Origin of the sequence: Streptomyces sp. NPDC059897 (assembly GCF_042730865.1) — a bacterium.
In the GTDB taxonomy this organism is placed as follows: Bacteria; Actinomycetota; Actinomycetes; order Streptomycetales; family Streptomycetaceae; genus Streptomyces.
This window is the reverse complement of the sequence record NZ_JBHWKQ010000039.1, coordinates 1-57671: the sequence shown is the minus strand read 5'-3', so window position 1 is coordinate 57671 and position 57671 is coordinate 1. Positions and strand designations below refer to the sequence as shown.

The 57671-nt window shown below is 71.1% G+C and carries 43 protein-coding genes, 9 tRNA genes, 1 pseudogene and 1 riboswitch (1 of these 54 running past the window's edge); of the genes and pseudogenes, 26 read left to right on the top strand and 27 right to left on the bottom strand.

The annotated features are described in order from the left end of the window. The 4 genes from ACFV9W_RS31340 to ACFV9W_RS31325 all read left to right on the top strand — a co-directional run. Positions 1–1311, top strand: the 3' portion of a protein-coding gene (locus ACFV9W_RS31340) for an MFS transporter (protein WP_385767665.1). It extends 111 nt beyond the left edge of the window; the window shows 1311 of its 1422 coding nt (coding positions 112–1422); its start codon lies beyond the left edge, outside the window; the stop codon is at positions 1309–1311. A 267-nt stretch (positions 1312–1578) separates the two neighbouring features. Then, the gene (gene lhgO, locus ACFV9W_RS31335; RefSeq protein ID WP_385767662.1) at positions 1579–2778 is read left to right on the top strand and encodes an L-2-hydroxyglutarate oxidase; all 1200 of its coding nucleotides are present in this window, start codon (positions 1579–1581) and stop codon (positions 2776–2778) included. 42 nt (positions 2779–2820) lie between these two features. Next, positions 2821–3588 (top strand): tRNA (guanosine(46)-N7)-methyltransferase TrmB, encoded by a 768-nt coding sequence (gene trmB, locus ACFV9W_RS31330; protein ID WP_385767659.1) that lies wholly within the window; start codon positions 2821–2823, stop codon positions 3586–3588. A gap of 73 nt (positions 3589–3661) precedes the next feature. Further along, positions 3662–4996, top strand: coding sequence for a PrsW family intramembrane metalloprotease (locus ACFV9W_RS31325; RefSeq protein WP_385767656.1), 1335 nt, complete (start codon positions 3662–3664; stop codon positions 4994–4996). Between the two features lie 36 nt (positions 4997–5032). Here ACFV9W_RS31325 and ACFV9W_RS31320 read toward each other — a convergent pair whose 3' ends face one another. From ACFV9W_RS31320 to ACFV9W_RS31300, 5 genes are all read right to left on the bottom strand, one after another. Then, positions 5033–5989 (bottom strand): aldo/keto reductase, encoded by a 957-nt coding sequence (locus ACFV9W_RS31320; protein ID WP_385767653.1) that lies wholly within the window; start codon positions 5987–5989, stop codon positions 5033–5035. A gap of 143 nt (positions 5990–6132) precedes the next feature. Further along, the gene (locus tag ACFV9W_RS31315; protein ID WP_385767650.1) at positions 6133–7185 is read right to left on the bottom strand and encodes a M23 family metallopeptidase; all 1053 of its coding nucleotides are present in this window, start codon (positions 7183–7185) and stop codon (positions 6133–6135) included. Between the two features lie 11 nt (positions 7186–7196). Next, a riboswitch (cyclic di-AMP (ydaO/yuaA leader) is annotated at positions 7197–7332 on the bottom strand. Positions 7333–7597: 265 nt separating this feature from the next. Continuing rightward, positions 7598–8716 carry a PP2C family protein-serine/threonine phosphatase gene (locus ACFV9W_RS31310; RefSeq protein WP_385767647.1) on the bottom strand — a complete coding sequence of 373 codons (1119 nt, stop codon included), beginning with the start codon at positions 8714–8716 and terminating at the stop codon, positions 7598–7600. Positions 8717–8901: 185 nt separating this feature from the next. After that, a tRNA-Met gene (locus tag ACFV9W_RS31305) sits at positions 8902–8975 on the bottom strand. Between the two features lie 62 nt (positions 8976–9037). After that, the gene (locus tag ACFV9W_RS31300) at positions 9038–10261 is read right to left on the bottom strand and encodes an alginate lyase family protein (RefSeq protein WP_385767644.1); all 1224 of its coding nucleotides are present in this window, start codon (positions 10259–10261) and stop codon (positions 9038–9040) included. A gap of 505 nt (positions 10262–10766) precedes the next feature. Here ACFV9W_RS31300 and ACFV9W_RS31295 point away from each other — a divergent pair. Together ACFV9W_RS31295 and ACFV9W_RS31290 are read left to right on the top strand one after the other, a co-directional pair. Continuing rightward, the gene (locus tag ACFV9W_RS31295; protein ID WP_385767641.1) at positions 10767–11486 is read left to right on the top strand and encodes a PP2C family protein-serine/threonine phosphatase; all 720 of its coding nucleotides are present in this window, start codon (positions 10767–10769) and stop codon (positions 11484–11486) included. Positions 11487–11701: 215 nt separating this feature from the next. Next, the gene (locus ACFV9W_RS31290) at positions 11702–13795 is read left to right on the top strand and encodes an ATP-binding protein (RefSeq protein WP_385767638.1); all 2094 of its coding nucleotides are present in this window, start codon (positions 11702–11704) and stop codon (positions 13793–13795) included. Positions 13796–13993: 198 nt separating this feature from the next. On the opposite strand, the gene ACFV9W_RS31285 is transcribed toward ACFV9W_RS31290, so the two are convergent. Further along, positions 13994–14713: a TetR family transcriptional regulator gene (locus ACFV9W_RS31285; protein WP_385767635.1), complete on the bottom strand. Its 720-nt coding sequence runs from the start codon at positions 14711–14713 to the stop codon at positions 13994–13996. Positions 14714–14849: 136 nt separating this feature from the next. On the opposite strand from ACFV9W_RS31285, the gene ACFV9W_RS31280 reads away from it, so the two are divergent. Together ACFV9W_RS31280 and ACFV9W_RS31275 are read left to right on the top strand one after the other, a co-directional pair. Further along, positions 14850–15878: an NAD(P)-dependent alcohol dehydrogenase gene (locus ACFV9W_RS31280; protein WP_385767632.1), complete on the top strand. Its 1029-nt coding sequence runs from the start codon at positions 14850–14852 to the stop codon at positions 15876–15878. 77 nt (positions 15879–15955) lie between these two features. Further along, positions 15956–16630: an epimerase gene (locus ACFV9W_RS31275; RefSeq protein ID WP_385767629.1), complete on the top strand. Its 675-nt coding sequence runs from the start codon at positions 15956–15958 to the stop codon at positions 16628–16630. 27 nt (positions 16631–16657) lie between these two features. Here the strand turns inward: ACFV9W_RS31275 and ACFV9W_RS31270 are convergent, their stop codons facing one another. The 6 genes from ACFV9W_RS31270 to ACFV9W_RS31245 form a co-directional block, all read right to left on the bottom strand. Next, entirely contained in the window at positions 16658–18475 is a 1818-nt protein-coding gene (locus ACFV9W_RS31270) for an alkyl/aryl-sulfatase (RefSeq protein WP_385767627.1), read from the bottom strand. Positions 18476–18877: 402 nt separating this feature from the next. After that, positions 18878–18950 (bottom strand) — tRNA-Lys (locus ACFV9W_RS31265). 100 nt (positions 18951–19050) lie between these two features. Beyond that, positions 19051–20547: an amino acid permease gene (locus tag ACFV9W_RS31260; protein WP_385767625.1), complete on the bottom strand. Its 1497-nt coding sequence runs from the start codon at positions 20545–20547 to the stop codon at positions 19051–19053. 170 nt (positions 20548–20717) lie between these two features. Further along, positions 20718–22925 (bottom strand): DEAD/DEAH box helicase, encoded by a 2208-nt coding sequence (locus tag ACFV9W_RS31255; protein WP_385767622.1) that lies wholly within the window; start codon positions 22923–22925, stop codon positions 20718–20720. A 256-nt stretch (positions 22926–23181) separates the two neighbouring features. Then, on the bottom strand, positions 23182–23730 hold the full coding sequence (locus tag ACFV9W_RS31250; RefSeq protein WP_385767620.1) for a hypothetical protein: 549 nt from the start codon (positions 23728–23730) through the stop codon (positions 23182–23184). Between the two features lie 172 nt (positions 23731–23902). Further along, positions 23903–24253, bottom strand: a complete 351-nt coding sequence (locus ACFV9W_RS31245) for a metallopeptidase family protein (protein ID WP_385767617.1) — start codon at positions 24251–24253, stop codon at positions 23903–23905. A gap of 58 nt (positions 24254–24311) precedes the next feature. Between ACFV9W_RS31245 and ACFV9W_RS31240 the strand changes: the two genes are divergently transcribed. The 4 genes from ACFV9W_RS31240 (at position 24312) to ACFV9W_RS31225 (ending at position 26273) form a co-directional block, all read left to right on the top strand. Beyond that, positions 24312–25895, top strand: a complete 1584-nt coding sequence (locus tag ACFV9W_RS31240; protein WP_385767615.1) for a metallophosphoesterase — start codon at positions 24312–24314, stop codon at positions 25893–25895. Between the two features lie 80 nt (positions 25896–25975). Then, positions 25976–26048 (top strand) — tRNA-Glu (locus ACFV9W_RS31235). 49 nt (positions 26049–26097) lie between these two features. Further along, positions 26098–26172 (top strand) — tRNA-Asp (locus tag ACFV9W_RS31230). A 27-nt stretch (positions 26173–26199) separates the two neighbouring features. Then, positions 26200–26273: transfer RNA gene (locus tag ACFV9W_RS31225), tRNA-Phe, on the top strand. A 49-nt stretch (positions 26274–26322) separates the two neighbouring features. On the opposite strand, the gene ACFV9W_RS31220 is transcribed toward ACFV9W_RS31225, so the two are convergent. Next, positions 26323–27552, bottom strand: a complete 1230-nt coding sequence (locus tag ACFV9W_RS31220) for an ABC transporter permease (RefSeq protein WP_385767612.1) — start codon at positions 27550–27552, stop codon at positions 26323–26325. Positions 27553–27672: 120 nt separating this feature from the next. On the opposite strand from ACFV9W_RS31220, the gene hrpA reads away from it, so the two are divergent. Together hrpA and ACFV9W_RS31210 are read left to right on the top strand one after the other, a co-directional pair. Continuing rightward, entirely contained in the window at positions 27673–31683 is a 4011-nt protein-coding gene (gene hrpA, locus ACFV9W_RS31215; protein ID WP_385767610.1) for an ATP-dependent RNA helicase HrpA, read from the top strand. A gap of 94 nt (positions 31684–31777) precedes the next feature. Continuing rightward, positions 31778–31852, top strand: a tRNA-Asp gene (locus tag ACFV9W_RS31210). A 691-nt stretch (positions 31853–32543) separates the two neighbouring features. Here ACFV9W_RS31210 and bldC read toward each other — a convergent pair. Both bldC and ACFV9W_RS31200 read right to left on the bottom strand, forming a co-directional pair. Then, positions 32544–32750: a developmental transcriptional regulator BldC gene (gene bldC / locus ACFV9W_RS31205; protein ID WP_003949541.1), complete on the bottom strand. Its 207-nt coding sequence runs from the start codon at positions 32748–32750 to the stop codon at positions 32544–32546. A 487-nt stretch (positions 32751–33237) separates the two neighbouring features. Further along, on the bottom strand, positions 33238–34092 hold the full coding sequence (locus tag ACFV9W_RS31200; protein WP_385767607.1) for a hypothetical protein: 855 nt from the start codon (positions 34090–34092) through the stop codon (positions 33238–33240). Between the two features lie 234 nt (positions 34093–34326). Here ACFV9W_RS31200 and ACFV9W_RS31195 point away from each other — a divergent pair, with 234 nt between their 5' ends. Together ACFV9W_RS31195 and ACFV9W_RS31190 are read left to right on the top strand one after the other, a co-directional pair. Further along, positions 34327–35487 (top strand): Leu/Phe/Val dehydrogenase, encoded by a 1161-nt coding sequence (locus ACFV9W_RS31195; protein WP_385767604.1) that lies wholly within the window; start codon positions 34327–34329, stop codon positions 35485–35487. Between the two features lie 263 nt (positions 35488–35750). Beyond that, the gene (locus ACFV9W_RS31190; RefSeq protein ID WP_385767602.1) at positions 35751–36014 is read left to right on the top strand and encodes a DUF3073 domain-containing protein; all 264 of its coding nucleotides are present in this window, start codon (positions 35751–35753) and stop codon (positions 36012–36014) included. A 122-nt stretch (positions 36015–36136) separates the two neighbouring features. Here the strand turns inward: ACFV9W_RS31190 and purM are convergent, their stop codons facing one another. Next, positions 36137–37204 (bottom strand): phosphoribosylformylglycinamidine cyclo-ligase, encoded by a 1068-nt coding sequence (gene purM / locus ACFV9W_RS31185; RefSeq protein WP_385767599.1) that lies wholly within the window; start codon positions 37202–37204, stop codon positions 36137–36139. 32 nt (positions 37205–37236) lie between these two features. Next, on the bottom strand, positions 37237–38763 hold the full coding sequence (gene purF, locus ACFV9W_RS31180) for an amidophosphoribosyltransferase (RefSeq protein ID WP_385767596.1): 1527 nt from the start codon (positions 38761–38763) through the stop codon (positions 37237–37239). A gap of 153 nt (positions 38764–38916) precedes the next feature. Between purF and ACFV9W_RS31175 the strand changes: the two genes are divergently transcribed. Next, on the top strand, positions 38917–39009 hold the full coding sequence (locus ACFV9W_RS31175) for a putative leader peptide (RefSeq protein WP_385767594.1): 93 nt from the start codon (positions 38917–38919) through the stop codon (positions 39007–39009). 170 nt (positions 39010–39179) lie between these two features. Further along, on the top strand, positions 39180–40607 hold the full coding sequence (locus ACFV9W_RS31170; protein WP_385767591.1) for a sulfatase: 1428 nt from the start codon (positions 39180–39182) through the stop codon (positions 40605–40607). 22 nt (positions 40608–40629) lie between these two features. On the opposite strand, the gene ACFV9W_RS31165 is transcribed toward ACFV9W_RS31170, so the two are convergent. The 5 genes from ACFV9W_RS31165 to purS all read right to left on the bottom strand — a co-directional run bounded on the left by ACFV9W_RS31165 (position 40630) and on the right by purS (position 45774). Beyond that, positions 40630–41457 (bottom strand): META domain-containing protein, encoded by an 828-nt coding sequence (locus ACFV9W_RS31165; RefSeq protein WP_385767589.1) that lies wholly within the window; start codon positions 41455–41457, stop codon positions 40630–40632. 58 nt (positions 41458–41515) lie between these two features. Next, a complete protein-coding gene (locus ACFV9W_RS31160) occupies positions 41516–42310 on the bottom strand; it encodes a sterol carrier family protein (RefSeq protein WP_385767586.1) in 795 nt (264 codons plus the stop codon). 241 nt (positions 42311–42551) lie between these two features. After that, positions 42552–44801 carry a phosphoribosylformylglycinamidine synthase subunit PurL gene (gene purL / locus ACFV9W_RS31155; RefSeq protein WP_385767583.1) on the bottom strand — a complete coding sequence of 750 codons (2250 nt, stop codon included), beginning with the start codon at positions 44799–44801 and terminating at the stop codon, positions 42552–42554. Then, positions 44798–45505, bottom strand: a complete 708-nt coding sequence (gene purQ / locus ACFV9W_RS31150; protein ID WP_385767580.1) for a phosphoribosylformylglycinamidine synthase subunit PurQ — start codon at positions 45503–45505, stop codon at positions 44798–44800. The genes purL and purQ overlap by 4 nt, the downstream gene beginning before the upstream one ends. Then, on the bottom strand, positions 45502–45774 hold the full coding sequence (purS, locus tag ACFV9W_RS31145; protein ID WP_266712288.1) for a phosphoribosylformylglycinamidine synthase subunit PurS: 273 nt from the start codon (positions 45772–45774) through the stop codon (positions 45502–45504). The genes purQ and purS overlap by 4 nt, the downstream gene beginning before the upstream one ends. 287 nt (positions 45775–46061) lie before the next feature. Here purS and ACFV9W_RS31140 point away from each other — a divergent pair, with 287 nt between their 5' ends. The 8 genes from ACFV9W_RS31140 to ACFV9W_RS31105 all read left to right on the top strand — a co-directional run bounded on the left by ACFV9W_RS31140 (position 46062) and on the right by ACFV9W_RS31105 (position 50599). Continuing rightward, a complete protein-coding gene (locus ACFV9W_RS31140) occupies positions 46062–46382 on the top strand; it encodes an Lsr2 family protein (RefSeq protein ID WP_385767577.1) in 321 nt (106 codons plus the stop codon). 122 nt (positions 46383–46504) lie between these two features. After that, positions 46505–46576, top strand: a tRNA-Gly gene (locus ACFV9W_RS31135). A 52-nt stretch (positions 46577–46628) separates the two neighbouring features. Further along, positions 46629–46701 (top strand) — tRNA-Gly (locus tag ACFV9W_RS31130). 127 nt (positions 46702–46828) lie between these two features. After that, positions 46829–47806, top strand: a complete 978-nt coding sequence (locus ACFV9W_RS31125) for an ABC transporter ATP-binding protein (protein WP_385767575.1) — start codon at positions 46829–46831, stop codon at positions 47804–47806. Further along, complete coding sequence (locus ACFV9W_RS31120; protein ID WP_385767572.1) at positions 47803–48615, top strand: ABC transporter permease; 813 nt, start codon at positions 47803–47805, stop codon at positions 48613–48615. The genes ACFV9W_RS31125 and ACFV9W_RS31120 overlap by 4 nt, the downstream gene beginning before the upstream one ends. A gap of 11 nt (positions 48616–48626) precedes the next feature. Further along, a complete protein-coding gene (locus ACFV9W_RS31115; protein ID WP_385767569.1) occupies positions 48627–49877 on the top strand; it encodes a sensor histidine kinase in 1251 nt (416 codons plus the stop codon). Next, positions 49874–50482, top strand: coding sequence for a response regulator (locus tag ACFV9W_RS31110; RefSeq protein ID WP_385767567.1), 609 nt, complete (start codon positions 49874–49876; stop codon positions 50480–50482). Before ACFV9W_RS31115 ends, ACFV9W_RS31110 begins: the two co-directional genes overlap by 4 nt. 44 nt (positions 50483–50526) lie before the next feature. Further along, positions 50527–50599: transfer RNA gene (locus ACFV9W_RS31105), tRNA-Gly, on the top strand. A gap of 61 nt (positions 50600–50660) precedes the next feature. Here ACFV9W_RS31105 and ACFV9W_RS31100 read toward each other — a convergent pair. The 5 genes and pseudogenes from ACFV9W_RS31100 to ACFV9W_RS31080 all read right to left on the bottom strand — a co-directional run. Then, entirely contained in the window at positions 50661–51566 is a 906-nt protein-coding gene (locus ACFV9W_RS31100; RefSeq protein ID WP_385767564.1) for a phosphoribosylaminoimidazolesuccinocarboxamide synthase, read from the bottom strand. Positions 51567–51677: 111 nt separating this feature from the next. Further along, entirely contained in the window at positions 51678–53213 is a 1536-nt protein-coding gene (locus tag ACFV9W_RS31095; protein WP_385767561.1) for a N,N-dimethylformamidase beta subunit family domain-containing protein, read from the bottom strand. A 165-nt stretch (positions 53214–53378) separates the two neighbouring features. Then, complete coding sequence (locus ACFV9W_RS31090; RefSeq protein ID WP_385767690.1) at positions 53379–55181, bottom strand: hypothetical protein; 1803 nt, start codon at positions 55179–55181, stop codon at positions 53379–53381. 328 nt (positions 55182–55509) lie between these two features. After that, positions 55510–56769 (bottom strand): phosphoribosylamine--glycine ligase, encoded by a 1260-nt coding sequence (purD, locus tag ACFV9W_RS31085; protein ID WP_385767558.1) that lies wholly within the window; start codon positions 56767–56769, stop codon positions 55510–55512. A 114-nt stretch (positions 56770–56883) separates the two neighbouring features. Next, positions 56884–57618: pseudogene (locus ACFV9W_RS31080) on the bottom strand (DNA polymerase III subunit gamma and tau); the annotation flags it as partial. Between the last annotated feature and the right edge of the window lie 53 nt (positions 57619–57671).

The following is a 57671-nucleotide window of genomic DNA, read 5'->3' as shown; positions in this document are numbered from 1 at the left end:
GGTCTGACGCTGCGCTACGACAAGACGTCGGTGGCGCGCTGGGTGTCGAAGGGCATGGTGCCGCAGGGCGCCGCCCCGCACCTCATCGCCGCCGCGATCGGCCAGAAGCTCGGCAGGCCCGTGCCGCTGCACGAGATCGGCCTGGCCGACGCGGACCCCGCGCCCGAGGTGGGCCTGGCCTTCCCGCGCGACGTACGGCAGGCGGTGAAGTCCGCGACGGAGCTGTACCGGCTCGACCTCGCCGGGCGGCGGGCGGGCAGCGGCGGGATCTGGCAGTCGCTGGCCGGATCGTTCGCCGTGAGCGCGTACGCGACGCCCGCGTCCCGGTGGCTGATAACCCCGGCCGACTCCTCGGTGGCCCGGGAGGCACACCACGTGGAGGACGGCCCGCCGCAGAAGGTCGGCCACAGCGATGTGCAGAAGCTGCGCGAGGCCGCCGAGGACGCGCGCCGCTGGGACTCCAAGTACGGGGGCGGGGACTGGCGTTCGTCGATGGTGCCGGAGTGCCTCCGGGTGGAGGCGGCACCGCTGCTGCTCGGCTCGTACTCGGACGAGGTGGGGCGCTCGCTTTTCGGGGCGGCGGCCGAACTGACGCGTCTGGCCGGGTGGATGGCGTTCGACACCGGGCAACAGGAGGCGGCGCAGCGCTACTACATCCAGGCGCTCAGGCTCGCGCGCGCGGCGGCGGACGTGCCGCTGGGCGGTTACGTCCTGGCGTCCATGTCGCTGCAGGCCACCTACCGCGGGTTCGGTGACGAGGGCGTCGACCTCGCGCAGGCCGCGATCGAGCGCAACCGGGGGCTCGCGACGGCCAGGACCATGAGCTTCTTCCGGCTCATCGAGGCACGCGCGCACGCGCGCACCGGTGACGGGCACGCGGCAGGGGGCGCGCTGCGGGCCGCCGAGGGGTGGCTGGAGCGGGCCCGTGACGGCGACACCGACCCTTCGTGGCTCGGCTTCTACTCCTACGACCGGTTCGCGGCGGACGCGGCCGAGTGCTACCGCGACCTGAAGGCGCCCCGCCAGGTGCGGCGCTTCACGGAGCAGGCGCTGTCGAAGCCCACCGAGGAGTTCGTGCGCTCGCACGGGCTGCGGCTCGTGGTGTCGGCGGTGGCCGAGCTGGAGTCGGGGAACCTGGACGCCGCATGCGAGCAGGGCACCCGGGCACTCGAAGTCGCCGGGCGGATCTCGTCCGCGCGGACCACGGAGTACGTGAAGGACCTGCTGCACCGCCTGGAGCCGTACGGGGACGAACCGCGGGTGGTGGAGCTGCGGGAGCGGGCGCGGCCGCTGCTGATGGCGCCGGCGTAGGCCGCGCGGTCCGTGGGCCCGAGGCTGCCCGCATGAATTGTCAGTGGGGTCGGGCAAGATGCTGGACGAGTAGTTCCGAACTCCTGTCGTCCGCCCGTAGGGCGGGCCGGGAATGGCTTGGTGCGTGCGATCGCAAGGCGGAGGAGGGAGACGACGCGGAGCGTCGGGGACCGACGACAACGCCGCGAGCGTGCGTGCCAGGCCATTCCCGGCAGGCAGGAGTTCGGAACTACTCGTCCAGGTGTGTCGGGAGCGGAGGTGAGGCCCGTGGGGGCGGCTGGGTATGACGGGGACGTGCTGGTGGTCGGCGGGGGGATCGTCGGACTCTCCACCGCGTATGCCGTGTCGCGGGCGGCGCCGGGGACCCGGGTCGTCGTCCTCGAGAAGGAGCAAGGACCGGCCCGGCACCAGACGGGGCGGAACAGCGGGGTCATCCACAGCGGGATCTACTACCGGCCCGGCTCGCTCAAGGCGAGGTTCGCGGTGCGCGGCGCCGCCGAAATGGTCAAGTTCTGCGCGGAGTACGGGATCGCGCACGAGGTCACGGGAAAGCTGATCGTCGCCACCGAGCGGGACGAGCTGCCGCGCCTGCACGCCCTCGTCCAGCGCGGCAGGGAGAACGGGATACCGGTGCGCGAGCTCGGCGCCTCGCAGATCCAGGAGTACGAGCCGCAGGTGCGCGGCCTCGCCGCGATCCACGTGGGGACGACGGGGATCGTCGACTACCGCGCGGTCGCCGAACTGTTCGCCGAGGCGTCCGGTGCCGAGATCCGCTACGGGGCGGACGTCGTGCAGGTCGACCGCCGCGCGGACCGGGGCGTCGCCGTGCGGACGAGTTCCGGTGACGTGGTGCGCGGGCGGGTGCTCGTCAACTGCGCGGGGCTGCGCTGCGACGAGGTGGCGCGGCTGACCGGGGACGACCCTCAGATGCGCATCGTGCCGTTCCGCGGCGAGTACTTCGAGCTCGGCCGCCCCGACCTGGTGCGCGGGCTCGTCTACCCGGTGCCGGACCCGGCGTTCCCGTTCCTCGGCGTGCATCTGACGCGGGGGATCGACGGCGGCGTCCATGTGGGTCCCAACGCGGTGCCGGCGCTCGCGCGCGAGGGCTACGACTGGGGGACCGTCCGCCCCCGCGAGGTGGGCGGGACGCTGGCCTGGCCCGGGGCGTGGCGGATGGCGCGCAGCCACTGGCGGTACGGGGCGGGTGAAGTGCACCGGTCCCTGTCGAAGTCGGCGTTCACGAAGGCGGTGCGCAGGCTCGTGCCGGCGGTCACCGCGCAGGACATGGTGCCGGTGGCGGCGGGGGTGCGGGCGCAGGCGGTGCTGCGGGACGGGACGCTTGTGGACGACTTCCTGATCCGGGAGGGGGCGCGGGCGGTCCACGTGTTGAACGCGCCGTCGCCCGCGGCGACGGCGTCGCTGCCGATCGGGCGGGAGATCGCGCGGCGGGTCCTGGCGTTGTTGTGAGGCCGCACCGGCGTTCGGGTTGCCCGTAAAATCGGTCCCACTGTGTCTGAGTCGTCTGAAACCCCCGCGCCCACCGCCCGCCCCAACGAGCCGCGGTTCCCCGACGGGCCCCGGCCCGACCCCGCGCAGTCGCACTACGAGCACCGCATCCGCAGCTTTCAGCCGCGCCGCGGCCGGGTCACCGACGCGCAGGCCGACGCCCTGCAGCGGCTGTGGCCCAAGTGGGGCCTGGACATCGACGGACAGCGGGGGCTCGACCTCGCGGAGCTGTTCCCCGGCGTCGAGCGCGTCGTCCTGGAGATCGGCTTCGGCATGGGCGAGGCCACGGCGCAGATGGCACAGGACGATCCGACGACCGGCATCCTCGCGGTCGACGTGCACACGCCGGGACAGGGCAATCTGCTGAACCTGGCGGAGCGCGCGGGCACCGACAACGTTCGGGTGGCGAACGGCGACGCGATCGTGCTGCTGCGCGACATGCTCCCGGACGACAGCCTCGACGGGCTGCGCGTCTACTTCCCCGACCCCTGGCCCAAGAAGCGCCACAACAAGCGGCGGCTGATCCAGGCCGAATTCCTGTCCCTTGTGGCAGGACCGCTCAAGCCGGGCGCGCTCGTGCACTGCGCGACCGACTGGGAGGACTACGCGGAGCAGATGCTCGAGGTCCTCACCGCGCACCCCGACTACGAGAACACGATCGAGGACGGCGGCTACGCGCCCCGCCCCGCGTTCCGCCCGCTGACCCGCTTCGAGGGCAAGGGCCTGGACAAGAGCCACGTGGTGCACGACCTGCTGTTCCGGCGCCGGTAGTTCCACGGGCGGGTGCGGGCCGGATCTCCGCGGCCCCGTCGCGGCGCGGCGCATCCCTCGTTAGGGTCAATTGGTGGCCTCGTATCCCGTCTATCCGCACCGGCAGGACGACGTCCTCGGCGCACACCCGAGCGGCGCGGTCCCGCACGGTGCGGTTCCGCATCCCCGCTGGTGGGAGCGGAAGGGAGTGCGGGTCACCGCACTGGCGACGCTGCTCGCGGTCTCCGGGGTGGTGATCCTCGCCCTCGTCCGCGAGCAGACCGGCACGGAGGGCTTCTTGGTCGGGCTCGGCCTCGCCGTGCTGCCCGTCCCCCTCCTCATATCCGCGTTCCGCTGGCTGGACCGCGTACGGCCGGGCCCCTGGCGGAACCTGATCTTCTCCTTCGCGTGGGGCGCGTGCGCGGCGGCGCTGATAGCGATCGTCGCCAACAGCTTCGCGACCCGCTGGATAGAGACCGCGACCGCCGACCCCTCCAGCGCCGACACCCTCGGCGCCACCGTCATCGCCCCGATCGTCGAGGAGACCGCGAAGGCGGCGGCCGTGCTGCTCGTCTTCCTGTTCCGCAGACGCGACTTCACCGGAATCGTCGACGGCGTCGTGATCGCCGGGGTCACCGCGACCGGCTTCGCGTTCACCGAGAACATCCTCTATCTCGGCAACGCCTTCGGCACCGACCAGCTCTCCGGCACGGGCCCCGGCCTGACCTCCGTCACCGCCGCCACCTTCTTCGTGCGCGTCGTGATGTCCCCGTTCGCGCACCCGCTGTTCACGGTCCTCACCGGCATCGGCTTCGGCATCGCCGCCGCTATGGCGCCGGGCCGCGGCCGACTGCGCCGGATGCTGCTCCCGCTCGCCGGACTGTTCGCCGCGATGGGCATGCACGCGTTCTGGAACGGCTCGTCCTCGTTCGGCGAGTACGGCTTCTTCACGGTGTACGCCGCGTTCATGGTGCCGGTGTTCGGCGTCCTCACCTGGCTCGCGGTGTACGTGCGCCAGCGCGAGCTGCGCACCGTGCGCCAGGAACTGCCCGCCTACGTCGCCGCGGGCTGGCTCGCCCCGCCGGAGCCGTTCGCGCTCGGCTCGCTCAAGGCGCGGCGCCTGGCCCGCGACTTCGCCACGCACTACGGCGGCCGGACGGCGGCCACGGCGGTCGTCGAGTACGAGGACTACGCGACGTCCCTCGCACTGCTGCGCCACCGCGGCCGCCGCGGCAAGGCCGGCGCGGACTTCGTCGTACGGGAGCGGGAGCTGCTCGAGGCGCTGTGGGTGCGGCGCCACTACGCGCGCCCGGCGCTCGCGTACGGCTCCCAGATCGCGGCGCCGATGTGGCTGCCCCCGGTGTACGCGGGCCCGCTGGCACAGGGCCCCGCGTACCCCACGTACAACTACAACCCCTACCGGTACTGACGCCGGCCCTGCCGAGGGCTCACTGCTGCCGAGGGCTCACGCGGAAGCCACCGTCAGCCGGTCGAGGTCCGCCTGCGTCAGCCGCAGGTCCGCCACCGCGAGCAGCGCCGGGAGCTGTTCGACGGTCCGCGCGGACGCGATCGGCGCCGTCACCGTGGGCTGCGCGGCGAGCCAGGCGAGGGCGACCGTGGCGATCTCCGCGTCGTGGGCCTGCGCGATCTCGTCGAGGGCGGTCAGGACCCGCTGCCCCCGCTCGGTCTCCAGGTGCTTGCCCGCACCGGCGGCCCGCGCGCTGTCGACGGCGACGCCCGGCCGGTACTTGCCGGTCAGGAAGCCGGAGGCGAGCGCGTAGTACGGCACGGAGCCGAGGCCCGCGCGGGCGGCGACGTCCTGGAGTTCGCCCTCGTACGTGTCGCGCGAGACGAGGTTGTAGTGCGGCTGGAGCGCGACGTAGCGGGCGAGGCCCTCGCGGTCGGAGAAGTCGAGGGATTCCTTCAGGCGCTCGGCGGAGATGTTCGACGCGGCGATGTGCCGCACCTTGCCCGCCTTCACCAGCTCGTCGAGGGCGCCGATGATCTCCTCGACCGGCACCTCGGGCTTGTCGTAGTGCGTGTAGTACAGGTCGATGTGGTCGGTGCCCAGGCGCTTCAGGGAGGCGTCGGCCGCGGCCTTGATGTTGGCGGCGGACAGGCCCTGGTACTCGGGGTGCTGGCTGCCCTTGGTGGCGATGACGACGTCGTCGCGGCGCCCGCGCGAGGCCAGCCACGTGCCGATGACGGTCTCCGACTCACCGCCCTTGTTGCCGTCCACCCAGGCCGAGTACACATCGGCGGTGTCGATGAAGTTGCCGCCCGCGGCGACGTACGCGTCGAGCACCTCGAAGGACGTGGCCTCGTCGGCGGTCCAGCCGAACACGTTGCCGCCCAGGGAGAGCGGGAAGACCTCGAGGTCGGAGGTGCCGAGCTTGCGCAGCGTGGAAGAGGAGGAAGTCATGCTCTGCCTCAACACCCGTACGGAATACGGTATTCCGGGCGCACCCCGGAAGTTGCCCCAAGAATGGGCAAACCGGCAGCCCTGACGTCGGGGGGTCAGCGCCAGGACCGCCGGGGTTCACGGGTTCACGGACTCATGGGTCCTCAGAGAGAGAGGCCCTTGTCGCGCAGCCACGACCCGGGGTCGACGCCGGTGGACTGCCCGTCGGGGTGGACCTCCAGGTGGAGGTGCGGCCCGGTGACATTGCCCGTGGCGCCCACGCGGCCGATGACGTCGCCGGTGGTGACCTTCTGGCCCGCGCTGACATTGAGCGAGGACTGGTGGCAGAACCACAGCTCGGTGCCGTCGTCGAGCGTGAGCACCGTGCGGTAGCCGTACGCGCCCGCCCAGCCGGCCTCCGTGACCGTGCCGGAGTGGATGGCGCGGATCGGGGTACCGGTGGAGGCGGCGAAGTCGAGGCCCGTGTGGTAGCCGGAGGACCACATGGAGCCGGGCTGGCCGAAGGTGCCGGAGAGCGTGTACGAGGCGACCGGGAGCTTGAAGGCGGCGGCCAGCTTGCGCAGGCGCTCCTCCTCCGCCTTGCGGCGGGCCTCCGCCTCGGCCTTCTTCTTCGCGGCGATCTCCTTGGCCTTCGCCGCGTCCTGCTTGGCGGCGGCCTCTTCGGCGGCCTGCTGCGCGGCGGCCTCCTCGGCGGCCTGCTTCGCGGAGGCGTCGGCGGCGTCCTGCTGCGTCTCGGCCTGCTGCATGATGCGGGCCCGCAGTGCCTCGCCCGCGCCGGTCTGTCCGTCGGCGGCCTCGGCCTGGGTGATTCCGGCGCCGCTCAGCGGGGAGGCCGTGGCGCCGGAGTCGGAACCGGAGTCCGAGCCGTCGGATATCAGCGAGCCCACGCCCGGCAGCGACTTGGCCTCGGGCAGCGAGTCCTTGACCGCGGAGAGGTCGGGCATGGAGATGTGGACCGGCGGCTTGCCGCCCTGTGCGGTGGCGATGCCGCCCGCACCGACGGCGGCGACCACGCCGACGCCGAGAACAGTGGAGCTGCGCGCGAATCCGCCGCGGCGGCGGGCTACGCGATGCCTGCCGCGGACGGGAGCGAGGGACTCCTCGGTGGGATTCCACTCTTCCCAGGTCTCCTGCTCGACGCCGGAGGTGTCTTCGGGGCCGTAGAAGAAGTCGGGGGCAGGCCGGTTCGACGCCACGGGGGCGCTCTCCTTTCCTTCCTTCTCGCCTACCGGGTTAGCTGACGGGTTCGGAGCAGGAAGGTCTCCTACGGACACCAAAGGTGTCCGATTCACCCCAAGTTGGTGGTTCCCCGGCTCCCTTGCGGGATTAGGCGTGTGCGCACGGAGCCATCTCTTGTGACGGCTGGGACGACCGCGCTGCGTTATCGAACGTTAATAGACAGCAGACAGTAATTCCAAGCGCTTCCCACTGATCGTTCACGACTCTGGCCAGGACTTTTCAGGACACTAGCGGGCGGAACGGGGCGAGTTGACGTCACACCGTCCCCACATTCAACGGACTCAATCCTCTGACGGTACGTCAATTGTTATGCGGAGCGACGCCGTTCGACTACGGTCGGCTACCTCGAGTAACAAACGATCAAGGACCTCAGGTCCGCCGCACGGCGAGCAGCGCCATGTCGTCGGTCGTCCCGTTGCCGGTGTGCGCGCGCACCTCCGCGGCGAGGGCCGCGAGGAGTTCCTCGGGCCCCGGGAAGAGGCGTCCCGACAGCCGGGCCGCCGGATCGTAGAAGCGGCCGTTCGCGTCGCGCGCCTCGGAGAGCCCGTCGGTGTAGAGCAGCAGCGTGGCCGCGGACGGGAACGCCGCCTCGACGGCCCGGTCGGGCCAGCTGCCCAGTTCGCTCATGCCGAGCGGCAGCGCCGCCTGGCACGGGTCGAGCGCGCGTACGGTGCCGTCGCCGAGCAGCAGGAGCGGGGCGGGGTGACCGCGGTTCAGGACCCGCACGAGGTCGACGCCGTGCGGGATCTCGGCGAGCACCGCGGTGGTGAAGCCCTCGAAGTCGTCGATGCCGCTGCGCCGGGTGCCCTCGCGGGCCAGGGCCCGCTCCAGGCGCTGGGCGACCGCCTCCAGGGAGCCCTCCTGCTCGGCGGCCTCCCGGAACGCCCCGATGACGACGGCGACCGCCGCGACCGCGCCGAGCCCCTTGCCGCGCACGTCACCGACGATGATCCGGATGCCGTGCGGGGTGTCCTGGACCGCGTACAGGTCGCCGCCGATGAACGCGTCGGCCTGCGCCGCCTCGTAGCGCGCCGCGATGGCGAGACCGCCGAGCCGCCGGGCCGGCTCCGGCAGCACCGCCAACTGGGCGGCCTGGGCGATCTCACGGGCGGAGGCCAGCTGCTCGTAGCTGCGGTAGACGATCCGGTTGAGCAGGCAGGCCAGCAGGCAGACGGTGGCCACGGTGACGATCTCGGTGACGAACACGGAGTCGAGGTTCTCCGTGAAGCGCAGGTGCACCGCGACGATCGCTCCGATCGACACCACGCCGACCAGGGCCGTCGCGCCGAGCGAGAAGAACGGGGCGGCCACCAGCGGAGCCGCGCTGAACAAGGGGGCACCGGGGAAGCCGCTGGGGGTGACGTACTCGTAGACCGCGCCGCCGATGACGAGCAGCAGGGGCAGCAGCCGAAGGAAGAGGCGAGTGCTCGCGGTGTCGGAGCCGTGCCTCCTCCGTCTCCAGCCGGTGCCTCCTGTTCGCTGCCCCACCACTCGTCTCCTGCCGTTCCCTGCCAGCTTCCGGCGTCTCACCAAGAGTTCCCGCACGGGGACGCGGAGGCGAGCAGGGGTGGGCCGTACGGGTGGGGAACGTGACGTGCGCAACACGGGCGAGCATGCGGAAAACAAACGAACAGGGCCCGGAATCTCATGAGATTCCGGGCCCTGTTCTTCAGTAGCGGGGACAGGATTTGAACCTGCGACCTCTGGGTTATGAGCCCAGCGAGCTACCGAGCTGCTCCACCCCGCGCCGTTGTGTTCACAACTCTACGCCATCAGGGGGAGTGAACGCGAATCGCTTCGCGTGACCGCTCACGCGGCGGCGTGCGTCAGCGTCTCCCACGCCACGAACAGGTCGTCCGTCCCCTCGGGACGCTGCTTCTCGGTGAGCCTCTCGGTGTGCGGGAGGTCCATCTTCAGCCGCCCCTGTAGGTGCTGGAGCCCCACCTCCGTGTCGGGCCCCATGTCCCGCTGCACCTTCCCGCCGCACAGCCAGGACGGGGCCTTGGCGCCCAGCTGGTACTTGGAGTGCAGCTCCAGCGCCGCGGCGAGCCGGTCCTTCACCTCCCCGTACAGGTCGACGCCCTGGTGCCAGGCGGTCTCGGCCATGTGGGAGGTGGCGGCGAGCGAGTAGCTGGCGTGCTTGAAGTTGCGGCAGGTCTCCTGGGCGAGCCCATCCTTGAAGGTCTTCTGCCCGAACCAGTACGTCCGCAGTTCCTTCGGGGTGTCGATGCCGCTGCCCTTCGGCTTCACCGGCAGCTTCCCGTCGGAGGACAGGTAGAAGTACGCGGGGACACGGTCCCTGAAGTGCCCGACGGCCTGGTCGAAGGCGCTCTGGTCGTTCAGGTAGACGGCCATGCTCATCGTCGCGTCGGCCATCACCAGGTCCCAGTTGCCGTTGAAGTCCGCGGAGCCGCCGCGCACTTCCGGCAGGTAGGCCTCGCGCAGCATCCGCTGGAACTTCAGCTCCTGCCCGTCCGGCCAGTCCTTGTACGTGTACTGCATCAGCTCGGCGGCCTTCGCCCAGGACGCGCCGGCCCAGGCGGCCTGGAGCCCCGCGTTGTCCTCGCTGTGCCCGGTGACCTTGTCCGCCCAGGCGTTCATGATCTCGACGGCCTTGGCGGCGTGCGCCTTGTCGCGGGTGACGTTCCACAGCAGGGCCTGCGTATAGGCGGCGATGGCGTCCTCGCGCTCCTCGACGCAGCCCTGTCCGGCCTCGGCGTCGAAGGGGCACTTCACGGTGGCGTACGGCTTGGCCTTGTAGTCGAGGTCGGCGTACTTGCTGGTGCTCATCTCCTTGTACGCGGAGATCCACGGCTCCTGCTTGCGGGTCACGTGGTCGCGGACCGCGGCCAGTTGCCCCTTGCCGACCAGGACGCCGGGGTGCGCGAAGGGGCCGCCGGAGGGCCGGTGCTCGGGGTGCGCCCCCACGTCGGAGTCGGTCCGTGTGGCCGCGCCGCACGCCGTCGCGGCCACCACCAACAGAGGGACGAGGCCCCCCAGAAGAACGCGTCGCGTCCGTGCGCCCGCTGCCATGCAACACCTCCGGTCGGATCACTGGACGAGCGAGTCCGGCCCCCTGTCGTCCGCCCGGAGGGCGGGCCGGAAATGGCTTGGTGCGTGCGATCGCAAGGCGGAGGAGGGCGTCGACGCGGAGCGTCGGCAACCGACGACAACGCCGCGAGCGTGCGTGCCAAGCCATTTCCGGCAGGCAGGGGGCCGGACTCGCTCGTCTAGCAGCCTGACGCCTGCGGGCGGTCGGCGCAGGATCTGTTGCGCCGGTCGGGAACGGCCCTGTGCCGCTTCCCTGCGCTCTTCGTGTCACCTTCGCACTCCTTCCGCCCCTTTCGGGCCCTTTTCCCCGCGCCGCACAGTCCGGCCTCGGTGCCCCGCTTCGGCATTTCGGGCCCCCTCGGATGCGGTGGTCCGAGAAGAAAGCTTTCGACAAATAGATGTAGGTAGCGGTACTCGCCTTATCGAGCACACCGGCGGTCAACGCCCAATTACGCTCGTGGGTTCACGCAACACGACGGGACCCCGCATGTCGCACAGCGCAGGTCACAGCCGCCCCGGTCAACTCACACTGCACCCCGTCACCGTGGCCTCCGGGCCACTGCGACTGATCGCCCGTCACATCTCGCCGGTCACCGGCTCCGGCGGGGACATCTTCGGCGTCGCCCCCACCGCCGACGGGGTGAGGTTGATCATCGGTGACGTCATGGGCCACGGCGCGGCGGCCCACGGCACCGCCGCCGCGGTCCTGCGGGCCTGGCGGCTGCTCGCCCCCGAGGAACCCGCCCTGGGCGGGATCGCGCACCGGCTCCACTCGCTCATCGCCCGCTCACCCCACCCGGAGCAGTACGTCACCGCCATCCTGGGCACCATCGGCACCGACGCCCGGGCCGAACTGCTCTGCTGCGGCCACCCGCCCCCACTGGTGGTCCGCGGCTCCTCGGCCGTCTTCGCCAACGTACTGACGCCCGCGCTGCCCCTCGGCCTCCTCGACCTGGCCGACGGCCGCCTCACCACGCACACCATGCCGTTCGCCCCCGCCGACCGCCTGCTCTTCTACACCGACGGGGTCACCGAGGCCCGCAGCCCGCTCGGCCTCGACTTCCCGCTGGCCGAAAGCGCGGCCTCGCACCCCACCGAGGACCCCGGCAGCCATCTGACCCGCATCGAAAGCGACCTGCTCCGCCACACCGGCGGCCACCTGAACGACGACGCCCTCCTGCTGCTCCTGGAGCACCGCCGCGCCTGAGCCCACCGGCCCCGGGGGTGCCGGCCGCGCCCGGCTCCCCGGTCGACCGGACCGTGGCGGCGGCTGGCCGGGAGTGGCCGGATGCTGTGGCCATGTGTGCGCTCCGGAAGAGGATCCGGGCAGCTCATGGCATTTGGCGTGTGGGTGGCGGCGCCGGAGCAGACTCGGGTGCGGCCGGTGGACGGCGGCCGCCGCACCGGAGGGGGACGGGTCACATGGAAAGCTCCCGGCACGAGCGGACGAAGGGCAACCTGCCCTGCGAGACGACATGCTTCGTCGGACGCGAGGACGAACTGAGCGCCCTCCAGGACTTGGTGAGCACCCATCGGCTCGTGACGCTGACCGGGCCGGGCGGGGTGGGCAAGAGCCGGCTGTCCCGGCAGGTGGGAGCCGACGCCCAGGCCGCCTTTCCCGACGGGGTGTGGCTGGTCGAGCTCTACCCCATCAGGGAGGAGGAGACGATCGCGCTCGCCCTCTACGAGGTGCTGCGCCTGTCCGACCAGTCCCCCCGGCCCACGCGTGAGGTGGTGGCCGAGTGGCTGGCGGACAAGCGGCTGCTGCTGATCCTGGACTGTTGCGAGCACCTCGCCGCCGGCTGCGGGGACTTCGTCCGGGCGCTCCTGGCGGCGGCCCCCGGGGTGCACGTGCTGGCCTCCAGCCGGATCCCCTTGCGGACCGACGGCGAGCGGACGGTGGCGGTTCCCCCGCTGCCCGTCACCACGGGGACGCGCCGCCCCGGCGCGGTGCCCGCCGACGCGGAACTGCTGTTCACCCTGCGCGCGGTGGAAACGTCGCCCGGGGCGGCGCTCGCGGAGCGGGACGGCGCCGCGGTCGCCGCGATCTGCGCGCGCCTCGAGGGCATCCCCCTGGCCGTCGAGCTGGCCGCCGCCCGGCTGCCCGAACTGTCGCTGGCCGAACTCGACCGCCGCCTGCACGCCCGCTTCGAGTTGCTGACCAGGCACGACGATCCCGCCGGCCGGGGCGACGAACGGCACCGGGCGCTGCTCACCACGATCGGCTGGAGCCATGAGCTGTGCACGCCGCTGGAGCGGCTGCTGTGGGCCCGGCTCTCGGTGTTCGTCGGCGGCTTCGAGCCGGACGCCGCCCGGTGGGTCTGCGCCGGGGGCCCACTCGCCGGCGGGCAGGTGGCCGGACTGCTGGACCGCCTCGTCGACCAGTCCGTCCTCCAGCGCACGGACACCGACCGCGGGCCCCGCTATTCGATGCTGGACACGATCCGCGAGTACGGCGCTGCCTGGCTGGCCCGGCTCGGGGAGGAGCGACCGCTGCGCGCATCCCACCGCGACCACTACCGGCGGCTCGCCCGGTCCGGGGACCGCGCGTGGGTCGGCCCGGAACAGGTCGCCTGGTACGGGCACCTGACCGCCGAGCACGCCAACCTGAGCGCGGCGCTGGAAGCCTGCCTGGCCGACCCCGACCCGCTCCCCGCGCTGGAGATGGCGGGCGAGCTGTGGTTCTTCTGGACCGGGTGCGGCTTCCTGCGCGAGGGCCGCGGCTACCTGGAGCGGGCGCTCGCCGAGGACCGCAAGGCGCCGGAGGGCCCTCAGCTGCTGCGGGCGCTGTGGTCCTGCGGCCATGTGGCCACCCTTCAAGGCGACTTCACGCGCTCGACCGCGCTGGAGAGCCTCTCGTTGCCGATGGCCGACCGGCTCGCGGACCCGGTGGCGACGGCCGCCGTGCGCTACGTCCGGGGCACCCGCCTCGTGATGACCGGCCACCCGGCCCGGACCCTCGACGTCTGCCGCGCCTCACCGCCCCGTCCCCCGGCCTCGGGCAGCGCCCTCGCGATCTGGCTCCTGACCCGGGGCATCACCTCGTACGCCCATCTCCAGCTCGGTGAGCTCACGCAGGCCGCGTCGGCCGCCGACGTGATGCGCGAGGAGAGCGAACTCCACGGCGACCTGTGGCTGCGCGCCTACGCCCGCTACTTCCTGGCCATGGCCGCGCTGGCCGACGGCGACCCGGCTGCCGCGCTCCGCCACGCCCGCGACTCGCTGGCCCTCAAATGGCAACTGCACGACACCTTCGGCGCCGCTGTCGACCTCGACACCATGGCCACGTCGCTGGCCGGGTCGGACCCCGCGCGCGCCGCCCGGCTGCTCGGCACGGCGGACGCCCTCTGGCACTCCATCGGGCGCGACCGGGCCGGGGTGCGGGAATTCCTGGCGACCCGCCACACCTGCGAACACCAGCTCCGCACGGCCCTCGGCGACGCCCGGTACGGGACGGCCCACCGCGAGGGTCTCGAAGCGGACATCGACGACGGCATCGGCTTCGCCCTGCGGTGAGGGCGTGTCCGCTCACCGCAGGGCGGACCGCCGGCCGGCCGAGAAGAGCAGCGGGGCGGCATGCCGTCGGCGATCACCGCGGCGGCGTCGCAGTCACCGCGGGCGAGGGCGGGGTTGTCGCGCGAGTGCTGCCAGGCGCCGCCGGGGGCGTACTGGTGCCGGTTTCGCCCACGACTTCCCAGGGACTGCCGGGCCGGCTCATTCAGCCGACGCCCGGGGCCCGGCCGCACCGAGGGGGCGCACGCCCAGAGGTGCGTCCTCGGCGCGCGCGAGAAGTCCGGAGAGGGTGACCTCGACGGACTGGCGTACGACGTCGGTGAAGTCGGCCCGCAGCCCGCCCAGGGCCGGATCCGCGGCGTAGGCGTCCAACAGCGCCTGCGGCGGCTGATGGTAAGGCCAGGCGGCGGCGATCGTCAGCCAGGTCAGCCCGACGAGCCGGAAGGCGTCCTGGGGCGCGAGTTCCGGCAGCCGCAGGCGGGCCACCTCCGCCAGGCGCTCGGCAGAGCGCAGTGCGGCCTGCTTGTGCCGGAGGGCGACCTCGGCGGAGATGTTGTGTTCGAGCACCGTGGCCTGCGCGCCCATGAGATCGCAGAGCACCGGCCGCCGGGCGACCGACTCCGCGAGCAGGCGGGCCAGTTGGTCCCCCCGCTCGCGCGGCGTGCCGACGCCCGAGGGCGCGACGTCCTCCAGTTCTGCGATCCAGTCCTGCTGCTCGGCGTCCAGGAGCTGAAGCAGGATCGCCTCGCGCGATTCGAAGTAGCGCAGCACGTTGGCCTTGGCCAGGCCGACGCGACGGCTCAGCTCGTTCAGGCTCAGCTTGGCGACCGGCATGTCGGCCAGCATCGCCGCCGTCGTGTCGAGGATCTGCCGTCGCCGCTCGCTGCGCTGTTCGTCGGTGCGGGCGCGTTGGAAGGTCACCACCACATGTTACATACCGGCGGTACTTTGCGAAGGTACCGGCGGTCCGTTAACGTGGAACGACATAAGAGACCGGCAGTAACTTACTGTCGGCGGCGGCTGCTCCCACCGGCCGTCCCCACCACTGAGGAGCACCATGCGCACCACCACCGGCTGGAAGATCACCGACGGCACCACCGACCTGCGGCGCGTACCGCTGGAGCGCCGCGACCTGCGCGAGAGTGACATCGCGGTCCGGGTCGACTACTGCGGCGTCTGCCACTCGGATCTGCACGCCGTCCACGTCATGCCCGACACCGTGCCCGGCCACGAGTTCATCGGCACCGTCACCGAGCTGGGCTCCGCCGCCTCCCGCTTCGCCGTCGGCGACCGGGTAGCCGTGGGCACCGTCGTCGACTCGTGCGGCACCTGCAAGAACTGCCTCGCGGGCGAGGAGATCTACTGCACCGACGGCTGGTCGCCCACCTACGGCGGCCCCGACCGCGTGGACGGCCGCCCGCAACAGGGCGGCTACAGCCGCGAGTACGTCATCAACGAGAAGTACGCCCTGCCGCTCCCCGACGGACTCGACCCCGCCAAGGCCGCCCCGCTGATGTGCGCCGGCATCACCGTCTGGTCCCCGCTGCGCAAGGCGAACATCGGGCCCGGCAGCCGCGTCGCCGTCGCCGGGCTCGGCGGCCTCGGCCACCTCGCGGTGAAGTTCGCCGCGGCCCTCGGCGCCGACGTCACCGTCCTCAGCCGCACCGTCGACAAGGAGAAGGACGCCCGCGCACTCGGCGCCACCGGCTTCGTGCTCACCACCGACGAGACACAGGTGAAGCAGGCGTACGGGAGTTTCGACCTCATCATCGACACCATCGCCGCCACCCACGACCTCGACCCCGAGATCCTGATGCTCGACCTCGACGGCGAGCTCAGTCTGCTCGGTGTCTCCTGGGAGATCCCGGTCAACAACCTGCTGCTGCTCATCGGCCGCAAGCGGCTGTCCTCCTCGGCCACCGGCGGACTGCCCGCCACCGCCGAGATGCTCGCCTTCGCCGCCGAGCACGGCATCGAGCCCGACGTCGAGGTGCTCCCCTCCGCCCGCGTGAAGGAGGCCCTCGACCGCCTGGCGGCCAACGACGTCCGCTACCGCTTCGTCCTGGACCTCTCCGACCTCGACTGACCGGCCCTGCCCGGATCCCGTCCCCGGGGGAGCCCGAGCCGCGGCTCCCCCGGTACCCCAGTAAGGAGACAGGCAGCATGAAGGTAGTGGTCTTCGGCGGAAGCGGGCTGATCGGCGACGGCTTCGTCCAGGAGAGCCTGCGCGCCCCGGACGTCACCGAAGTGATCACCGTCGGCCGGTCGCCCATGGACACCCCGCACCCCAAGCAACGCCACGTGGTGCACGACGACTTCCTCGACCTCACCCCGATCCGCGCGGACCTCGACGGCGCCGACGCCTGCTTCTGGGGCCTGGGCGTCTCCGCCGTCGGCATGAGCCCGCACGACTACGAACGCGTCACCTACGGCTACACCCTGGCCGCCGTCCGCACCCTGACCGAACTCAACCCCGGCCTGACCTTCGCGTACCTGTCCGGCGCCGGCACCGACAGCGGCGAGCGGGGACGCAGCCGCTGGGCCCGCGTCAAGGGCCGCACCGAGAACGCGGTCATCGACGCCTTCCCCAACGGCTACGCCCTGCGCCCCGCCTTCGTCCTCCCCGCCCACCAACAGCGGTCCAAGACCCGCGCCTACCGCTGGGGCACCGCCGCCGTCGCACCCCTCGCCCCGCTGATCCGCCGCCTCACCGACACCGCCATGACCGACACCGCGCAGATCGGCCGCGCGGCCCTGCACCTGGCACGCCACGGCCACGAGCGGCACGTCCTGGAGAACCGCGACATCGTCGCGCTGGCGAAACACCGCGACGACTGACCCCGAACAGCCCGAGCAGCATGCACGTCAGGGCGTGATGATCGGGAAGTTGGGGTCGGCGGTGTCGAGGAGGCCGACGAGCCGCTCCAGCGTCCGAGGATCGCCTGCGGTGTCGATGTCGTCGAGTCCCTGGCCGGCGATGACACCGAGGAGTTGGGGCTTGGTGAGAGTGAGCGTGAGGTCGGCGTCGATGGTGGGCGCGCCCCGGCTGGTGCGGTAGGTCAGGGCTCCGTTGGAGAGGCCGAGGTGCCAAGTGCGGTCCTGGTCGGCGAGGTGCCAGTTCATGGTGAGGGTGGTGTCCCAGGCGCGGGGGCCGTCGATGCGGATGGCCAGGGTGTCGATGAGCTGATCGACGGTGAGGGCCAGGGCGATCTCCGGGTTGGTGAGGTCGACGCCTGCGGTGGCGAGGGTGCCGCGCAGTTCCATGGCGCCGGTGAGGTAGAAGTTGCGCCAGGTGGCGTTCTCGGCGCCGTGACCGAGGCGGTCGTAGACGGCGGCGAGTGCCTCGCGGGCCCCGCTGTGGGTGGGCTCGGCGAACACGGCGTGGTTGAGCAGGGTCGCGGCGAAGCGGAGGTCGTCGTCCTCGGCGTACTGGCGGCCCTTGGCGACGATGGCCTCGATGCCGCCGTAGTCGGCGGTGAACCGCTTGGCGAGTTCGGTGGGCGGGTGTTCCCACAGGTGGGCCGGGTTGCCGTCGAACCAGCCCATGTAGCGCTGGTAGATGGCCTTGACGTTGTGGCTGACCGACCCGTAGTAGCCGCGGGCCGCCCATGCCTCCAGGGCGGGCGGCAGGGTGATCTCCTCGGCGATCTCCGGGCCGGTCAGCCCCTTGTTGAGCATGCGCAGGGTCTGGTCGTGGAGGTAGGCGTAGAGGTCGCGCTGGGTGGTCAGGAAGTCGGTGAGTTCCCGCTCGCCCCAGGTGGGCCAGTGGTGGGAGGCGAAGACGACGTCGGCCTGCCCCTCGAACATCACCAGGGCCTCGGTGATGTAGTGGGCCCAGATGCGGGCGTCACGGACGACCGCGCCGCGCAGGGTCAGCACGTTGTGCAGGGTGTGGGTGGCGTTCTCGGCCATGCACAGAGCCCGCCGGTCGGGGAAGAGGAAGTTCATCTCCGAGGGGGCCTCGGTGCCGGGCGTGAGCTGGAAGACGATGCGCACTCCGTCGAGCGTCATCTCCTGACCGGTCCGCGTGATGTCGTGCGTCGGCGCGACGAGGCTGATGGTTCCCAGTGCGGTGGCCGTACCCAGTCCGCAGCCGATCTGGCCGGCCGGGTCCTGGGGAAGGCGGGCTCCGTACATGTACACCCCTCGGCGGCCCATGGCGTTGCCGGCGTAGACGTTCTCCGCCACTGCGTGCTCGAGGAATCCGGACGGCGCGATGACCGGGATGTCGGTGACGCCGTGGGGCACGATGGCGCGTGAGCCGCCGAAGTGGTCGCCGTGGGAGTGGGTGTAGATCATTGCGGTGACCGGGCGGTCTCCTCGCTGATCGCGGTAGAGGGCCAGCCCGGCGGCTGCCGTCTCCATGGACATCAGCGGGTCGATGACGATGACGCCGGTGTCTCCCTCGACCAGCGTCATGTTGGAGATGTCCAGGCCACGGATCTGGTAGATCCCCTCGGCGACCTCGTACAGGCCGGAACGGGCACACAGCCGACTCTGCCGCCACAGGCTCGGGTTGGCGGTGTCAGGGCACTCGGCGTCCAGGAAGGCGTAGGCGTCGGCATCGAACACCGTCTTCCCGGACTCGTCCTTGATCACCGGGTCCTTCAGTCCCGCCACGAAGCCGCGATCGGCGTTGTGGTCGTCGGTGGTGTCCTCGAACGGCAGGTCGGCAACGCTCACTGGGTCTCCTTGGGTGGACACGAACGCACACGTGGGTTCCATTCACCGACGCCGTCACTCCATCCGCACCAACGACTAGCCCATCCGGGCCGCCCGCAGGCCATGGGAACGTCGACGGGCCGGGACCCGGCCCGTCCATTCCGGCGGCGGGACCAAGTCCGTGAAGGTCCTGAACAGTTGCTGCGTCCGGCAACGCTGCACGGGCAGGCCCCTGGGCCGGGGGCATATCGAGCTGCCGTCCGAGGCGAGGACGTCTGAGACGAGACCTCGGACACGTCCTGCCGAATCCGCTCAGGCATCACTCACGCAATGTCTCGCAAACGAAGAAGCGCCCGAGCCGACCGAAGCCGACCCGAGCGCTAATTAGCAGGTCAGAGGGGATGCCCCTCCCCCCACGTCACGTAGACCCTGTGGGACTCGAACCCACAACCAATGGATTAAAAGTCCACTGCTCTGCCAATTGAGCTAAGGGTCCACCGCGCCGACCTGAGCCGACGCACCCCCGAGCATAGCCCGCCGTCGCCGGGAGGCCGATCGGGTATCGGCATCCCGGGTCCCGCGCGCCGGGCCGAGCGTCAGCGCAGGAACCAGTGCCGCGCCGACACCGCCCACCACGTGCCCGCGAAACCGAGGACCACGAGGACCGCGATCGGGGCGTAGTTGAAGGTCTCCCAGGTGACCGGGGAGACCTGCGGCAGCATGAAGAGGACCGTGATGACGGCGACCCAGGCCACCGCCACCACACCGATCACCGTCGACCAGCGGCCCAGGTGCCACGGCCCCCGCTCGAATGCGTCACCCTTGCGCAGCCGCAGCAGCGTCGGGATGACGTACGCGATGTAGAGGCCGATGACGGCGATGGAGGTCACGGCCGCGTACGCCGTAACGTTGATCAGGTACGGCAGGCCGAGGACCAGGGCGCCCGCCGCCGCCAGCCAGACCGCCGCGACGGGGGTGCGGGTGCGCGGGCTCACCGTGTGCCACACGCGCGAGAACGGCAGCGCCCCGTCGCGCGAGAACGCGTAGATCATGCGGGAGTTGGCCGTCACGGACGCCATCCCGCAGAACAGCTGGGCGCCGATCACGACCAGGAGCAGCAGCTTGCCCGCCGTCGCGCCCAGCGCGTCCAGGAGGATCTGCGCCGGGGGCGCGCCCGTCGGCGAGTTCAGCGCGCCCTCGTACGACTGGATCGCGAAGGTGAAGCCGAGCAGGAGCACGAAACCGGCGATCCACGACGTCCAGATCGAGCGGACGATCCCCTTCGGGCCGGCCGTGGACGCGTCGTGCGTCTCCTCCGTCATGTGCGCCGACGCGTCGTAGCCCGTGAAGGTGTACTGCGCCATCAGCAGCCCGATCAGCGCGACGTACAGACCGCTCCCCCAGCCCGTGTTGTTCACGAACTCGCCGAACACGAAGGACGCCGACTGGTGGCTGTCCGGCGCGAAGGCGAGCGCGCCGACGATCACCGCGACGCCCAGCACGTGCCACCACACGCTGACACTGTTGAGGAAGGCGACGATGCGTACGCCGAAGGTGTTGAGGAGTCCGTGCAGCAGCAGGATCCCGGCGAAGAGCAGGATCGTGCGGCCCGGCGTCACCTCGAAGCCGAACTGGAGGTTCAGGTACGCCCCGAGGAAGGACGCCGCACCGAAGTCGATGCCGGCGGTCACGGCGATTTGCCCCAGGACATTAAACCAACCAGTGATCCACGCCCACGCCGCCGCCGACTTCTCCGGCGCCAGCTGATACGCCCAGAAGTACAACCCCGCCGACGTCGGATACGCCGAGCAGATCTCGGCCATCGCCAGGCCCACGAAGAGCGTCATCAGGCCGACGCCGACCCAGCCCCAGGTGATCAGGACCGGGCCGCCCGTGTTCATGCCGAACAGGTACAGCGTCAGGCAGCCCGAGAGGACCGAGATGATCGTGAAGGAGACGGCGTAGTTGGAGAAGGCCGACATGCGGCGGGCAAGGACCTGCGTGTAGCCGAGCTGGGCGAGGCGCTCCTCGTCGGAACCCGCGGCCACGGCCGACTGCTGCGCGTCAGTGGCTCTGCTGGCATCACTTGTCATGCCCCCAGCGATTCCCTCGCCGGGGGCGCCGCATGCGGCCGATCAAGGCCCAACTCCCGTTCCCGGTACGGAAAAAGGCCGCGGCCCCACCCCCCGTGAGGGAGTGGGGCCGCGGCCCTGTCGCTTCAGGAACGGTCAGCCGTCGACCGTCGACCGTCGACCGTCAACCGTCAGCCGTTGCGCTTCCAGCGCGGCTTGTCGTCGCGGCGGCCGAAGGAGGAACCGGTGCCGGAGCCGGCGCCACGGTGGTCGTCACGACGGCCGTAGGGGCGGTGGCCGCCGGAGGAGGGACGGTCGCCCTGGCGGTCGCGGTTGAACGGACGGTCGCTGCCCCGGTGGCCCGAGGGACGGTCGTCGCGGCGGAAGCCGCCACGGTCGTTGTCACGGCGCTCGAAGGAACGGCCGCCGCGGTCGTCGCGGTTGAAGCCGCCGCGGTCGTTGTCCCGGCGGAAGCCGCCACGGTCGCCACCCCGGTCGTCGCGGCGCTCGAAGGAACGGCCACCACGGTCGTTGTCACGACGGTCGTCGCGACGGAAACCGCCCTTGTCGCCGCCACGGTCGTCACGGCGGAAGCCACCACGGTCACCGCCGCGGTCGTCGCGGCGCTCGAAGGAACGGCCACCACGGTCGTTGTCACGACGGTCGTCCCGGCGGAAACCGCCCTTGTCGCCACCACGGTCGTCACGGCGGAAGCCGCCACGGTCGCCACCGCGGTCGTTGTCCCGGCGGAAGCCACCCTTGTCGTTGTCGCGGCGGAAGCCGCCACGGTCGCCGCCCCGGTCGTCACGACGGTTGTCGCGGCGCTCGAAGTTGCCCCGGTCGTCGCGGCGCGGACGCGAGTCGTAGGAGGCACGCTCGGCGCGCTCCTGGCGCTCCGCCTCCTCGGCGGCAGCGGCGGCCTGGGCGGCCTGCTCGGCGGCGGCCTCCTGCGCGGCGGTGACGGCGGCGGCGACACCCTCCTCGTCCTCGCCGCGGTCACGGGCGGCGCGGGCGGTGAGGCGGTCGGCCTGCTCGCGCAGCTCGGCGGCGCGCCGGGTGGCGCGCTCCAGCTGCTTGGTCAGGTCGGTGACCTCGCGCTCGGCCTGCTGCGCGGCGTTGCCCGCGGACTCGGCCTCGACCTCGGTCATGGACCGGGCGCCGGTGATCTCGGCGACCTCCGGGTCGAAGGCGGCGCCGCCCTGGATGATGTGACGCCCGGCGTCGACGCCCGCGTCCTCCATGAGGCGGAAGATCTGGCGGCGCTGGTGCGGCAGCGACAGGGAGACGACCGTGCCGGTGCGGCCGGCACGGGCGGTGCGGCCCGCGCGGTGCAGGTAGTCCTTGTGGTCGCCGGCCGGGTCCACGTTCAGGACCAGGTCGATGTCGTCGACGTGGATGCCGCGGGCGGCGACGTCGGTGGCGACGAGGGAGTTGACGTAGCCCTTCTTGAAGTCCTCGAGGACTCGGGTACGCGCGCCCTGCGTCATGCCGCCGTGCAGCGCGTCGGCCTGCACGCCGGCGTCGCGGAGCTGCTCGGCGATGCGGTCGGCGCCCAGCTGGGTGCGGACGAAGATGATGGTGCGGCCCTTGCGGGCGGCGATGGCCGCGGTGACCGGGGCCTTGTCCTTGGGCTTCACGACGAGGATGTGGTGCGACATCGTCGTGACGTTGCCCTGGGCGCTGTCGACCTCGTGCGAGACCGGGTCGTTCAGGTAGCGGGTGACGAGCGTCTTGATCTCGTTCTCCATGGTGGCGGAGAAGAGCATGCGCTGGCCGCCGGCCGGAACCTGGTCGAGGATCTCGGTGACCTCGGGCAGGAAGCCCAGGTCGGACATCTGGTCGGCCTCGTCGAGGACGGCGACCTCGATGTTGCTCAGGTCGCAGGCGCCGCGGTTGATGAGGTCGCGCAGTCGGCCCGGGGTGGCGACGAGGATGTCGACGCCGCGCTCCAGGGCGTAGATCTGGTTGCCCATCGACGTACCGCCGCAGACGACCTTCATCTTGAGGCCGACCTGGTCGCCGTACGGCTGGAGGGCGTCCGCGACCTGCATCGCGAGCTCGCGGGTCGGGGTGAGGATGACGGCGCGCGGCTTGTGCTTCTCGCTGCGGGCGCCGGCCAGGCGGGCCATCGTCGGCAGGCCGAACGAGAGGGTCTTGCCGGAGCCGGTGCGGCCACGGCCGAGGATGTCCTTGCCGGCCAGGGCGTCCGGGATGGTCGCGGCCTGGATCGGGAACGGGGTGGTCACACCGTTCTGCGCGAGCTTGCGCACGACCGGCTCGGGGAGACCGAGATCGGCGAACGTGATGGTGGGCTCGTCGTTCTCGATGATGTCGACCGTGTCGGTGTCGATGTCGTTCTCGACGGCCTGGTCGGCGATGTTCTCAGTGGAAATGGACATGCGAAATGCGAAACCTTCCGGAGTCTCGGCACGCGCCCGCAACTCCGTGTATTCGCAATTCAGCAAATCGACCGCCTCAATGCGGTCCAGCCACGGCAAGGGAGAGTACGCGCCACGCGGCGCTCTCTTGACGGCGCCGGGCAAATGGGATCAAACGATCTACCACCATACGCACCCCCCACCCCCCGAGGCAAACCGGATCCTTGAGACCCCGATCACACGACGACCAGGCCCTCCGGGCCGGACCCGCCTCCCCCTAGGCGGGGTCCCCCGCCTGTGGTCGCGGTTCGCTCGCCCGCTCCGACGCGGTCTCCTCGTGCGCCGAGGACGAGGGCTCGGCGGTCGGCGGCGACGTGGAGGGGGCGGGGGACGACCTCGTGGGTGAGGGAGTGGTCGTCGCGCTGGGGGTGGTGGGCCGCTGCGAGGGCCGCTGCGGCACGCTGCGGGTCGGCGAGGCGGGCGTCGAGGCCGGGGTGGACGCCTTCGTCGGCGTCCGGGAGGCGGAGGAGGACGAGGACGTGGAAGCGGCCGGGTCCTCGGGCGAGGCGGGCCGCCGCGAGGGCATCTCCGAGGCGTCGCCGACGCGCGCGCCGACATCCGCTCCGCCGTCCGGGACCGCGTTGCCGCCGTCGGGCGCGGCGCCGGAGCCCCGCTGCGGCGGGGAGTGGGTGGCCGCGCCCGTGCCGTCGGCGCCCACGCTCATGCAGCCGGCGGCCGCGGCGACGGCCACCGTCGTCGCGGCCAGCCGGCCCAGGCGGAACGCACTGAGCGACAGGGCGCGTTGCGATACGGACAACTGGCGCACGGGCGAGCACCTCCGGTGCACGAGACGGGGTCACCATGGGGGGTACCGTCCCCAACTCCTGTCGCCCGTACGAGGACACGCGCCGCGCGAGCACCGCACAAAGCCCCCACAATCAGCGCGGGGACCTCACCCGTGTTCCGCCCGTACGGTCACCCATATTCCGCCCGTACGGTCACCCGTATCCGAGCGCGTGCAGCCGCGCGTCGTCGATCCCGAAGTGGTGCGCGATCTCGTGCACCACGGTCACCTCGGTCTCCGCGATCACGTCCTCCCTGGACTCGCACATCCGCAGCGTCGGCCCCCGGTAGATGGTGATCCGGTCCGGCAGCACCCCCGCGTACCACTCGCCCCGCTCGGTCAGCGGCGTCCCTTCGTAGAGCCCGAGCAGCTCGGGGTCCTCGGCCGGCGGTTCGTCCTCCACGAACACGGCCACGTTGTCCATGAGTCGGGTCAGCTCGGGCGGGATCCGGTCGAGCGCTTCGGCGACCAGTTCCTCGAACGTCTCGCGCGTCATCTCCAGCACACGGCCATTGTCCGGTACAACCCGCATATCCACCCGTGCACTTGGGCATACGGGAGCAATGGCCCGCTCGCCAGCCGCCGCCATTCGTGGAGTCCGCCGCCGTACACGGGGCCTTCGCGGGGCGCCGTCGGCCGTCCTGCGCCACTACCGCGACCGACACCCCCACCCGGTCCTCGAGCTCGTCCACCCGCCGCATCCGTACGTACGTGCCCTCGGTCTGGTGGCGGTCGTGCTGCTCGGCGCCTGGCTCGGGCTGCTGATCGTCGGGAGCGTGCGGACGCCGGTGGGGCCGATGGACACGAAGATGACGCTGCGCCCGTCGTTCTCGGGCGGTACGAAGATCAACGTGTCGCCGCTCGGCGCCCTGGAGCTCAGCTCCCACACGGCCCCGATCCGCCTCGACGTCGACGTGGACCGCATCGACCCGGCCCGCGCCCAGACCCTCGTCGACCATCCGGAGCGGTTCTCCGGGCTGCAGGACGAGGTGGCGCGGGACGTCGAGCACGGCACGGTCGACCTGGCCGTGCGCTCCTGCGTGGCGGTGCTCGCGGGCGCCACGACGCTCGGCCTCGTGGTCTACCGCCGCCCGCGCCGGGCGCTGGCCGCCGGCGGCCTGGCGCTCACCTTCCTCGCGGCCTCGGGCGGCACGGCGTACGCGACGTGGAACCCGGAGTCCGTCCTGGAGCCGAAGTTCTCGGGGCTGCTCTCCTCGGCGCCGTCCGTGGTCGGCAGCGCCCGCTCGATCGTGACCGAATTCGACGTGTACCAGAAGGAGTTGGCGCTCCTGGTCACGAACGTCACGAAGCTCTACGACGCGACGTCCACGCTCCCCACGTTCCAGCCGGACCCCTCGACGATCCGGGTCCTGCACGTGTCGGACATCCACCTCAACCCGGCGTCGTGGAAGATCATCGCCTCGCTGGTGGAGCAGTACCGGATCTCCGCGATCGTCGACACCGGCGACACGATGGACCACGGCTCGAAGGCAGAGAACGCGTTCCTCGACCCGATCAAGGACCTGAAGGCGCCCTACGTCTGGATCCGCGGCAACCACGACTCGAAGAACGCGACGCAGAAGTACCTCTCCGACCGGAAGCGCTTCAAGAACGTCCGGGTCCTCGACGACGGGAAGGCCGTGACGGTCGCGGGCCTGCGCTTCGCCGGGATGGGCGACCCGCAGTACACCCCGGACCGGGCGGTGAAGGCGCAGGGCGACCCGGCCGAGCGGCTGTCGGGTGTCCGGCTCGCGTCGGCGCTGCGCGACCAGCGGGCGGCGGGCACCCCGGTCGACATCGCGCTCGCCCATGAGCCGGCCGCGGCCCGCGAGGTGGACGGCGAGGTGCCGCTGGTCCTGGCGGGCCACATCCACCACCAGGAGATGGAGGTGCTCCCGCTCGGCACCCGGCTGCGCGTCGAGGGCTCGACCGGGGGCAGCGGCCTGCGCGCGGTCGACGACGGCAAGCCCGACCCCGTCGAGGCCTCGGTCCTCTATCTGGACCGCACCAGCAAGCGCCTGCAGGCCTGGGACGAGATCCGCCTGGGCGGCCTCGGCCTGACGAAGGCGGAGGTCAGCCGCCATCTGCCGCAGGAGAACCAGCCCGGCGCGACCCCCTCGCCGAGCCCTGGGGAGAGCTCCCCGTAAACCGTTTTGGCGATAGCTCCCTGCATCCCATATGCTTCTCACGTCCCCGACGCGCTGCAAAGCGCGCAGGCGGGCCGATAGCCCTCATCGTCTAGCGGCCTAGGACGCCGCCCTTTCAAGGCGGTAGCACGGGTTCGAATCCCGTTGGGGGCACGCACAACCGTGTGAGACACTTGCTCTCGCTTGTCTCGCACAAAAGCAAGGTCCTGTGGAGCAGTTTGGAGTGCTCGCCACCCTGTCAAGGTGGAGGCCGCGGGTTCAAATCCCGTCAGGACCGCTTGCAGATCACCACGGTGAACTGCGTGGCTGGGTAGCTCAGTTGGTACGAGCGATCGCCTGAAAAGCGATAGGTCGCCGGTTCGATCCCGGCCCCAGCCACAGGAACTAGGCCCCGTCTTCGGACGGGGCCTATTGCGTTTCCCGGTTCCTACACCGGTGCCGCGTGCAGCGGTCCCGTGCCCCGGCCGCCCGGGTGGCGGTGGCGCCAGAACCAGAAGAGGGCGCAGGAGACGAGGGACCAGCCGGCCAGCACCAGGAACGGGAAGGCGTGCTGGTTGCCCTGGAAGTAGACCGCCGTGTGCTGGGCGTTGTACGAGGCGCCCGGGGGCAGCCACTGGCCGAGGCGGCCGATGAATGTCGGGAGCAGGGGCGGGGCGACCGCGCCGCCGGACGCCGGGTTGCCGAGCAGGACGAGCAGGCCCCAGGTCGGGATCATCGCCCAGCGGTGGAAGAACGTGTTGAACATCGTGAAGACCATGCCGCAGGTGAACATCGTCAGCGCGAGGATCAGCCAGGACTCGACGAACGGCAGGTCCACCGCGCCGAGCCCCCAGTCCGCTACCGCCGCCACGGCGAAGCCGCCGAGCAGTGCGTAGGCGATCGTGAACGCGATCCGTTCGGCCGGGTTGAGGCCGCGTGCGTGCACGCTGAGCTGGATCGCGCCGACGAAGCCGATGATCACCGCGGCGAGCGTGATGTAGAAGATCGTGAGGCCGCGCGGGTCGCCGCCCTGCAACGGGTTCACGTCCTTCACGGTCACGGGGATGCCGGTCGCCTTGCTGACCGGGGGCGCCGCCTCGGCGAAGACCTGGGCGACGGTGACGCCGGAGGCGCCGGAAACGTCGAGGCGGACGCGGGCCCCGTTGTCCCGCACGTCGAACACCGCGTAGATCTTCTGGGCGTCGAGGGCCTCGCGGGCCGCCCGCGGCGAGTCGTAGAGCTTGAGGTCGAGCTGGGCGTCGAGGGCCTTCTCCATCGCGCCGACGAAGGCGCTGCGCCGCGCGGCGTCGTGCTCGCCGGTGACGCCGGTCGGGATGTGGTGCGGCGTCGGGTTCGCCATGGAGTACGTGTACGAGCCGGCGAAGAGGGCGGCCGCCGCGGCCAGGATGAGGACGAGCACGGTCGCCGGGAAGAAGGGCGACTGCTTGAAGCCTGCCCAGCGCTCGGACCCGCTCGGCGGGCGCCCGTGCGCGCCGTGCGGCGGGTGCTCGGTCCCCTTCTCCGGCTCGGGCCCGTCGGGCGTGGGTCCGGGCTCGTCGGACGCCGGTCCGGGCTCGTCGGACGTCGGTCCGGGCTCGTCGGACGTCGGTCCGGGCTCGTCGGACGTCGGTCCGGGCTCGTCGGGCGTCGGTTCCGACCCATCGGGCAAGTGCGACATATCCGCACGTTAAGCCACGCGCCGGTGCTCTACATCCGGACGCGGACCCCGGCCGTCCCGGGGCACCGGCCGCAAAACCGGTCGCCACACATTTCCCCGAGGTGAGATCCTTGAGGACGTATGTCTACGCAGCCTGCCCCCGCCGCCGATCAGTTCGCCGCCGTAGCGCGGCGGATCTCCGAGCTGTCCCTGCGCGATGCGCACCGCCTCGGGCGCAGGCTCGAGGGCGCCCGCAAGATCCGTAAGCCGGAGGCCCGCGCCGCCGTCCTCACGGAGATCGGAGCGGAGGCCGAGAAGGCCGCCGTCCGCACGGACACCCGTCGCGAGCGCCGCGCCGCCCTCGACGTCACGTATCCCGAGCAGCTCCCGGTCAGCCAGAAGAAGGACGAGATCGCGGACGCGATCCGCGACCACCAGGTCGTGATCGTCGCCGGTGAGACCGGATCGGGAAAGACCACGCAGATCCCGAAGATCTGTCTGGAGCTCGGCCGCGGCGTGCGCGGCATGATCGGGCACACCCAGCCCCGCCGCATCGCCGCCCGCACGGTCGCCGAGCGCGTCGCCGAGGAGCTGCACACGCCGCTGGGCGAGGCGGTCGGCTGGAAGGTCCGGTTCACGGACCAGGTCGACCAGGACGGCACGTTCGTCAAGCTGATGACGGACGGCATCCTGCTCGCCGAGATCCAGACGGACCGCGAGCTGCGCGCGTACGACACGATCATCATCGACGAGGCCCACGAGCGGTCCCTGAACATCGACTTCCTGCTCGGCTACCTGGCGCAGCTGCTGCCGAAGCGCCCGGACCTCAAGGTCGTCATCACCTCCGCGACCATCGACCCGGAGCGCTTCTCGCGGCACTTCGGGGACGCCCCGATCGTCGAGGTCAGCGGCCGTACGTACCCGGTGGAGGTGCGCTACCGCCCGCTCCTCGAAGAGGACTCGGACGACTCCGACCGCGACCAGATCACCGCGATCACGGATGCGTGCGAGGAGCTGATGCGCGAGGGCGACGGCGACATCCTCGTCTTCCTCTCCGGGGAGCGCGAGATCCGGGACACGGCGGACGCGCTGGAGAAGAAGAAATACAAGTTCACCGAGGTCCTGCCGCTGTACGCGCGCCTGTCGCACGCTGAGCAGCACCGCGTCTTCCAGCGCCACACGGGCAGACGGATCGTCCTCGCGACGAACGTCGCCGAGACCTCCCTGACGGTCCCCGGCATCAAGTACGTGATCGACCCGGGCACGGCCCGCATCTCGCGCTATTCGCACCGTACGAAGGTGCAGCGGCTGCCCATCGAGCCGGTCAGCCAGGCCAGCGCCAACCAGCGCAAGGGCCGCTGCGGCCGTACGTCCGACGGCATCTGCATCCGCCTCTACTCCGAGGACGACTTCCTCTCCCGCCCGGAGTTCACGGACGCGGAGATCCTCCGCACGAACCTGGCCTCCGTCATCCTCCAGATGACCTCGGCGGGCCTCGGCGAGATCGAGAAGTTCCCCTTCATCGACCCGCCGGACCACCGCAACATCCGCGACGGCGTCCAACTCCTCCAGGAACTGGGCGCGTTGGACCCCTCCCAGAAGGACGTCCGCAAGCGGCTCACGGAGCAGGGCCGCAAGCTCGCCCAGCTCCCCGTGGACCCGCGCCTGGCCCGCATGGTCCTGGAGGCCGACAAGAACGGCTGCGTGCGCGAGGTCATGGTGATCGCCGCGGCGCTCTCCATCCAGGACCCGCGCGAGCGCCCCTCCGAGAAGCAGGCGCAGGCCGACCAGCAGCACGCCCGCTTCAAGGACGAGACGAGCGACTTCCTCGCCTTCCTGAACCTGTGGCGCTACGTGCGCGAGCAGCAGAAGGAGCTGGGCTCCTCCGCGTTCCGCCGCATGTGCAAGCGCGAGTACCTGAACTTCCTGCGCATCCGTGAGTGGCAGGACATCTACACGCAGCTGCGGACGGTCGCGAAGCAGATGGGCATCCATCTGGGCGACCCCGACACCCCTGCGGCGGGCGACTCCATCCACGTCTCCCTCCTTTCCGGTTTGCTTTCGCACATCGGCATGAAGGATGTGAAGGAGTCCAAGGAGTCCACGCAGAAGGATCCCAAACAGGCCGGCCGCGAGCGCGGGCGCAATGAGTACATCGGCGCCCGCAACGCCAAGTTCGCGATCTTCCCGGGCTCGGCCCTCTTCAAGAAGCCGCCGCGGTTCGTGATGTCGGCGGAGCTCGTGGAGACCAGCCGCCTGTGGGCGCGCGTCAACGCGAAGATCGAGCCCGAGTGGGTCGAACCGCTCGCCGAGCACCTGCTGAAGCGCACGTACAGCGAACCGCACTGGGAGAAGGACCAGGCGGCCGTGATGGCGTACGAGAAGGTCACGCTGTACGGCGTCCCGCTCGTCGCCCAGCGCAAGGTGAACTACGGGCGGATCGACGCCGAGGTCAGCCGCGAGCTGTTCATCCGCAACGCGCTGGTCGAGGGCGACTGGCGCACGCACCACAAGTTCTTCGCCGACAACCGCAAACTCCTCACCGAGGTCGAGGAGTTGGAGCACCGGGCGCGGCGCCGCGACATCGTGGTCGACGACGACACCCTCTTCGACTTCTACGACCAGCGGGTCCCCGAACACGTCGTGTCCGGCGCCCACTTCGACTCCTGGTGGAAGCAGAAGAAGCGCGAGGAGCCCGAACTCCTCGACTTCGAGCGCTCGATGCTGATCCGCGAGTCCGCTGAAGCGGTCACGAAGGACGACTACCCGGACAGCTGGCGCCAGGGCGGCCTCAAGTTCCGGGTGACGTACCAGTTCGAGCCGGGCGCGGACGCGGACGGCGTGACCGTCCACATCCCGCTCCAGGTGCTCAACCAGGTCACCGACGAGGGCTTCGACTGGCAGATCCCCGGCCTGCGCGAGGACGTGGTGATCGAGCTGATCCGCTCCCTGCCCAAGCCGATCCGGCGCAACTACGTGCCCGCGCCGAACTACGCGAAGGCCTTCCTCGACCGTGCCGTGCCGCTGCAGGAGGCGCTGCCGGTCACGCTCGCGCGCGAGCTGCAGCAGATGGTCGGCGTCCCGGTCGCGCCGGACGACTTCGACCTGAGCCGCGTACCCGACCATCTGAAGGTCACCTTCCGGATCGTCGACGAGCGGCGCCGCAAGCTCGCCGAGGACAAGGACCTGGAGGCGCTCAAGCTCCGGCTGAAGCCGAAGGCCCGGCAGGCGATCTCGCAGGCGGCCAAGGCCACCGCGGAGCGCTCCGGCGGCCCGTCCGTGGAGCGCAAGGGCCTCACCGACTGGAGCGTCGGGGCGCTGTCGAAGGTCTTCGAGACCCGCCGTGCAGGACAGCCGGTGAAGGCCTACCCGGCGCTCGTGGACGACGGCGACACCGTCTCGGTCCGCCTCTTCGACAGCGAGGCCGAGCAGGCGCAGGCCATGTGGAAGGGCACGCGCCGGCTGATCCTGCGCAACATCCCGGTGAACCCGGGCAAGTTCGCCTCGGACAAGCTGAGCAACGCGCAGAAGCTCGCCCTGTCCGCGAACCCGCACGGCTCGGTCCAGGCGCTCTTCGACGACTGCGCGATGGCGGCCGCGGACAAGCTCATCGGCGACTTCGGCGGGCCCGCCTGGGACGAGGAGTCGTACCGCAAGCTCTACGACAAGGTGCGCGCGGAGATCGTCGACACCACGGTGCGGGCGGTCGGCCAGGTCCAGCAGGTCCTGGCGGCCTGGCAGGCCTGCGAGCGGCGCCTGAAATCCACGAAGAGCGCGGTGCTGCTGCCCAACCTCCAGGACGTGCGCGCCCAGTTGAACGAGCTGGTGAAGCCGGGCTTCGTCACCGCCACCGGACTGCGGCGGCTGCCCGACCTGATGCGCTATCTCGTCGCGGCCGACCGGCGGCTCCAGCAGATGCCGACCAACGTCCAGCGGGACACCACCCGCATGGAGAAGGTCCACGAGATGCGGGACGAGTACCTGTGGCTGCTCGAGCAGATGCCGCAGGGGCGGCCGGTGCCGCAGGAGGTGCTCGACATCCGCTGGATGATCGAGGAGCTGCGGGTCAGCTATTTCGCCCACGCTCTGGGCACGGCGTACCCGGTCTCGGACAAGCGGATCGTGAAGGCGATCGACGCTCAGGTTCCGTGACCGGGCGACCGCACAGCGTGAGTTCGACCGCACGGCCTGCGCTGCTGTAGAGTCCTGTCTCGCAGCGCAACGCAGTACGGCGCAGCGAAAACCTGGTCCTGTGGAGCAGTTTGGAGTGCTCGCCACCCTGTCAAGGTGGAGGCCGCGGGTTCAAATCCCGTCAGGACCGCAGTAAGAAAGAACCCCCGCACCGTACGGTGCGGGGGTTCTTTCGTTTCCAGGGGCGCATGGGCGCCGCACGGACGCCACGCGACGCCGCGAGGCCGCCCCGCACGGCCCGCTGACCGCCCGTCACCCCCGCGGCGCTCCTGGGGCCCGCCAGGAAGGCCCCTGGAGCGCCCTGAGAGCGCCCGCGAGCCCGGTCGGGACGAAAGACCCTCGAAAGGGTGACCAAAGCCGACCCTGCGCGGCCTCAACTGGTGGCAGCCTGGGGAGAGTCGACGAACCGGCAGGGGCCGCGCACCGGCACCGGAGCCCAATAGCGCAAGGGCGTCACCTGCAACAAGCGACGGGGCGTGTGACGGGTGTCACCGAACTTGTTTTGGAAACACCGTTTCTTACCCCCTCCCTACAACGGCTCAATTTAATATGTGCAATTGCACCACCCCCGACACGTCGCCACAGGGGTGCACACGAACCCCCACCGCAGGCCGGCCCGCGCGCACAAAAAAGATCGCGCTGGACCCGGCGGAGTCCAGCGCGATCGAGTGACGCTTCCACGAGGCAGTTGAGATGACGCCTCGGCGGTCTTCATAAGAAGGAGTCCTGTTGGGGCAGGACCCGCGTCGAGTGGAGCTATGGGTGGGCGCGCGCCAGGTTGGGGGACCTGAAACGCCCGTATTGCTGCGTTATGCGGTGCCTCAGGCCTCGCTGCGCTGCTGCGGGATACCCGCAAGCAGAGCGCGGACCTCGGCCTCGCGGTAGCGGCGGTGTCCGCCGAGCGTACGAATCGACGTGAGCTTGCCAGCCTTCGCCCAGCGCGTGACCGTCTTGGGGTCGACGCGGAACATCGTGGCGACCTCAGCCGGGGTCAGCAGCGGCTCGGCATCAGGGGTGCGAGCGGTCATGAGCGGCCTCCTCGGAGAACCGAACCTTCTCGGTTCATTCCTCTAAATTCTGCACCTTGACCCGCGTTGCCCGAAATGGCGGACGCGAGTCGAGTCGGTTATAGGACGAACGGCTTGTCCTCGGCACTACAACTACACCATCCGTCCAGCCACGTCGGCCAAACCGATGGAATTGCCCTCCCAGGTGTTCATCAGCGACGGATGCCGATGGACCGTGCCATAGCGGACAGTCACGCCACAGTGACGATCAGTCACAGAGCGATCAGGAGCCATCAGACCCCCCAGCGGCAGTGCAATGCTGAGTAATCCGTCCATGGTTGGACTTAGTTGGACGGAAGGAGCCCTCCCCGGACTCCTTGTCCTATTTTGGCACGAGGAGGGGTGATGGGCGCAAGGTCCCCGTAAGTGCCGTCCGTCACGCTTGAGGCAAACGCCCGGATCGGGACGTAGGTCCCGAAGGCCGGTGTGAGCGGCCTCACTTGGGGATTCAGTTCGCGAACTGCCGGTCGCGCGCCGACCGCCAGCGTTCCACAAGCCTCGCGTACGCCTCGCCCGCACCGTCCTCGTCACCGACGCGCAGCGCCGCGATCCCCTCGGCGACATCGGCCGCCGAGTGGTCGTCCTCGAGGAAGTCCTGCGGCAGGGCGTGCACGAGCCCGCCGTAGTCGAGCTCGACGTACGAACGGGGGTGGAACTCCTCCAGCCAGCGCCCCACATCTACCAGGCCGTCGATCAAGGGGCCTTCCTCGATCGAGTCCTTCAGCGCCTTCAGGCCCCGGGCGACCCGGCGCCTCGCCTGCACCATCGGCGTGCGATAGCGCAGCCGCGGGACGCCGGCGCCCCCGTCCTCGTCGCCCTTCGGCTCGTACTCGCGCTCGTCGTCCGACACGAGCACGAACCAGTTGATCGGCACCTGCCAGGTGGTCGTCCGGATCCAGGGCCTGGCGTCCGGATTGCGCTCCAGCCAGCGGTCGTAATCGGCGGCCGACTGCCGGCGCAGCACCGGCGGGATCGCCGCGTCCAGGACCGTGGGCGGCAGCTCACCCGGCAGCTCGTCCAGGGCCTGCCAACCGCGCAGCCGGGTGCGCCAGGGGCACACGCACACCACCCCGTCGATCACGATCACGAACGCGTCGTCGCTCTCGTGCACCGGCACGGGCACCGGAGGCGTGGGCAACAGATCGGCCAAAGAACGGCGCAATTCATCCTGACAAGAGGGGAGACTCTCGCGTTTCGCGTAGCGCTCCCAATGGCCGCGCTCCGGCTGCGGGAAGGCTGCGAGGGGTTCGTACACGCGCAGATACGCCGCGTACGGGACGGAAACCGAGGACACCTTGGGCACGGCTGCTCCCTCCCCCGCCCACCGGCTGGAAAACACTGCAAATCGTCCCACGTGGCGACGCGGCGGGATTCGGGCCTGCTTGCGGCCCTTGCGGGCGCGCGAGGGTGATCCTTGGCACTGCGCCCGTGGCGGGCCCGCGCACGCTCTAATCTCTTGCCCACAAGCACCGACGGAAGGCCCGCCACCCGCACGGGATTCCGCCCAACCGCCGCTATGTACTTGGGAGTCACCACAGTGACCGATGTGACCGGCGACGCTGTCACCACCTCCGACACCTCCGGCGCCCGAGGCGTCCTGCACACCCTCTTCCGTCCCCAAGCTCTCGACTCCGCTCGAGCAGGGGAGGCCCCATTGGAACAGGGCGGCCACGAGCAGGTCGTCCTCTGCCAGGACCGGGCCAGCGGCCTCAAGGCCGTCATCGCCCTCCACAGCACCGCCCTGGGCCCGGCCCTCGGCGGCACCCGCTTCTATCCGTACGCCTCCGAGGAGGCGGCGGTCGCCGACGCGCTGAACCTCGCGCGCGGCATGTCCTACAAGAACGCCATGGCCGGGCTCGAGCACGGCGGCGGCAAGGCGGTGATCATCGGCGACCCCGCGACGATCAAGAGCGAGGCGCTGCTCCTCGCCTACGGCCGGTTCGTGGCCTCGCTCGGTGGCCGCTACGTCACCGCGTGCGACGTCGGCACGTACGTCGCCGACATGGACGTCGTGGCCCGCGAGTGCCGCTGGACCACCGGCCGCTCCCCCGAGAACGGCGGCGCGGGCGACTCCTCCGTGCTCACCGCCTTCGGCGTCTTCCAGGGCATGCGGGCCAGCGCCCAGCACGTGTGGGGCGACCCGACGCTGCGCGGCCGCAAGGTCGGCGTCGCCGGGGTGGGCAAGGTCGGCCACCACCTGGTCGAGCACCTCCTGGAGGACGGCGCCGAGGTCGTGGTGACCGATGTCCGCGAGGAGTCCGTGCGGCGGATCACCGAGCGGCACCCCGAGGTCGCGGTCGCGGCCGACACCGAGGCCCTGATCCGCCTGGAGGGTCTCGACATCTACGCTCCGTGCGCCCTGGGCGGGGCGCTGAACGACGACAGCGTGCCGGTACTGACCGCGAAGGTGGTGTGCGGCGCGGCCAACAACCAGCTCGCGCACCCGGGCGTCGAGAAGGACCTCGCGGACCGCGGGATCCTCTACGCGCCGGACTATGTGGTCAACGCGGGCGGGGTCATCCAGGTCGCCGACGAACTGCACGGCTTCGACTTCGACCGGTGCAGGGGCAAGGCCGCGAAGATCTTCGACACGACGCTTTCCATCTTTGCTCGTGCGAAGGCCGATGGGATTCCGCCGGCCGCGGCGGCCGACAGGATCGCCGAGCAGCGGATGGCGGAGGCGCGCGGACGGGGCTGATGACGGCCCTTGGGTAACGAGCATCACGCCCCTCGGCGGGTCGCTCCTCGGGAAGAGGTTAAAATCGCAGCTGACCAGCGAGGAAAGGGCTCCTGGCTGGTCCTGCGCACACGCGCGTCCTGCGGGCGACGTACCGTATGGGCGTGGGCTCAGGTACCGTGGAAGCCCTACGGACCGGTCTCCCTGCGGGGAGTCCGTTCCAGATCATGTACGCGTGTCAAGACTCTGGGGCCATGAAGCCCCATCACCGAGGGGGTCGAGCCATGGGGCGCGGCCGGGCCAAGGCCAAGCAGACGAAGGTCGCCCGCCAGCTGAAGTACAACAGCGGCGGGACTGACCTGTCGCGTCTGGCCAACGAGCTAGGCGCATCCACGTCGGATCCGGTATCGAATCAGCCGCCGAACGGCGAGCCTTTCGAGGATGACGACGAGGAAGACGACCCGTACGCCCGCTACGCGGACGCGTACGACGAGGACGAGGACGAGGACGGCGAGTCCGGTCCTTCGTCACAGCGCCGCGGCGCTTGACCTCGTAACACGTCAGTCAGCGGCGTCACAGTCGCTGCACTTCACCCGGTCCGGGGTGGTCACTACGCCGGACCGGGTTTTGTGCTGTCCGTACAAGGAGCGCGGGGCGCCCCCCACGGGGACTACTTCGCGTAGTCACCCGTGAGCTCGGCGCCCGTCGTGTGCTCGCCGCGCTCGACGATCTCACCGGCGACCCAGGAGTCGACGCCCCGGTCGGCCAGCGTCGCGAGGGCGACCTCCACCGACTCCTGCGGCACGATCGCCATCATGCCGACGCCCATGTTCAGCGTCTTCTCCAGCTCCAGGCGCTCGACCTGGCCCTTCTTTCCGACCAGGTCGAAGATCGGGTCCGGGGTCCACGTGGAGCGGTCGACCGTGGCGTGCAGGCCGTCCGGGATCACGCGGGCCAGGTTCGCCGCGAGGCCGCCGCCCGTGATGTGGCTGAAGGCGTGGACCTCGGTGGTGCTGATGAGCGAGAGACAGTCCAGGGAGTAGATCTTCGTCGGCTCCAGGAGCTCCTCGCCGAGCGTGCGGCCGAGTTCCTCGACGTGCTCTCCCAGGTCCATCCCCGCGCGCTCCAGGAGGACGTGGCGGACCAGCGAGTACCCGTTCGAGTGAAGACCGGAGGACGCCATGGCGATCACCGCGTCACCCGTACGGATGCGATCCGGGCCCAGCAGATTGTCGTGCTCCACGACGCCCGTGCCGGCGCCCGCGACGTCGAAGTCGTCCGGGCCGAGCAGGCCCGGGTGCTCCGCCGTCTCGCCGCCGACGAGCGCGCAGCCCGCGAGGACGCAGCCCTCGGCGATGCCCTTCACGATGCCGGCGACCCGCTCCGGGTGGACCTTGCCCACGCAGATGTAGTCGGTCATGAACAGCGGTTCGGCGCCGCACACCACGATGTCGTCCATGACCATCGCGACGAGGTCGTGGCCGATCGTGTCGTAGCGGCCGAGCTGCCGGGCGATGTCGACCTTCGTGCCGACGCCGTCGGTGGCCGAGGCGAGCAGCGGGCGCTCGTACTTCTTGAGGGCGGAGGCGTCGAAGAGGCCGGCGAAGCCGCCGAGGCCGCCGAGGACCTCGGGGCGCTGCGTCTTCTTCACCCACTCCTTCATCAGCTCTACGGCGCGGTCGCCGGCTTCGATGTCGACGCCCGCGGACGCGTAGCTGGCACCAGTGGTCTCAGACATTGCCTGGGATCTTTCGGTTGATGAATCGGGGTCTACGGGCGACGGATCGCGTCGGACGCAGCCGTGGACGCAGGACCTGCGGCCAGTTCCGTCTCCAGGAGCTGCTTGCCGAGGAGCTCCGGGTCGGGGAGGTCCATCGGGTACTCGCCGTCGAAGCAGGCCCGGCAGAGGTTCGGCTTGGCGATGGTGGTCGCCTCGATCATGCCGTCGATGGAGATGTACGAGAGCGAGTCGACCCCGAGCGAGGTGCCGATCTCCTCGACCGTCATGCCGTTGGCGATCAGCTCCGCGCGGGTGGCGAAGTCGATGCCGAAGAAGCAGGGCCACTTGATGGGCGGCGAGGAGATCCGGACGTGGATCTCGGCCGCGCCGGCCTCGCGGAGCATGCGGACCAGGGCGCGCTGGGTGTTGCCGCGCACGATCGAGTCGTCGACGACGACCAGGCGCTTGCCCTTGATGACTTCCTTGAGCGGGTTCAGCTTCAGACGGATGCCGAGCTGGCGGATCGTCTGGGAGGGCTGGATGAACGTGCGCCCGACGTAGGCGTTCTTCACCAGGCCGTTGCCGAACGGGATGCCGGAGGCCTCCGCGTAGCCGACCGCGGCCGGAGTTCCGGATTCCGGAGTGGCTATGACGAGGTCGGCGTCGGCCGGAGCCTCCTTGGCGAGCCTGCGGCCCATCTCCACACGGGAGAGGTACACGTTCCGGCCCGCGATGTCCGTGTCCGGGCGGGCCAGGTACACGTACTCGAAGACGCAGCCCTTCGGCTTTGCTTCGGCGAAGCGGGACGTTCGCAGGCCGTTCTCGTCGATGGCGACGAACTCGCCCGGCTCGATCTCGCGGACGAAGCTGGCGCCGCAGATGTCGAGCGCGGCGGTCTCCGAGGCGACGACCCAGCCGCGCTCCAGGCGGCCGAGGACCAGCGGGCGGATGCCCTGCGGGTCACGTCCGGCGTACAGGGTGTTCTCGTCCATGAAGACGAGCGAGAAGGCGCCCTTGACCTGGGGCAGCACCTTGGCGGCCGCCTCTTCCACGGTCAGCGGCTTGCCGTCCTCGTCGACCTGCCCCGCGAGCAGGGCCGTCACCAGGTCGGTGTCGTTGGTGGCGGCGACCTGGGTCGCGCGCCCGTTCTCCTTGGGGAGTTCGGCGACCAGCCCGGCGAGCTCCGCCGTGTTGACCAGGTTGCCGTTGTGCCCGAGGGCGATCGAACCGTGCGCGGTGGCACGGAACGTCGGCTGGGCGTTCTCCCAAACGGAGGCTCCGGTGGTCGAGTAGCGGGCGTGACCGACCGCGATATGACCTTGCAGGGAACCTAGGGATGTTTCGTCGAAGACCTGGGAGACGAGTCCCATGTCCTTGAAGACGAGGATCTGGGAGCCATTGCTGACCGCGATTCCCGCGGATTCCTGACCCCGGTGTTGGAGGGCGTAGAGCCCGAAGTACGTGAGCTTTGCGACCTCTTCACCCGGAGCCCAGACACCGAAGACGCCACAAGCGTCCTGGGGGCCTTTCTCGCCGGGGAGCAGGTCGTGATTGAGTCGACCGTCACCACGTGGCACGTCTTCGAGTGTAGTCGTGATCCCCCAGTGGTCCGAATTGGGGACCGGGGCTACGCGGGTTGACCGGGGCGGATGTGACCCAACTCATCGCTGCGTCCGCAGTACGGACCAGTGGTTGACAGGTGTACGTCAGTCTCGGCAGAGTCCCTGCCCATGCAGCCACTCCGTGACCACGCGGTCACCCTTGTGGAGCGCCGCCACGTCGACCTGGTCCGTGTCGCGAGCGCGATCTGTCTCTGTGCGTGATTGACCTTCCCCTGCCCTGACGCCCGTACGACGTCCCTGCCCTGACGTCCGTACGCCGTCGGCCGGCGGCTTCCGCCCGTGTGCCGGAGCCGCTCAGCACCGCATTCCCGCGCCCCGCCGAGGCGCGGCTTTCGCGCGCCGCTTCGGCGGCCCATCACCCCGGAGACCCCATGCCTTCGCATGCCTCTCGCCTGTCCCGTCGCGCCCTCGGCGGTGCCGCCGTCGCCACCGTCGCCGCCGCCGGAGTCGGGGCGGCCACGTCCCGGACCGCGCAGGCGGCCGAGCCCCGTGAGAGGCCCTTCCGGGCCGCCTCCGGCCGCGGGTCGCGGCGGCCGAACATCCTGTTCATCCTGGGCGACGACCTCGGCTGGGCGGATCTCTCCTCGTACGGCTCCCCGCACATCAAGACGCCGAACCTGGACCGGCTGGCCCGGCAGGGCGTGCGGTTCACGGACGCGTACAGCGGCTCCGCGACCTGCTCCCCGACCCGGTTCAGCCTCTACACGGGCCGCTATCCGGGGCGTACGAAGGGCGGTCTCGCGGAGCCCATCGCCGACCGGTCCGTGGGGCTCGACCCGAACCACCCCACGCTCGCCTCGCTGCTGCGCGGCGCCGGCTACGCGACGGCCCTGATCGGCAAGTGGCACTGCGGTTATCTGCCGGACTACTCGCCCACCAAGTCGGGCTGGGACGAGTTCTTCGGGAACTTCGGCGGGGCCCTGGAGTACTACTCGAAGCTGGGCCTCGGCGGCGAGTACGACCTCTACGAGGGCGAGGTGAAGGAGGGCGACGCCGAGTACAAGGACCTGCGCTACTACACGCGGATCCTGACCGAGCGGGCGAGCGAGTACGTGCGGCGGGACCACGGCGACAAGCCGTGGCTGCTCAACCTGAACTTCACGACCCCGCACTGGCCGTGGATCGCCGACGGGGACGAGGAGGCGAGCGCCGAGGTCGTACGGCGGATCAAGGCGGGCGACAAGCGGGCGCTCTTCCACGACGACGGCGGATCGGTCGAGAAGTACACGGAGATGGTCCAGGACCTGGACCGCTCGGTCGGGCAGGTGCTGCGGGCCCTGAAGGAGTCCGGGCAGGAGCAGGACACGCTGGTCTTCTTCGCCTCGGACAACGGCGGCGAGCGCTTCTCCTACAACTGGCCGCTGTCCGGCAACAAGTCGTCCCTCCAGGAGGGCGGCATCCGCGTCCCGACCATCGTGCGCTGGCCCGCCCGGATCGACGGCGGGCAGGTCAGCCACGAGCCGGTGTTCACCCCCGACTGGACCGCGACGCTCCTGGAGATCGGCGGGGCCCGCCCCGACAAGGCGTACCCGCTCGACGGCACCAGCCTCGCGGGCTACCTGCTGCGCGGCGAGGAGTTGGCGCAGCGCGAGCTGTTCTGGCGGGTGCGCGGGGAGCGGGCCGTGCGGCGCGGCGACTGGAAGTACTACCGGGGCAGCGGCGGCGCCGACCAGCTGTTCAACCTGGCGGCCGACCGGCGCGAGCAGGCGGACCGGGCGGCCGCCGAGCCGAAGCTGCTGGCCGAGTTGAAGGCGGTGTGGGAGAAGACGGACGCGCAGCTGCTGCCGTATCCGTCCTGAGGTCCCGGTCCGCCCGTCCGGGTCACCCGTCGGCGGCGGTGAGGCCGATGCCGCTGCCGTCGGGCTTCTTCAGGGTGAGCGAATCGCCCTGGATGTCGTAACCGACCTTGTTCTTCAGGACCTTGAGCATCGCCTGCTCGACCTCGCCGGCCGCTCCGATGCAGCCCATGCGGGTGGTGCTCAGCGGCCCGAAGGTGATGTGGCCGTCCTTGACGGTGGCCTTGGTACGGGCGCTATTGCAGCCGAGGCGGGCGCTGGCGTGGCCGTCCTTGTCGAAGACGAGGCGGGCCCTGCCCTCGGCGGCCTTCGGCAGGGACCGGGTGGTGGCGCCGGTGTTCAGACTGGTGACGGTCCACTTGGTGCCGACGAGCGTGGCGTCACGCTGTTTGGCGAGGGTGACGGTGTCGCCGTTGGCTCGTGTGAGGGTCAGCCGGTCGTTGCCGTCCCCGGCCGCCTTGACCGTGTTCTTGTCCGCAAGGGCACGGGCCAGCGTGTCCTCGAAGGCGCGTACGCCCTTGTCCTCGCAGAGCATCATGGTCCGCTCCGCCTTGCCCAGGTCGACGCTGTCGCCGGTGACCTCGGCCGCCGCGTCGAAGCGGTTGCAGCCGTAGTTGCCGCGCACCCGCTCGTCCGAGACGAACTCGAGGTACGCGCTGCCCGGGGCCTTCGTCGCCTTGCCGTCCACCGTCACGTTCTGCACGGACCAGTGGACGCCGGTGAGCGGGGCCCCGCCCGCGCTCGTCGAGCCGGCCTTCTCGTCGCCGCAGGCGGTCACGGTGGCCAGCGCGGCGAGCGGCAGGGCGGCGGTGCTGATCAGGGCACGTTTGCGGGTTGTACGTAGCGTGAGCATGGCAATGGGACGTGGCGGCCCGCGTTCCGGTTCCGGCTCGCGGCACGTTCCGTGCGCATCACGCCATGATCGGCAGCAGCTCCGCCAGGTCGGCCCGCTCCCCGCTCGCGCTCACCAGCGCGCCGTCCACGGCCTCGGCCCACGGCAGCCGTCCCGTGGCGAGCCTGATCCAGGTGAGCGGGTCGGTCTCCACGACGTTCGGCGGGGTGCCGCGGGTGTGCCGGGGGCCCTCGACGCACTGGACGACGGCGTACGGCGGGATCCGGACCTCGGTGGAGGCGCCCGGGGCCTTGGTGGCGAGGGCGTCGGCGAGGATCCGGGTGCAGGCGGCCAGGGCCTGGCGGTCGTACGGGATGTCGAGGCCCGGCACCGCGTCGTTCAGGTCGTCGGTGTGGACGATCAGCTCGACGGTGCGGGTGACCAGGTAGTCCGCGAGGGTCATGTGGCCGGTGCGGTTGGCGACGAGCGCTTCGCCGTCGTGCTCGGCGAGGGACCGTTCGAGGCCCTGCGCGGCCTCGGCGTACAGCGTCGCGAGGTCGTTGCCGGCCGCGAGTTCGCGCACGTACGCGTCGATGTCCTCGGCGTACGGCGCCGAGGTCATCGGCCAGTCCTGCGGCCGGAGTTCGGCCTTGCCCGAGCCGGCCGCGGCGAGGCCACGGGCGACGGCGCTCGACGCCATCGTGATGTGCGCGGCGAGCTCCCGCACGGTCCAGTCCCCGAGCCGCGTCGGCGCGGCAAGCTGCTCGGGGGTGAGTCCCTCGACGCCCTTGCGTACGGCGGCGAACTGGGCCAGTACGGCGCTGCGGGTCTTGTCGGGGTGGTACGTGCGGGGCTTCCTCTTGGCCGGTGGCATGGGGGTGAGCCTACGGCTGGGGGCGGCGCCGCGCCCGAGGCCGTCGTATCGGTGCGCGGCACCGGGGTGCCGCCTTGCCCACCCTGCCGCCCGATGGGGTCTCCCCTGCTCGGAGCTTGTCGCAGAGCTTGGGGAAGGCAGATTGCCCAAGGCGGCGGAGCGGCGCGATCGAGCACGGGAGAGCAAAAGGCCCCTGCCCGTCGATACCGGCAGGCAGGGGCCCAGATCACACGCGGGGGCGCTAGGCGAGCAGCGCCGGAATCGTGCCCTCGTGCGCCGTCCGCAGCTCGTCGAGGGAGAGCGCGAACTCGCCCTGGACGTCGACCGAGTCGCCGTCGACGACACCGATGCGGGTGACGGGCAGACCGCGCGCCCCGCACATGTCGTTGAAGCGGAGCTCCTCGCTGCGCGGGATCGACACGACCGCGCGGCCCGCCGACTCCGAGAACAGGAACGTGAACGCGTCCAGGCCCTCCGGGACGATCAGGCGCGCGCCCTTGCCCCCGAGCAGCGCCGACTCGACCACGGCCTGGATCAGGCCGCCGTCGGACAGGTCGTGCGCGGCGTCGATCATGCCGTCGCGGGAGGCCGAGATGAGGATCTCGCCGAGGAGGCGCTCGCGCTCCAGGTCGACCTTGGGCGGCAGTCCGCCGAGGTGGTCGTGGACGACCTGCGACCAGGCCGAACCGCCGAACTCCTCGTGGGTGTCACCGAGCAGGTAGAGGAGCTGGCCCTCTTCCTGGAAGGCGACCGGGGTGCGGCGGGCGACGTCGTCGATCACGCCGAGCACGGCCACGACCGGCGTCGGGTGGATCGCGGCCTCGCCCGTCTGGTTGTAGAGCGAGACGTTGCCGCCGGTCACCGGGGTGCCGAGCTGCTGGCAGCCGTCGGCGAGACCGCGGATGGCCTCGGCGAACTGCCACATGACGGCCGGGTCCTCGGGCGAACCGAAGTTCAGGCAGTCGGAGACGGCGAGGGGCTTCGCACCGGTGGTGGCGACATTGCGGTACGACTCGGCCAGCGCGAGCTGCGCGCCCGTGTACGGGTCGAGCTTCGCGAAGCGGCCGTTGCCGTCGGTCGCGATGGCGACGCCGAGGCCGGTCTCCTCGTCGATGCGGATCATGCCCGAGTCCTCGGGCTGCGCGAGGACGGTGTTGCCCTGCACGAAGTGGTCGTACTGCTGGGTGACCCACTTCTTCGACGCCTGGTTCGGCGAGGAGACGAGCTTGAGGACCTGGTCCTTCAGCTCCGCGCCGTTCGCCGGACGGGGCAGCTTGCCCGCGTCGTCGGCCTGCAGCGCGTCCTGCCAGTCGGGGCGGGCGAGCGGGCGCTCGTAGACGGGGCCGTCGTGCGCGACCGTGCGCGGGTCGACGTCGACGATCTTCTCGCCGTGCCAGAAGATCTCCAGGCGGTCGCCGTCGGTCACCTCACCGATGACGGTGGCGATGACGTCCCACTTCTCGCAGATCTCCAGGAAGCGGTCGACCTTGCCCGGCTCGACCACGGCGCACATGCGCTCCTGCGACTCGCTCATGAGGATCTCCTCAGGAGAGAGCGTGGAGTCGCGCAGCGGCACGTCGTCCAGCTCGACGCGCATACCGCCCGAGCCGTTCGACGCCAGCTCGGAGGTGGCGCAGGAGATACCGGCGGCGCCCAGGTCCTGGATGCCGACGACGAGCTTCTCGGCGAAGGCCTCCAGGGTGCACTCGATGAGGAGCTTCTCCTGGAACGGGTCGCCGACCTGCACGGCGGGACGCTTCGACGGCTTCGCGTCGTCGAAGGTCTCGGAGGCCAGGATCGAGGCGCCGCCGATGCCGTCGCCGCCCGTGCGGGCGCCGTACATGATGACCTTGTTGCCCGCGCCGGACGCCTTCGCGAGGTGGATGTCCTCGTGCCGCATGACGCCGATGGCACCGGCGTTGACCAGCGGGTTGCCCTGGTAGCAGGCGTCGAAGACCAGCTCGCCGCCGATGTTCGGCAGGCCGAGGCAGTTGCCGTAGCCGCCGATGCCGGCGACGACGCCGGGCAGCACGCGCTTCGTGTCGGGGTGGTCGGCCGCGCCCATGCGCAGCGGGTCGACCACGGCGACGGGGCGGGCGCCCATCGCGATGATGTCGCGGACGATGCCGCCGACACCGGTGGCCGCGCCCTGGTAGGGCTCGACGTACGACGGGTGGTTGTGCGACTCGACCTTGAAGGTCACGGCGTAGCCGTTGCCCACGTCGACGACGCCGGCGTTCTCGCCGATGCCGACGAGCAGCGCGTCGGACTGCGGAGCCTTCTCGCCGAACTGGCGCAGGTGGACCTTGGAGGACTTGTACGAGCAGTGCTCGGACCACATGACCGAGTACATGGCGAGCTCGGCGCCGGTGGGCCGGCGGCCGAGGATCTCCACGACCCGCTCGTACTCGTCCTTCTTCAGGCCGAGTTCGGCCCAGGGCAGCTCGACGTCGGGAGTCTTCGCGGCGTTCTCGGTGGTGTCGAGGCTCATGAGGCGGCGACCAGCTTCTTGAGGATCGAGGTGAAGAACGGGAGGCCGTCGGTGCGGCCGGACCCGATGAGGGGCTCGACGGCGTGCTCCGGGTGCGGCATCAGACCGACGACGTTGCCCGCCTCGTTCGTGATGCCCGCGATGTCACGGAGCGAGCCGTTGGGGTTTCCGTATCCATCAGCGGCTGCGCCGCGGGCCACGTACCGGAAGGCGACGCGACCCTCCGCCTCCAACATGTCGAGCGTGCGCTCGTCGGCCACGTAGCGGCCGTCCATGTTCTTCAGCGGGATGTGGATCTCCTGGCCGGCCTCGTAGTCGGAGGTCCAGGCCGTGCCCGCGTTCTCCACCCGCAGCTTCTGGTCGCGGCAGATGAAGTGCAGGTGGTCGTTGCCGAGCATGGCGCCGGGGAGCAGGTGGGCCTCGGTGAGGACCTGGAACCCGTTGCAGATCCCGAGGACCGGGAGGCCCGCCTTCGCCTGGTCGATCAGCGTCTCCATCACGGGCGAGAAACGCGAAATGGCGCCCGCGCGCAGGTAATCGCCGTAGGAGAAACCACCGGGCAGGACGACCGCGTCGACCTGCTTCAGGTCCTTGTCCTTGTGCCAGAGCGCGACCGGCTCGGCGCCCGCGAGCCGGATCGCGCGCTGGGTGTCGCGATCATCGAGGGAACCGGGAAAGGTGACGACGCCAATACGAGCCGTCACTTTTCGGCTCCCACCGCGGGCTCTTCCACCTTGACGGTGAAGTTTTCGATCACGGTGTTGGCGAGGAAGGTTTCCGCCAGCTCATGGATACGGGCAAGAGCGGCGTCATCCACCGGCCCGTCCACTTCGAGCTCGAAACGCTTTCCCTGACGTACGTCGGAGATGCCGTCGAAACCGAGGCGCGGCAGCGCACGCTGCACCGCCTGGCCCTGGGGGTCGAGGATCTCCGGCTTGAGCATGACGTCGACTACGACGCGTGCCACTGGCACTCCCGGTGTGTGGGTTGAGCTGGTCCGTTCAGCGTACCTGCCCAAATTTTCTACTCGCGTAGACAGTAGGAAGCTACGAGATGCGGATCACGCGTTATGGCAACGACATGAGATCCCCACGGAAAATTAAGGGAAAGACTTCGGATAACTGCCCCGCGAGACACACCGAGACTTTTAACTGGTCTTCCCACTGCAATGCCCGACAGGGTAAAAAGGAATTGGTAACAGCAAAGCTGTCTGCATCACCGCACGTCAAAGCGGGGTGCTGGACGAAGGGACCGATATTCGTGGCGCAGCGTGTCGTGGTCACCCTCTTTGACGACATCGACGGCGGGGAAGCGGCGGAAACGGTCGCATTCGGTCTCGACGGTTCGTCGTACGAGATCGACCTCAACAAGGCGAATGCCCATCAACTGCGCGAAGCGCTGGCCCCCTACCTGGAGGCGGGCCGCAAGCGGTCCAGCAGGACCGGCAAGGCGTACAAGCGCACCGAGGTCGGCCCCGATCCGGCCGCCGTCCGCGCCTGGGCCCGCTCGAACCACTTCGACGTGCCGCCGCGCGGCCGCATCCCGAAGCGGGTCTACGAGGCGTTCTCCGCGGCCAACTGAGCCCGCGCGCCCGCCGCCCGGAGCCTCTCGGCGACCGGACTTGCGCTGCACCCCCGAGGGTCGGCTAAAGTCTGGAGCACGCCGAGGGGCGAGGCCGCAGGGCCGGACCTCACGGAGTACATGCGGGTGTAGTTCAGTAGTAGAACATCCTCCTTCCAGGAGGAAGGCGCAGTGTGCAATTCCTGTCACCCGCTCCGCATCGTGTACCGAGCACTTCGGTGAGTACGGTAGGCTGATGCAAGCAGTGCGAACGTAGCTCAGTTGGTAGAGCGCAACCTTGCCAAGGTTGAGGTCGCGAGTTCGAACCTCGTCGTTCGCTCAGAGAACGAAAGCCCCGGTCCTCGGACCGGGGCTTTCGTCGTTCCCGGCCGCCGTCTGACATTTGTCATGCGAGCCGATGACAGCGCGCACTGCCGGACTCCCGCCGCTGGCGGAAGGCTGGACCCATGACCAGCAACGAGCGCGTGATCGACGTCACCGATCTGCGCCGCGTGTACGGGGACGACACCAAGGGTTCCTTCGAGGCGGTGCGCGGAGTCAGCTTCTCCGTGGGCCGCGGCGAACTCTTCGCCCTCCTTGGCACGAACGGCGCCGGAAAGACCTCCACCGTCGAACTCATCGAAGGACTCGCGGCCCCGGCCGGCGGCCGGGTGCGGGTGCTCGGGCACGACCCGTACACCGAGCGGGACCGGGTACGGCCGCGGATCGGGGTGATGCTGCAGGACGGCGGATTCCCCAGCGAGCTGACCGTCACCGAGACCATGCGGATGTGGGCCGGGTGCACGAGCGGGGCCCGGCCCATCGGCGAGGCCCTGGACGCGGTGGGGCTCGGCAAGCGCGGGAAGGTGCGCGTCAAGCAGCTGTCCGGCGGCGAGAAGCGGCGGCTCGACCTCGCCCTCGCGCTGCTCGGGCGGCCCGAGGTGCTCTTCCTCGACGAGCCGACCACCGGCCTCGACGCCGAAGGGCGCCGCGACACCTGGGAGTTGGTGCGCCGCCTGCGCGAGGAGGGCACCACCGTGCTGCTGACCACGCACTACCTCGAAGAGGCCGAGGAGCTCGCCGACCGGCTCGCGATCCTGCACGAGGGCCGGATCGCCGCCGAGGGCCGCGTCGACGAGGTCGTCGCCGCGCAGCCCTCGCACATCTCCTTCGAACTGCCCGACGGGTACTTCGTGGGCGACCTGCCGCCGCTCGGCTCGCTCGGCGTCGACGCGCACGACATCGAGGGCCGGCTGATCCGGCTGCGCACCGAGGACCTGCAGCGGGCCGCGACCGGGGTCCTCGTGTGGGCCAGGGACGCGGGCGTCGAACTGCGGCGGCTCGATGTCCGCGGCGCATCGCTGGAGGAGGCGTTCCTGCGGATCGCGCAGGACGCCAGGGGCTCCGCGGGGGAGCCGGACCGGGAGAAGGAGATGGCGGTATGAGTACGGGTACGGCTACGGCCACAAGCACGGGCACGGCGGCGCCGACGACGACCTCCGCGGGGCGGCTCAAGGCGCTCGCGCGGGCCGAGTTCACGCTCATCGGGCGGAGCAAGGGCGTGCTGTTCACGGCGGTCTTCGTGCCGCTCGTCCTGCCCTTCAGCGTCTCCCAGACCGTGGACAAGGGTGATCTGAAGGGCGCCGGGCTCAACCTCGGCACCGTCATGGTCTCCTCGGCGATCGCCTTCTCGCTGCTGTTCGCCGTGTACAGCTCGCTGGTGAGCGTGTACGCGTCTCGGCGCGAGGAACTCGTCCTCAAGCGGCTGCGCACCGGCGAGCTGCGCGACCTGGAGATCCTCAGCGGGGCCGCGGTGCCGTCCGTCGTGATCGGGCTCGTGCAGTGCGCGGCGGTGGCCGTCGTGTGCACGTTCGCGCTGGACGCCGGGGCTCCCGAGGCGCCTCAACTGGTCCTGCTCGGCGTGCTGTTGGGCATCCCGCTGTGTGTCGCGCTCGCCGCCCTCACCACGGTCTTCAGCCGCAGCGTGGAGAGCGCCCAGGTCGCCGCGATGCCCATGCTGCTCGTGTCGATGATCGGCTCCGGGGCCGTCGTGCCGCTGGAGATCCTTCCGGACAAGCTCGCGGCCGTCTGCGAGCTGCTGCCGCTGACCTCGGCGCTCACCCTGGTGCGGGGCGGCTGGAGCGGGAGCCTGTCCGGCGAGGAGTCGCTGAAGGCGATCGTCATCGCGGTGGCCTGGATTCTGGTCGCGGTGTTTGCTGTGCAGAAGCGGTTCCGGTGGGAGCCGCGGCGCTGAGAGGGGCTGACGTGCGGGTTCGCTGGCGGGAGCGGAGCAAGATCGAGCGGGTCGAGTTGCAGAACCGGGTGATGCTGCGCGCGCTCTGCTGGTTCTTCTTCGCGTCCTGGAGCCTGTGGCCGCTGATCGGCGGCATCCGGCACACCGGCCTGGCGTACGGGCTGAGCGGCGCCATGCTCCTCGTACAGCTGCTCCAGTGCGCGGTCGCCGACCGGCACATCCCGGCCGCGCTCGATCAGTACCTGGGGCGCGGGGCGGTGCCGCGCAAGCTGCAGATCGCGGCCCTCGCGCTCACCGCGGTGTCGCTCGGCCTGATCGCGGCGCTGATCGGCACGACTGCGCTGGAGCACGGTCTGTTCGCGCTGCCGCTGCTGTTCGCGCCGACCCCGCTCGGGCTCGCGTACGCGCTTCTCGTGCCGCCGCGCCGCTTCCTGTTGCAGTGGGGCGTGGCCACGCTCGCCACCCTCGGCGTGTTCGCGCTCGCGGGCGCGGACCTCGGCCAACTCGGGGTGTCCGCGGGCATGCTGGCCCTCACCGGGCCGCTGTCCCTGCTGTGCTCGCGCTGCGGAGCCTGGAACCTCTCCGTCATGTGGGACTCCGAGCGTGCCCGTGAGGTCGAGGCCCGGCTCGCCGTCGCCGAGGAGCGGTTGCGGTTCGGGCGGGATCTGCACGATGTGATGGGGCGCAATCTGTCCGTCGTCGCGCTCAAGAGCGAACTCGCGGTGCAGCTCGCGCGGCGCGGGCGGACCGAGGACGCCGTGGCACAGATGACCGAGGTGCAGCGCATCGCGCAGGAGTCGCAGAAGGAGGTCCGTGAGGTCGTGCGGGGGTATCGCGAGGTCGACCTGGGCGTCGAACTTGCCGGTGCGCAGGGCGTGTTGAGCGCCGCCGGGATCGCGTGCACGGTCACCGGGTCCGCGGCCGGACTGCCGGGAGACGTGCAGTCCGCGCTCGGCTGGGTGGTGCGGGAGGCCACGACGAACGTGCTGCGGCACGGCGACGCGAAGGCCTGCCGGGTGGATCTCGTGACCGGGGCGGAGGAGGTCGTGCTGACGGTGGAGAACGACGGGGCGGGGACCGGGGCCGGGGGCGGGCAGGGGTCCGGGCTCGCGGGGCTTCGGGAGCGGTTGGCCGCGGTGGCCGGGGAGTTGGAGGCGGGAGAGGTGCGGGCCGGAGTGTTCCGGGTGGTGGCAAGGGTGCCGGTGGCGGGAGCGCCGGAGCCGGCCGCGGTGCGGGAGACGTCCGCGGAGGGCGTCCGATGACCGTGCACGTACTGCTGGCCGACGACGAGCACCTCATCCGGGGTGCGCTCGCCGCGCTGCTCGCCCTTGAGGACGATCTGGTCGTCGTCGCCGAGGCGGCCACCGGCCCCGAGGCGCTCGCCATGGCGCGGGCGCACAAGCCGGATGTCGCCGTGCTCGATCTGCAGATGCCGGGCGCCGACGGTGTGAGTGTGGCCACATCGATCCGGGACGAACTGCCCGGCTGCCGCACCATGATCGTGACCAGCCACGGGCGTCCCGGTCACCTGAAGCGGGCCCTCGCGGCGGGCGTGCGGGGCTTCGTACCGAAGACGGTGAGCGCGCAGCGGCTCGCGGAGATCATCCGCACCGTGCACGCCGGAAACCGGTATGTGGACCCGGAGTTGGCGGCCGACGCGATCTCCGCCGGGGACTCGCCGCTGACCGCGCGCGAGGCCGAAGTGCTCGAACTGGCGGCGGACGGCGCGCCCGTTTCGGAGATCGCGGAGCGGGCCGCGCTGTCCCAGGGCACGGTCCGGAACTATCTGTCGTCGGCGGTCTCGAAGCTCGGCGTCGAGAACCGGCACGCGGCCGTGCGTCTCGCACGCGAGCGAGGTTGGGTATAGTTGGCGTCGCGCCACGGCGCAGCGGCACCGCGCAAGCGGCGCTTGCGAACGTAGCTCAGTTGGTAGAGCGCAACCTTGCCAAGGTTGAGGTCGCGAGTTCGAACCTCGTCGTTCGCTCCGGAAAGAAAGGCCCCGGTCCTCCTCGGACCGGGGCCTTTCTCGTTGCCGCATTGTTTTGCTACGCGTTCCAGGGCGTGCCCGTCAGCAGCTCGTACGCCTCGATGTACTTGGCGCGGGTCGCGGTGACGACCTCGTCCGGGAGCGCGGGCGGCGGCTGCTCGCTCTTGCGGTCCCAGCCGGAGGCCGGCGAGGTCAGCCAGTCGCGCACGAACTGCTTGTCGTAGGACGGCTGGGCGCGGCCCGGCTGCCACTGGTCGGCCGGCCAGAAGCGGGAGGAGTCCGGGGTCAGCACCTCGTCGGCGAGGATCAGCTCGCCGTCCTTGTCGAAGCCGAACTCGAACTTCGTGTCCGCGAGGACGATGCCGCGCTCGCGCGCGATGTCCCGGGCCCGGCTGTAGACGGCGAGGGTGGCCTGGCGCAGCTGCGCGGCCGTCTCCGGGCCGACCTGGCGGGCCACCTCCTCGTAGCTGACGTTCTCGTCGTGCTCGCCGACCTCGGCCTTCGTGGCGGGCGTGAAGATCGGGGCGGGCAGCTCGGAGCCGTCCTCCAGGCCCTCGGGGAGGGCGAGGCCGCAGACCGTGCGCGACTCGTTGTACTCGACGAGGCCCGAACCGGTGAGGTAGCCGCGGGCCACGGCCTCGACCGGGACCATGTCGAGGCTCTTGCAGACGAGGGTGCGGCCCGCCCAGTCGGCGGGGGCGCCCTCGGGCAGCTCCTGCGAGATCACGTGGTTCGGGATCAGGTCCTGGAGCTGGTCGAACCACCACAGCGACAGCTGCGTGAGGACCTTGCCCTTGTCCGGGATCGGCGAGGGCAGCACCCAGTCGTAGGCGGAGATGCGGTCGGTGGCGACCATCACGAGGTCGCCCGCCTCGTTCCGGTACAGGTCCCGCACCTTGCCGGTGTGGAGATGCACCAGGCCCGGCACCTGAACAGGCTCGGGCTTTTCGACGAATCCGGACATGGTTCCTCCCCGTGGGTCTGTACGAGTACCCCGATTCTCCCGTACGTGGGGGCGGGTTTTGGCCACGGGGCGAGGTGGCGCGCTGTGGGCTCGGTCTCCTCGCCGGTCGCGTCAGTCGCGTTTGCAGATGCGGTCGAGGAGGTTCGCCGTCGCCCGCTGGATCCGCGGGTCGACGTGGCCGGGGCGGTCCAGGGCCGGGGACCAGGCGAACGTCCCGGACGCGAAGACCAGCGCCCCGGACGGCGACCGGTACAACGATGTCTCCTGGTGCCTGCGGGCCTTGTCGCTGTCGCGGTACGGGGAGTGGGCGAGCAGGACGCGGTCCTGGTGCTCGGGCAGCGAGGTGCGCGGGAAGTAGCGGTCGGCCTCGCCGGCGACCAGCCCTTCTATCTCGTCCCCCTCGTGCGCGCCCGTCGCCTCCCACAGCCAGTGGTCCGCGTTCCGCACGATCAAGGGGTGCGGGTCGGGGACCCGGCCCGCGTACTGGATGCCCATCAGCTGCTGTTCCGGCTTGTCGATCTCCCGCCACAGCGTGGGCTTTCCGGGGCCTCTGCGCTTGCGGCAGGTGAGCAGCCGGTCCGGTACGCCGGACGGGGCCGGGCCAAGATCCACCTGCCAGTACATGGTGTTGGCGGAGAGGAAGACGAGCGACGTCCCGTTCTCCCGGGCCAGCTCGGTGGTGCGGCGCATGTTCGCCGACCAGTACTCGTCGTGCCCCGGGAAGACCAGGCCCCGGTAGCGGGTCGGGTCGATGCGGCCCGCGTGCAGATCGCGGGCGTCGGCGTACGCCAGGTCGTACCCGTACCGCTCCGCCCAGCGGATGAAGTCGTACGCGTGCCCCACGTGCAGGGGCAGGCCCGCGCCCGCGTACGGGCGGTCGAAGGAGACCGTGATCGCGGCCTCGCTCTCGCCGAGCAGCCGGCCGTCCTCGTCCCACGCGTGGTAGAGGCTGGCGCCCGTCCGCCCGTCCTCCGGGTAGAGGTTGTACGCCTGCCAGGTGATGTCGGGGAGCAGGAGCAGCAGGTCGGCGGGCTCGGCGTCGCGGACCGTGAAGGGGATGTGCGAGCGGTATCCGTCGAGCGTCGTGAGGACGGCGACGTACGCGCCGACATTCCAGTACGAGGGGATCTGGAGCCGCCACGACAGCCACCAGTGGTGGCACGAGACCGTGCGGTCCGCGGTCAGCGGGGGCGGCTGGACGATGCCGGACAGGCGCGGGCTCGTGGTGATCTTGCGGGCGCCGTCGCCCCCGTAGTGGCCGATGCGGTAGACGTCCACGGTGAACTGCTGCGGCGGGTCCACCGTGATGTGGAAGTCGATCGCCTCGCCGGGGGCCGCGGCGCCCGTCGAGGTGAAGCCCTTGATCTGGCGGTGCACGTCGTCGGCGGTGCGGGGGCCGCTGGTGCGCGGGGCCGGGATGTCGTGCGCACCGGGCCGCGGGACATGGTCGGCGTACCAGGGAACGACCTGTCCGGTGTCGTCGAAATAGTGCTCACTTCCGCGCAGCCAGGGGAGCGGTCCCTGTCCGAACGGGTCCGTGACCGCGTGCGCCAGCGCGCCCGATTCCCAGCGGGGGGTACGCGCGCGGGGCGGGGGGATGTCCTTGCTCGCCAGGTCCTTCGGGTTTCCCTCCCTGTCCGGCCCCATGCGTGCTCCCCTCCCTCGCTCCCCCGAGCCCTCACCCGCGGTCATGTCCGCGACCGGTCCCAGCACATCACATTACGCACGCACTCCGTCACCGTTCGTCGCGAATTGACGAGAGTGGAACGATTCCCTCCGGATTTCCGGGAGTTGCGGGGATCGGGCGGCGCCTCACACGAGGCGCACCGGCTTCTCCGCGCGGACGCCCCGGCGCGCGAGCCAGTCCTTGAGCGGCTCCACGTCACCGTCCTCCACCAGGCTCAGTACGCGGGGGGACAGGTCTGCCGTCCGCTCCCCGTCCACCAGCAGTGACGGGCCGTCCAGCCAGTCCAGGCCCGGCGCCGCGCCCGCCGTGTCCACGGCGGCGCAGCAGACCATCGCGGTGACGTGATCGGCCAGCAATTCCCGCCCGCTGCGCGGCGGTTGCAGCGGGAACAGCGGCAGCGCGCCCTCGTCCCACAACGCCCCGTCCGGACTCCCCTGCCCGGCGGGCGGCCCCGATGACACCGGCCGCGCACTCTCCTCCCGGGCCACCTCGGCGGCGAGGGTGGCGGAGAGGGCGTCGAGGACGGCCCCGTCCCGTCCGGCGCCAACCACGGTCTCATCGAGCCCCTCGGCGGCGGGTGCGGAGAAATCAAGCCCCTGCGGCGATTGAGCAGCGGGGTCCGGGGCGGAGCCCCGAGGCGTGGGATCGGAGGGCCGATCCGAACCGGCCCCGGAACCCGGCGCCGCCGAAAGGTGATCCAGGACCCGGGCCAGCGTCGGCCCCTCCGCACCCCCGGAGGGAACCCGGACGCCCAAGGCATCCAGCACCCGGTGCAGCCGCGCCGCGTCCGCCCGCCACTTCCGGTCCACGACCTCGTCCGGATACTCCTGCCAGTCCACCGGCGCCCAGTCCGGGCCCCGCTCGGCCGGGCCGCCGTGGAAGAGGCGGGCGGCCAGCAAGGACGCCGCCTCGTCGACGGTCCCGGGCTCCTCCAGCAGGTCGCACGCGGGCCGCTCGCCGAGCCGCGAGGCGAAGCTCCCGTCCTGCGCCGCGAGGCGGTCCCGCCGGGACAGCTCGGTCAGCGCCGCGACCACGCCCGCGTCGAGCCGGGCCGGCCAGCGGCCCATCCGCCAGGCCGGCAGCGCGACCCGGGTGAGCAGCCGGTCCCAGCCCGCGTACGCGAGGCCGACCTGCTCCTGGGCGACGATCCGCAGGCCGTAGTCCACCGCCTGGGCCCGCTCGGCGGCGGCCGCGGCGACGCCGCGCTCCATCTCCGCGGCGTGCACCCGGCAGCCGGTCAGCAGCAGCCGGGCGACCCGGCCGACGCCGCCGAGCACGACGCGGGCCAGCGGCCCGCGGCCACCGGCGGAGGAGTCCGCCACCGCCGCGTCGAGCCCGCGGATGAAGCGCCGGGCCGCGGCTATGTCGGGGTGCGCCGAAGGGCCCGTACCGGCGACGACCGGGGCGAGGACGGCGCGCAGCTCGGCCACCCGCATCCACCACAGGAAGGGGGAGCCGATGACGAGGACGGGCGCGGCGGGAGCCTTGGGATCACCGGAGCCGGCGTCTCCCGGGCCACGGCGCGCGGGCGGGCCGTGCGCCGGATGCGTACGGTCCTCGAGCCAGCTGTCGCAGTCCGGGGTGAGCGCTATCGCCGAGGGCGCCGGAACGTCGAGCCGGTCCGCCAGGTCGCGCACCAGCCGGTAAAGGTCGGGGGCGGTCTTCTCCGCGATCGGCACCGTCGGACTGACCGCCGGGCGGGCGCGCGCCACGACGAGGGCCACGGCGGCGGCCGCGAGCAGGACGACGAGGGCGATCGCGCTGACGACGCCGCGCGCGACGTCCCAGCCCCCGCCCGTCAGATGACCCGTGCTGCCGCCCGCGAGCAGCACCACTGAGGCGGCTGCGGGAAGCAGCGCCACGGCCGTCGCCCTGCTGCGGATGCGCAGCACGGCGAGGGCTCGGGAGCGCGCGCTCTGCGCACCCATCTCCACACCCGTACCGGACACGACCGATGTCACCCCCTGCTGCCCTTGCCTGGTGCCCAGCCGAAGGCCGAGGCCCGCGGCAGAGCTCTGGTGGCGTTGCTCACTCCCCCACAATGGCACCCGCCACTGACATCGCAATGCCGGTGGTCCGTCTGGTTCTGCGCGGCTCGCACGGGTGCCGTAACTCCGTGCGCCGCACCCTAGTTGGGGGTTCCGGCCTCGTCAGCCGGTTGGGCCAGCGGTCACTCGATTGAATGGCTTTGGGTAGAGGTGGGTGACATCGGGCGCCGGGCAGGCGAGGGTGTGGCCCGCCCGGCACCGGTCGCCGTCAGTGGCCGGAAGCAGCCTTCGCGGCGATGTCCGTGCGGTGCTGCGAGCCGTCGAGGCCGATGCGGTCCACGGCCGCGTACGCGCGCTCGCGGGCCTGCGTCAGGTCGCCGCCGACCGCGGTGACGGACAGCACGCGGCCGCCCGCGCTGACGACCGCGCCGCTCTCGCCGTCCCGCTTGGTGCCCGCGTGCAGCACGTACGCGTTCGGGGCGTCCTGCGCGGTCACCTCGTCGAGGCCGGTGATCGGGTCGCCGGTGCGCGGGGTGCCGGGGTAGTTGTGCGAGGCGACGACGACGGTCACGGCCGCGTCCTCGCTCCAGCGCAGCGGCTCGAGGTCGGCGAGCGTGCCGTTGGCCGACGCCAGCAGGACACCGGCAAGCGGCGTCCTGAGGCGGGCCAGGACGACCTGGGTCTCGGGGTCGCCGAAACGGGCGTTGAACTCGATGACGCGGACGCCGCGGCTGGTGATCGCGAGTCCGGCGTAGAGCAGGCCGGAGAACGGGGTGCCGCGCCGCGCCATCTCGTCGACCGTCGGCTGGAGCACCGTGTCGAGGACTTCCCCGACCAGCTTCGGGTCGGCCCACGGGAGCGGCGAATAGGCGCCCATGCCGCCGGTGTTGGGGCCCTCGTCGTCGTCGAGCGCGCGCTTGAAGTCCTGGGCGGGCTGGAGCGGGACGACGGTGGTGCCATCGGTGATCGCGAAGAGGGAGACCTCGGGGCCGTCGAGGAACTCCTCGATGACGACCCGCTCGCAGGCCTTCGCATGGGCGCGGGCCTCCTCGATGTCCTCGGTCACGACGACGCCCTTGCCCGCGGCGAGGCCGTCGTCCTTCACGACGTACGGGGCGCCGAACGCGTCGAGCGCCGCGTCGATCTCCGCTGCGTTGGTGCAGACGTAGCTGCGGGCGGTGGGGACGCCGGCGCCGGCCATGACGTCCTTGGCGAACGCCTTGGAGCCCTCCAGCTGGGCGGCCTCGCCGGACGGGCCGAAGACGGGGATGCCGGCGGCGCGGACCGCGTCGGCGACACCGGCGACCAGGGGTGCCTCGGGTCCGACGACGACGAGGCCGGCCTCCAGCTCCTGGGCGAGTGCGGTGACCGCCGCGCCGTCGAGGGCGTCGACCGCGTGCAGCTCGGCGACCTCGGCGATGCCTGCGTTGCCGGGAGCACAGTGCAGGGCGGTGACGTCGGGGTCGAGGGACATTGAGCGGCACAGGGCGTGTTCGCGGGCGCCGCTGCCGATGACGAGGACCTTCACGCCGGTCAGCCTATCCGCCCGACCGGGGTGGTCTTGTACGGGCTACCCAAGGCGGGAGGCGGGAGGGTTTGTGGGTTCCTCCAGGCGTCCCCGGCGGCGCGGGGACGCGGCGCGCTACTCGTTCGTGAATTCCTCGACCACCGTCGCCCCCAGTTCCCGGACGATCAGGTCGTGGCCCGACAGGGACTTCTCGTCCAGGTCCGGGTCGTCGTCCTCCGGGATGTCGTCCTCCACCGACACCGAGCGGCGGGGCGGCTCCTGGGGAGCGGGGGCCGGGGCGGGCTCGGCGCTGGGCGGCGCGGGCTGCGGGGCGGACGACTGGGACGGCTGGGCCTGGGGCGCGGGGGCCGGGGCGGGGGCCGGTGCCGGGGCGGGCGCGGGGGCGTACCCGCCTCCGCCGTAGCCGCCGCCACCGCCGTATCCACCGGCGGGGCCGGGCTGCGGGGGTGCGCCGCCTCCGCCCGAGGTGTCGACGACGGCGTCGATCTTCCAGTTCGCCCCGAACTGCTCGGACAGGGCCGCCTTCAGTACGTCCTCGCTGCCGCTGCTCACGAAGTTGTCACGGGCTCCCGCGTTCACGAAGCCGAGCTGGAGCGTGGTGCCGTCGAAGCCTGTGACCTGCGCGTTCTGACTGAGCAGGATCCAGGTGAAGCGGCGCTTGTTCTTGACCGCCTCCAGGATGTTCGGCCAGAGCGTACGGGGGTCGGGGCCGCCGACCGGGGCCGGTGCGAGGGGCGCGGGGGCCTGCGCCGGGGCAGGGGCCGGTGCCTGGGGGGCGGCCGGGGCGGGCGGCTGGCCGGAGCCCGCCGCCGCGGCCGTGGGCCCGCCGCCGGGCCAGCGGGCGCCGCCCCCCCCCCCCAGTCACGTAAAAACAAAAACCAGCCCACCATACACCTCACAAA

Bases quoted from the DNA above. Each gene is read 5' to 3' on its own strand.
- ACFV9W_RS31120 (WP_385767572.1), top strand. From the start codon at position 47,803: ATGAGTACGGGTACGGCTACGGCCACAAGCACGGGCACGGCGGCGCCG.
- bldC (WP_003949541.1), bottom strand. From the start codon at position 32,750: ATGACCGCTCGCACCCCTGATGCCGAGCCGCTGCTGACCCCGGCTGAG.
- ACFV9W_RS31160 (WP_385767586.1), bottom strand. From the start codon at position 42,310: ATGCCACCGGCCAAGAGGAAGCCCCGCACGTACCACCCCGACAAGACC.
- ACFV9W_RS31175 (WP_385767594.1), top strand. From the start codon at position 38,917: ATGCAGCCACTCCGTGACCACGCGGTCACCCTTGTGGAGCGCCGCCAC.
- ACFV9W_RS31300 (WP_385767644.1), bottom strand. From the start codon at position 10,261: ATGGCAGCGGGCGCACGGACGCGACGCGTTCTTCTGGGGGGCCTCGTC.
- hrpA (WP_385767610.1), top strand. From the start codon at position 27,673: ATGTCTACGCAGCCTGCCCCCGCCGCCGATCAGTTCGCCGCCGTAGCG.
- ACFV9W_RS31220 (WP_385767612.1), bottom strand. From the start codon at position 27,552: ATGTCGCACTTGCCCGATGGGTCGGAACCGACGCCCGACGAGCCCGGA.
- ACFV9W_RS31290 (WP_385767638.1), top strand. From the start codon at position 11,702: ATGGAAAGCTCCCGGCACGAGCGGACGAAGGGCAACCTGCCCTGCGAG.
- ACFV9W_RS31095 (WP_385767561.1), bottom strand. From the start codon at position 53,213: ATGGGGCCGGACAGGGAGGGAAACCCGAAGGACCTGGCGAGCAAGGAC.
- ACFV9W_RS31165 (WP_385767589.1), bottom strand. From the start codon at position 41,457: ATGCTCACGCTACGTACAACCCGCAAACGTGCCCTGATCAGCACCGCC.
- ACFV9W_RS31190 (WP_385767602.1), top strand. From the start codon at position 35,751: ATGGGGCGCGGCCGGGCCAAGGCCAAGCAGACGAAGGTCGCCCGCCAG.
- ACFV9W_RS31240 (WP_385767615.1), top strand. From the start codon at position 24,312: ATGGCCCGCTCGCCAGCCGCCGCCATTCGTGGAGTCCGCCGCCGTACA.
- ACFV9W_RS31255 (WP_385767622.1), bottom strand. From the start codon at position 22,925: ATGTCCATTTCCACTGAGAACATCGCCGACCAGGCCGTCGAGAACGAC.
- ACFV9W_RS31090 (WP_385767690.1), bottom strand. From the start codon at position 55,181: ATGGGTGCGCAGAGCGCGCGCTCCCGAGCCCTCGCCGTGCTGCGCATC.
- ACFV9W_RS31260 (WP_385767625.1), bottom strand. From the start codon at position 20,547: ATGACAAGTGATGCCAGCAGAGCCACTGACGCGCAGCAGTCGGCCGTG.
- ACFV9W_RS31295 (WP_385767641.1), top strand. From the start codon at position 10,767: ATGTCGCACAGCGCAGGTCACAGCCGCCCCGGTCAACTCACACTGCAC.
- ACFV9W_RS31275 (WP_385767629.1), top strand. From the start codon at position 15,956: ATGAAGGTAGTGGTCTTCGGCGGAAGCGGGCTGATCGGCGACGGCTTC.
- ACFV9W_RS31280 (WP_385767632.1), top strand. From the start codon at position 14,850: ATGCGCACCACCACCGGCTGGAAGATCACCGACGGCACCACCGACCTG.
- ACFV9W_RS31320 (WP_385767653.1), bottom strand. From the start codon at position 5,989: ATGACTTCCTCCTCTTCCACGCTGCGCAAGCTCGGCACCTCCGACCTC.
- ACFV9W_RS31100 (WP_385767564.1), bottom strand. From the start codon at position 51,566: ATGTCCGGATTCGTCGAAAAGCCCGAGCCTGTTCAGGTGCCGGGCCTG.
- ACFV9W_RS31170 (WP_385767591.1), top strand. From the start codon at position 39,180: ATGCCTTCGCATGCCTCTCGCCTGTCCCGTCGCGCCCTCGGCGGTGCC.
- ACFV9W_RS31110 (WP_385767567.1), top strand. From the start codon at position 49,874: ATGACCGTGCACGTACTGCTGGCCGACGACGAGCACCTCATCCGGGGT.
- purM (WP_385767599.1), bottom strand. From the start codon at position 37,204: ATGTCTGAGACCACTGGTGCCAGCTACGCGTCCGCGGGCGTCGACATC.
- ACFV9W_RS31125 (WP_385767575.1), top strand. From the start codon at position 46,829: ATGACCAGCAACGAGCGCGTGATCGACGTCACCGATCTGCGCCGCGTG.
- purL (WP_385767583.1), bottom strand. From the start codon at position 44,801: ATGAGCCTCGACACCACCGAGAACGCCGCGAAGACTCCCGACGTCGAG.